The 57,088-nt window shown below is 60.5% G+C and carries 52 protein-coding genes and 1 pseudogene (2 of these 53 running past the window's edge); 35 read left to right on the top strand and 18 right to left on the bottom strand.

The window, feature by feature from the left end:
* The 18 genes from yidC to glmS form a co-directional block, all read left to right on the top strand.
* A protein-coding gene (yidC, locus tag ACMTA2_RS01290) for a membrane protein insertase YidC (protein ID WP_413793395.1) crosses the window boundary here: on the top strand, positions 1-1,326 show its 3' portion. It extends 357 nt beyond the left edge of the window; only the last 1,326 of its 1,683 coding nucleotides appear in the window; its start codon lies beyond the left edge, outside the window; its stop codon occupies positions 1,324-1,326.
* Positions 1,327-1,405: 79 nt separating this feature from the next.
* Entirely contained in the window at positions 1,406-2,776 is a 1,371-nt protein-coding gene (gene mnmE, locus ACMTA2_RS01285) for a tRNA uridine-5-carboxymethylaminomethyl(34) synthesis GTPase MnmE (RefSeq protein ID WP_413793394.1), read from the top strand.
* Positions 2,777-3,342: 566 nt separating this feature from the next.
* The gene (gene mnmG / locus ACMTA2_RS01280; RefSeq protein WP_413793393.1) at positions 3,343-5,235 is read left to right on the top strand and encodes a tRNA uridine-5-carboxymethylaminomethyl(34) synthesis enzyme MnmG; all 1,893 of its coding nucleotides are present in this window, start codon (positions 3,343-3,345) and stop codon (positions 5,233-5,235) included.
* Positions 5,236-5,240: 5 nt separating this feature from the next.
* Positions 5,241-5,876: a 16S rRNA (guanine(527)-N(7))-methyltransferase RsmG gene (gene rsmG, locus ACMTA2_RS01275; RefSeq protein ID WP_413795761.1), complete on the top strand. Its 636-nt coding sequence runs from the start codon at positions 5,241-5,243 to the stop codon at positions 5,874-5,876.
* Positions 5,877-5,894: 18 nt separating this feature from the next.
* Positions 5,895-6,692, top strand: a complete 798-nt coding sequence (locus tag ACMTA2_RS01270; RefSeq protein ID WP_003207100.1) for a ParA family protein — start codon at positions 5,895-5,897, stop codon at positions 6,690-6,692.
* Between the two features lie 9 nt (positions 6,693-6,701).
* The gene (locus tag ACMTA2_RS01265) at positions 6,702-7,574 is read left to right on the top strand and encodes a ParB/RepB/Spo0J family partition protein (protein ID WP_053126822.1); all 873 of its coding nucleotides are present in this window, start codon (positions 6,702-6,704) and stop codon (positions 7,572-7,574) included.
* Between the two features lie 148 nt (positions 7,575-7,722).
* The gene (locus tag ACMTA2_RS01260) at positions 7,723-8,130 is read left to right on the top strand and encodes a F0F1 ATP synthase subunit I (protein WP_053126821.1); all 408 of its coding nucleotides are present in this window, start codon (positions 7,723-7,725) and stop codon (positions 8,128-8,130) included.
* 16 nt (positions 8,131-8,146) lie between these two features.
* The gene (gene atpB, locus ACMTA2_RS01255) at positions 8,147-9,016 is read left to right on the top strand and encodes a F0F1 ATP synthase subunit A (RefSeq protein ID WP_003207096.1); all 870 of its coding nucleotides are present in this window, start codon (positions 8,147-8,149) and stop codon (positions 9,014-9,016) included.
* 131 nt (positions 9,017-9,147) lie between these two features.
* Complete coding sequence (atpE, locus tag ACMTA2_RS01250) at positions 9,148-9,405, top strand: F0F1 ATP synthase subunit C (protein ID WP_003097235.1); 258 nt, start codon at positions 9,148-9,150, stop codon at positions 9,403-9,405.
* A 58-nt stretch (positions 9,406-9,463) separates the two neighbouring features.
* Complete coding sequence (locus ACMTA2_RS01245) at positions 9,464-9,934, top strand: F0F1 ATP synthase subunit B (protein WP_030139033.1); 471 nt, start codon at positions 9,464-9,466, stop codon at positions 9,932-9,934.
* Positions 9,935-9,946: 12 nt separating this feature from the next.
* Positions 9,947-10,483: a F0F1 ATP synthase subunit delta gene (locus ACMTA2_RS01240; protein ID WP_413793392.1), complete on the top strand. Its 537-nt coding sequence runs from the start codon at positions 9,947-9,949 to the stop codon at positions 10,481-10,483.
* Between the two features lie 21 nt (positions 10,484-10,504).
* A complete protein-coding gene (gene atpA / locus ACMTA2_RS01235) occupies positions 10,505-12,049 on the top strand; it encodes a F0F1 ATP synthase subunit alpha (RefSeq protein ID WP_042727806.1) in 1,545 nt (514 codons plus the stop codon).
* Positions 12,050-12,099: 50 nt separating this feature from the next.
* Positions 12,100-12,960, top strand: coding sequence for a F0F1 ATP synthase subunit gamma (atpG, locus tag ACMTA2_RS01230; RefSeq protein WP_030139034.1), 861 nt, complete (start codon positions 12,100-12,102; stop codon positions 12,958-12,960).
* Between the two features lie 27 nt (positions 12,961-12,987).
* Positions 12,988-14,364, top strand: coding sequence for a F0F1 ATP synthase subunit beta (gene atpD / locus ACMTA2_RS01225; RefSeq protein WP_003187186.1), 1,377 nt, complete (start codon positions 12,988-12,990; stop codon positions 14,362-14,364).
* 45 nt (positions 14,365-14,409) lie between these two features.
* Entirely contained in the window at positions 14,410-14,835 is a 426-nt protein-coding gene (locus ACMTA2_RS01220; protein ID WP_060739915.1) for a F0F1 ATP synthase subunit epsilon, read from the top strand.
* A gap of 115 nt (positions 14,836-14,950) precedes the next feature.
* Positions 14,951-16,318 (top strand): bifunctional UDP-N-acetylglucosamine diphosphorylase/glucosamine-1-phosphate N-acetyltransferase GlmU, encoded by a 1,368-nt coding sequence (gene glmU, locus ACMTA2_RS01215; protein ID WP_413793391.1) that lies wholly within the window; start codon positions 14,951-14,953, stop codon positions 16,316-16,318.
* A gap of 206 nt (positions 16,319-16,524) precedes the next feature.
* A complete protein-coding gene (locus tag ACMTA2_RS01210; protein ID WP_413793390.1) occupies positions 16,525-17,301 on the top strand; it encodes a DeoR/GlpR family DNA-binding transcription regulator in 777 nt (258 codons plus the stop codon).
* A gap of 1 nt (position 17,302) precedes the next feature.
* Complete coding sequence (gene glmS / locus ACMTA2_RS01205) at positions 17,303-19,135, top strand: glutamine--fructose-6-phosphate transaminase (isomerizing) (RefSeq protein ID WP_413793389.1); 1,833 nt, start codon at positions 17,303-17,305, stop codon at positions 19,133-19,135.
* A 78-nt stretch (positions 19,136-19,213) separates the two neighbouring features.
* Here the strand turns inward: glmS and arsJ are convergent, their stop codons facing one another.
* The 7 genes and pseudogenes from arsJ to ACMTA2_RS01170 all read right to left on the bottom strand — a co-directional run bounded on the left by arsJ (position 19,214) and on the right by ACMTA2_RS01170 (position 23,898).
* Positions 19,214-20,437, bottom strand: coding sequence for an organoarsenical effux MFS transporter ArsJ (arsJ, locus tag ACMTA2_RS01200; protein WP_413793388.1), 1,224 nt, complete (start codon positions 20,435-20,437; stop codon positions 19,214-19,216).
* 9 nt (positions 20,438-20,446) lie between these two features.
* Complete coding sequence (locus ACMTA2_RS01195; RefSeq protein WP_413793387.1) at positions 20,447-21,451, bottom strand: ArsJ-associated glyceraldehyde-3-phosphate dehydrogenase; 1,005 nt, start codon at positions 21,449-21,451, stop codon at positions 20,447-20,449.
* Positions 21,452-21,483: 32 nt separating this feature from the next.
* A complete protein-coding gene (locus ACMTA2_RS01190; RefSeq protein ID WP_413793386.1) occupies positions 21,484-21,987 on the bottom strand; it encodes a cyclin-dependent kinase inhibitor 3 family protein in 504 nt (167 codons plus the stop codon).
* 12 nt (positions 21,988-21,999) lie between these two features.
* Complete coding sequence (gene arsH, locus ACMTA2_RS01185; RefSeq protein ID WP_413793385.1) at positions 22,000-22,716, bottom strand: arsenical resistance protein ArsH; 717 nt, start codon at positions 22,714-22,716, stop codon at positions 22,000-22,002.
* Positions 22,713-22,892: pseudogene (locus ACMTA2_RS01180) on the bottom strand (arsenical-resistance protein); the annotation flags it as partial. The pseudogene ACMTA2_RS01180 and the gene arsH, both read right to left, overlap by 4 nt.
* 159 nt (positions 22,893-23,051) lie before the next feature.
* Positions 23,052-23,522: an arsenate reductase ArsC gene (locus ACMTA2_RS01175; protein WP_413793384.1), complete on the bottom strand. Its 471-nt coding sequence runs from the start codon at positions 23,520-23,522 to the stop codon at positions 23,052-23,054.
* A 19-nt stretch (positions 23,523-23,541) separates the two neighbouring features.
* Positions 23,542-23,898 carry a metalloregulator ArsR/SmtB family transcription factor gene (locus ACMTA2_RS01170; protein ID WP_413793383.1) on the bottom strand — a complete coding sequence of 119 codons (357 nt, stop codon included), beginning with the start codon at positions 23,896-23,898 and terminating at the stop codon, positions 23,542-23,544.
* A 657-nt stretch (positions 23,899-24,555) separates the two neighbouring features.
* Between ACMTA2_RS01170 and ACMTA2_RS01165 the strand changes: the two genes are divergently transcribed.
* The 4 genes from ACMTA2_RS01165 (at position 24,556) to ACMTA2_RS01150 (ending at position 29,202) form a co-directional block, all read left to right on the top strand.
* A complete protein-coding gene (locus ACMTA2_RS01165) occupies positions 24,556-25,527 on the top strand; it encodes a tripartite tricarboxylate transporter substrate binding protein (protein ID WP_413793382.1) in 972 nt (323 codons plus the stop codon).
* A gap of 80 nt (positions 25,528-25,607) precedes the next feature.
* Positions 25,608-26,081, top strand: coding sequence for a tripartite tricarboxylate transporter TctB family protein (locus ACMTA2_RS01160; protein ID WP_413793381.1), 474 nt, complete (start codon positions 25,608-25,610; stop codon positions 26,079-26,081).
* A gap of 9 nt (positions 26,082-26,090) precedes the next feature.
* A complete protein-coding gene (locus tag ACMTA2_RS01155; RefSeq protein WP_413793380.1) occupies positions 26,091-27,611 on the top strand; it encodes a tripartite tricarboxylate transporter permease in 1,521 nt (506 codons plus the stop codon).
* A gap of 157 nt (positions 27,612-27,768) precedes the next feature.
* Entirely contained in the window at positions 27,769-29,202 is a 1,434-nt protein-coding gene (locus tag ACMTA2_RS01150) for an FAD-binding oxidoreductase (protein WP_413793379.1), read from the top strand.
* A gap of 34 nt (positions 29,203-29,236) precedes the next feature.
* On the opposite strand, the gene ACMTA2_RS01145 is transcribed toward ACMTA2_RS01150, so the two are convergent.
* Together ACMTA2_RS01145 and ACMTA2_RS01140 are read right to left on the bottom strand one after the other, a co-directional pair.
* Positions 29,237-29,944 (bottom strand): NUDIX hydrolase, encoded by a 708-nt coding sequence (locus tag ACMTA2_RS01145; protein WP_413793378.1) that lies wholly within the window; start codon positions 29,942-29,944, stop codon positions 29,237-29,239.
* Positions 29,934-30,491 (bottom strand): adenylyltransferase/cytidyltransferase family protein, encoded by a 558-nt coding sequence (locus ACMTA2_RS01140; protein WP_413793377.1) that lies wholly within the window; start codon positions 30,489-30,491, stop codon positions 29,934-29,936. Before ACMTA2_RS01140 ends, ACMTA2_RS01145 begins: the two co-directional genes overlap by 11 nt.
* Before the next feature lie 182 nt (positions 30,492-30,673).
* On the opposite strand from ACMTA2_RS01140, the gene ACMTA2_RS01135 reads away from it, so the two are divergent.
* Genes ACMTA2_RS01135 through nudK form a run of 4 tightly spaced genes read left to right on the top strand, consistent with a single transcriptional unit; the run spans position 30,674 to position 34,032 of the window.
* Positions 30,674-31,321: a nicotinamidase gene (locus tag ACMTA2_RS01135; RefSeq protein WP_413793376.1), complete on the top strand. Its 648-nt coding sequence runs from the start codon at positions 30,674-30,676 to the stop codon at positions 31,319-31,321.
* Between the two features lie 9 nt (positions 31,322-31,330).
* Entirely contained in the window at positions 31,331-32,560 is a 1,230-nt protein-coding gene (pncB, locus tag ACMTA2_RS01130; RefSeq protein WP_413793375.1) for a nicotinate phosphoribosyltransferase, read from the top strand.
* 1 nt (position 32,561) lies between these two features.
* Positions 32,562-33,395 carry an NAD(+) synthase gene (gene nadE / locus ACMTA2_RS01125; protein ID WP_413793374.1) on the top strand — a complete coding sequence of 278 codons (834 nt, stop codon included), beginning with the start codon at positions 32,562-32,564 and terminating at the stop codon, positions 33,393-33,395.
* 40 nt (positions 33,396-33,435) lie between these two features.
* On the top strand, positions 33,436-34,032 hold the full coding sequence (nudK, locus tag ACMTA2_RS01120; RefSeq protein ID WP_413793373.1) for a GDP-mannose pyrophosphatase NudK: 597 nt from the start codon (positions 33,436-33,438) through the stop codon (positions 34,030-34,032).
* An 89-nt stretch (positions 34,033-34,121) separates the two neighbouring features.
* On the opposite strand, the gene ACMTA2_RS01115 is transcribed toward nudK, so the two are convergent.
* On the bottom strand, positions 34,122-36,344 hold the full coding sequence (locus ACMTA2_RS01115) for an LTA synthase family protein (protein WP_413793372.1): 2,223 nt from the start codon (positions 36,342-36,344) through the stop codon (positions 34,122-34,124).
* A gap of 334 nt (positions 36,345-36,678) precedes the next feature.
* Here ACMTA2_RS01115 and ACMTA2_RS01110 point away from each other — a divergent pair, with 334 nt between their 5' ends.
* The gene (locus tag ACMTA2_RS01110) at positions 36,679-37,581 is read left to right on the top strand and encodes a LysR family transcriptional regulator (protein WP_413793371.1); all 903 of its coding nucleotides are present in this window, start codon (positions 36,679-36,681) and stop codon (positions 37,579-37,581) included.
* A 125-nt stretch (positions 37,582-37,706) separates the two neighbouring features.
* Complete coding sequence (locus ACMTA2_RS01105) at positions 37,707-38,333, top strand: glutathione S-transferase family protein (RefSeq protein ID WP_413793370.1); 627 nt, start codon at positions 37,707-37,709, stop codon at positions 38,331-38,333.
* Positions 38,334-38,494: 161 nt separating this feature from the next.
* Here the strand turns inward: ACMTA2_RS01105 and ACMTA2_RS01100 are convergent, their stop codons facing one another.
* Genes ACMTA2_RS01100 through ACMTA2_RS01065 form a run of 8 tightly spaced genes read right to left on the bottom strand, consistent with a single transcriptional unit; the run spans position 38,495 to position 47,495 of the window.
* Positions 38,495-39,625 carry a glycosyltransferase family 4 protein gene (locus tag ACMTA2_RS01100; protein ID WP_413793369.1) on the bottom strand — a complete coding sequence of 377 codons (1,131 nt, stop codon included), beginning with the start codon at positions 39,623-39,625 and terminating at the stop codon, positions 38,495-38,497.
* Positions 39,626-40,756 (bottom strand): glycosyltransferase family 4 protein, encoded by a 1,131-nt coding sequence (locus ACMTA2_RS01095; protein ID WP_413793368.1) that lies wholly within the window; start codon positions 40,754-40,756, stop codon positions 39,626-39,628.
* Positions 40,747-42,111 carry a glycosyltransferase family 4 protein gene (locus ACMTA2_RS01090; protein WP_413793367.1) on the bottom strand — a complete coding sequence of 455 codons (1,365 nt, stop codon included), beginning with the start codon at positions 42,109-42,111 and terminating at the stop codon, positions 40,747-40,749. Before ACMTA2_RS01090 ends, ACMTA2_RS01095 begins: the two co-directional genes overlap by 10 nt.
* A complete protein-coding gene (locus ACMTA2_RS01085) occupies positions 42,108-43,373 on the bottom strand; it encodes an ABC transporter ATP-binding protein (RefSeq protein WP_413793366.1) in 1,266 nt (421 codons plus the stop codon). The genes ACMTA2_RS01090 and ACMTA2_RS01085 overlap by 4 nt, the downstream gene beginning before the upstream one ends.
* A complete protein-coding gene (locus ACMTA2_RS01080; RefSeq protein ID WP_413793365.1) occupies positions 43,373-44,170 on the bottom strand; it encodes an ABC transporter permease in 798 nt (265 codons plus the stop codon). Before ACMTA2_RS01080 ends, ACMTA2_RS01085 begins: the two co-directional genes overlap by 1 nt.
* Positions 44,170-45,612, bottom strand: a complete 1,443-nt coding sequence (locus ACMTA2_RS01075; RefSeq protein ID WP_413793364.1) for a mannose-1-phosphate guanylyltransferase/mannose-6-phosphate isomerase — start codon at positions 45,610-45,612, stop codon at positions 44,170-44,172. The genes ACMTA2_RS01080 and ACMTA2_RS01075 overlap by 1 nt, the downstream gene beginning before the upstream one ends.
* A gap of 3 nt (positions 45,613-45,615) precedes the next feature.
* On the bottom strand, positions 45,616-46,584 hold the full coding sequence (gene gmd / locus ACMTA2_RS01070; protein WP_413793363.1) for a GDP-mannose 4,6-dehydratase: 969 nt from the start codon (positions 46,582-46,584) through the stop codon (positions 45,616-45,618).
* Positions 46,581-47,495 (bottom strand): GDP-mannose 4,6-dehydratase, encoded by a 915-nt coding sequence (locus ACMTA2_RS01065; protein ID WP_413793362.1) that lies wholly within the window; start codon positions 47,493-47,495, stop codon positions 46,581-46,583. Before ACMTA2_RS01065 ends, gmd begins: the two co-directional genes overlap by 4 nt.
* Positions 47,496-47,922: 427 nt before the next feature.
* On the opposite strand from ACMTA2_RS01065, the gene ACMTA2_RS01060 reads away from it, so the two are divergent.
* The 7 genes from ACMTA2_RS01060 to ACMTA2_RS01030 form a co-directional block, all read left to right on the top strand.
* Positions 47,923-49,548, top strand: a complete 1,626-nt coding sequence (locus tag ACMTA2_RS01060) for a glycosyltransferase (protein ID WP_413793361.1) — start codon at positions 47,923-47,925, stop codon at positions 49,546-49,548.
* On the top strand, positions 49,542-50,834 hold the full coding sequence (locus ACMTA2_RS01055) for a glycosyltransferase (protein WP_413793360.1): 1,293 nt from the start codon (positions 49,542-49,544) through the stop codon (positions 50,832-50,834). The genes ACMTA2_RS01060 and ACMTA2_RS01055 overlap by 7 nt, the downstream gene beginning before the upstream one ends.
* Positions 50,831-51,700: a class I SAM-dependent methyltransferase gene (locus tag ACMTA2_RS01050; protein WP_413793359.1), complete on the top strand. Its 870-nt coding sequence runs from the start codon at positions 50,831-50,833 to the stop codon at positions 51,698-51,700. The genes ACMTA2_RS01055 and ACMTA2_RS01050 overlap by 4 nt, the downstream gene beginning before the upstream one ends.
* Positions 51,697-52,851 carry an acyltransferase family protein gene (locus tag ACMTA2_RS01045; protein ID WP_413793358.1) on the top strand — a complete coding sequence of 385 codons (1,155 nt, stop codon included), beginning with the start codon at positions 51,697-51,699 and terminating at the stop codon, positions 52,849-52,851. The genes ACMTA2_RS01050 and ACMTA2_RS01045 overlap by 4 nt, the downstream gene beginning before the upstream one ends.
* Positions 52,845-53,657, top strand: coding sequence for a class I SAM-dependent methyltransferase (locus ACMTA2_RS01040; protein WP_413793357.1), 813 nt, complete (start codon positions 52,845-52,847; stop codon positions 53,655-53,657). Before ACMTA2_RS01045 ends, ACMTA2_RS01040 begins: the two co-directional genes overlap by 7 nt.
* A gap of 158 nt (positions 53,658-53,815) precedes the next feature.
* Positions 53,816-55,006, top strand: coding sequence for a DUF3142 domain-containing protein (locus ACMTA2_RS01035; RefSeq protein WP_413793356.1), 1,191 nt, complete (start codon positions 53,816-53,818; stop codon positions 55,004-55,006).
* Positions 54,993-57,088, top strand: partial view of a hypothetical protein gene (locus tag ACMTA2_RS01030; RefSeq protein WP_413793355.1) — the 5' portion only. It continues 55 nt past the right edge of the window; only the first 2,096 of its 2,151 coding nucleotides appear in the window; it begins with the start codon at positions 54,993-54,995; its stop codon lies beyond the right edge, outside the window. Before ACMTA2_RS01035 ends, ACMTA2_RS01030 begins: the two co-directional genes overlap by 14 nt.

Raw genomic sequence — 57,088 nt, 5'->3', positions numbered from 1 at the left:
TTCCAGTTGTTCGACAACGGTAACGAGCGCACCTATCTGGCCCAAAGTGGCCTGATCGGTACCAACGGCCCGGATTCGAACCCGGCCGGTCGCCCGGTCTACTCGGCCGAGAAGAAGACTTATCAACTGGCTGAAGGTCAGGACCAACTGGTCGTGGACCTGAAGTTCAGCAAGGATGGCGTCAACTACATCAAGCGTTTCACCTTGAAACGTGGCCTGTATGACGTAACCGTCTCTTACCTGATCGACAACCAGAGCGCCCAGCCTTGGTCCGGCGCGATGTTCGCCCAACTCAAGCGTGACGCCAGCGACGATCCTTCCTCCAGCACGGCCACCGGCACCGCGACTTACCTGGGCGCCGCCCTGTGGACAAGTTCGGAACCGTACAAGAAAGTGTCCATGAAGGACATGGACAAGGGCCCGCTCAAGGAAACCGTCCAAGGTGGTTGGGTTGCCTGGCTGCAGCACTACTTTGTAACAGCATGGATCCCGCAGAAAGGCGACAGCAACGTTGTCCAGACGCGTAAAGACAGCAAGGGCAACTTCATCATCGGCTACACCGGCCCGACATTGACTGCCGCGCCAGGTGCCAAAGCCGAAACCAGCGCCATTCTGTATGCCGGTCCGAAAAGCCAGGCGGTCTTGAAAGAGTTGTCCCCAGGCCTGGAACTGACCGTGGACTACGGTTTCCTGTGGTTCATTGCCCAGCCGATCTTCTGGCTGCTGCAACATATCCACAGCATCGTCGGTAACTGGGGCTGGTCGATCATTTTCCTGACCATGCTGATCAAGGGTCTGTTCTTCCCATTGTCGGCCGCCAGCTACAAATCCATGGCTCGCATGCGCGCTGTGGCCCCGAAACTGGCCGCGCTGAAAGAGCAACATGGCGATGACCGGCAGAAAATGTCCCAGGCCATGATGGAGCTGTACAAGAAAGAGAAGATCAACCCGCTGGGTGGTTGCTTGCCAATTCTTGTGCAGATGCCAGTGTTCCTCGCGCTTTACTGGGTTCTGCTGGAAAGCGTGGAGATGCGTCAGGCACCGTTCATGTTGTGGATTACCGACCTGTCGATCAAGGATCCGTTCTTCATCCTGCCGATCATCATGGGCGCGACCATGTTCATCCAGCAGCAGTTGAACCCAACGCCTCCGGACCCGATGCAGGCGAAGGTCATGAAAATGATGCCAATCATCTTCACCTTCTTCTTCCTGTGGTTCCCGGCAGGTCTTGTGCTGTACTGGGTTGTGAACAACGTGTTGTCCATCACTCAGCAGTGGTACATCACGCGTAAGATCGAAGCGGCGACGAAAAAAGCCGAGGCGTAACTTGCTCTGTGGATAACCACACAAAACGCCCCCTAGTGGGGCGTTTTGCTATCTGCCACTTTTGTCTGGATACCGGTTTATGAGCGCACCGCGTGAAACCATCGCCGCCGTTGCCACCGCCCAAGGTCGCGGGGGTGTCGGCATCGTCCGTATTTCGGGCCCCTTGGCCAGTGTCGCGGCCAAGGCCATCAGCGGTCGTGAACTCAAGCCGCGGTTTGCGCATTACGGCCCGTTTTTCAGTAGTGACCAGCAGGTGCTCGACGAAGGCCTGGCCTTGTATTTCCCGGGACCGAATTCGTTCACCGGCGAAGACGTGCTTGAGTTGCAAGGTCACGGTGGCCCCATCGTGCTGGACATGCTGCTCAAGCGTTGCCTCGAACTGGGTTGCCGCCTGGCTCGGCCGGGGGAATTCAGCGAACGGGCGTTCCTCAACGACAAACTCGACCTGGCCCAGGCCGAGGCGATTGCCGATTTGATCGAAGCCAGTTCTGCCCAAGCCGCCCGCAACGCATTGCGCTCCTTGCAAGGGGCGTTTTCCCAGCGTGTGCATAACCTCACCGAACAATTGATCGGCCTGCGGATTTACGTCGAGGCCGCGATTGATTTCCCCGAAGAGGAAATCGACTTCCTCGCCGATGGCCACGTGCTGAGCATGCTCGATAAAGTCCGCGATGAGTTATCCACAGTACTGCGCGAAGCCGGGCAGGGGGCCTTGCTACGCGATGGAATGACCGTGGTCATCGCTGGGCGACCGAATGCCGGCAAATCCAGCCTGCTGAATGCCTTGGCCGGCCGCGAAGCGGCGATCGTCACTGAGATTGCCGGCACCACCCGGGACATCCTCCGTGAACATATCCACATCGACGGCATGCCCCTGCACGTGGTGGATACTGCCGGTTTGCGCGATACCGATGACCAGGTGGAGAAAATCGGCGTCGAACGGGCACTCAAGGCCATCGGTGAAGCCGATCGGGTTTTGCTGGTGGTGGATGCCACCGCACCGGAAGCGGACGATCCCTTTGCCTTGTGGCCCGAATTCCTCGAGGTCCGCCCGGATCCCGCGAAAGTTACCCTGATTCGCAACAAGGCCGACCTGACCGGGGAAGCGATTGCCCTCGAAGTCAGCGCTGACGGTCACGTGACCATCAGCCTGAGCGCGAAATCGGCGGGTGAAGGCCTGGAATTGCTGCGCGAGCACCTCAAGGCCTGCATGGGCTACGAGCAGACCTCGGAAAGCAGCTTCAGCGCTCGACGGCGACACCTTGAAGCGTTGCGCCATGCCAGTGCGGCCTTGGAGCATGGTCGTGCGCAACTGACCTTGGCGGGGGCTGGCGAGCTGTTGGCCGAAGACTTGCGCCAGGCACAACAGTCCCTGGGGGAAATTACCGGCGCCTTCAGCTCCGATGACTTGCTGGGCCGAATCTTTTCCAGCTTCTGTATCGGTAAATAGCCCCGCCTTCACAGCCAGGTTTGTCCCTCGAAAGCCTATCGAGCACACCGCAGACCTGGTTACTCCTCTCTTTTTTAACAGATTGCCCTTGATGGCGGCTTGCCTGTGGGCGCTGCCGCCGTCCGGTGGCAGCTGATTTCTGTGGATTAAGCCCTGTGAATAACTGCCACTGAGGTCAGTTGATAAACCCCCTTCAAAACTGAAGATAACGGCCTCTGTGGATAACCACCTCATTCATCCACAGGCTTACACCGGTTATCCAACCCCCTCAATGCCACATGACCACAGGGTTTTGAATCTCTGTACACATTGTAAATAAAGGGATACAGAACGTTATCCACAGAAAGGTTGGGCAGTAAGAATAAACATAAAAACAAAGATTTTATAAATTTCTTTCTTTTTTATTTTTTTAACCGCGAGTTCTCCACAGTTGGTTAAATTTTGTGCAAAGGGTTCTTTAGAAAGGGCGAAGTCCCTATACTTGCCGACCTGGCTCGAAAAACGCCCAGGGCCAGACTCAAAACCTATTTCCGAATTACCTGAATAAAGCAGGCACGAGGTGCGTGGTGGATTTCCCTTCCCGTTTTGAAGTGATCGTCATCGGCGGCGGTCATGCCGGTACCGAGGCAGCACTTGCATCAGCACGCATGGGGGCAAAGACCCTGTTGCTGACGCATAACGTGGAAACCCTCGGTGCCATGAGCTGCAACCCTGCCATTGGTGGCATCGGCAAAAGCCATCTGGTCAAGGAAATCGATGCCCTTGGGGGCGCGATGGCCATGGCCACCGATAAAGGGGGTATCCAGTTTCGCGTATTGAACAGCCGCAAAGGCCCAGCCGTGCGCGCTACTCGCGCCCAGGCCGACCGAGTCCTGTACAAGGCCGCTGTCCGTGAAATCCTGGAAAACCAGCCGAACCTGTGGATATTTCAACAAGCGGCCGATGACCTGATCGTCGAGCAGGACCAAGTGCGCGGTGTCGTCACGCAAATGGGCCTGCGTTTCTTCGCCGATGCCGTGGTGTTGACCACCGGGACCTTCCTCGGCGGACTTATCCACATCGGCATGCAAAACTATTCCGGTGGCCGCGCCGGTGATCCACCGTCAATCGCCCTGGCCCAACGCCTGCGTGAGTTGCCGCTGCGCGTTGGTCGGTTGAAAACCGGCACGCCACCGCGTATCGATGGTCGGTCTGTGGATTTTTCGGTGATGACCGAACAACCGGGTGATACCCCGATTCCAGTGATGTCGTTCATGGGGTCGAAAGAGCAGCACCCGAAACAAGTGAGCTGCTGGATCACCCACACCAACGCCCGCACCCACGAAATCATTGCCGCCAACCTGGATCGTTCGCCGATGTATTCCGGCGTGATCGAAGGCATCGGCCCGCGTTATTGCCCGTCGATCGAAGACAAGATCCATCGCTTTGCCGACAAGGAAAGCCACCAGGTCTTCATCGAGCCGGAAGGCCTGACCACACACGAGCTGTACCCGAACGGCATTTCCACGTCCCTGCCGTTCGATGTGCAACTGCAGATCGTGCAATCGATTCGCGGCATGGAGAACGCCCACATCGTTCGTCCGGGCTACGCCATCGAATACGACTATTTCGACCCCCGTGACCTGAAGTACAGCCTGGAAACAAAGGTCATCGGCGGCCTGTTCTTCGCCGGGCAGATCAACGGCACCACCGGCTACGAAGAGGCCGGCGCCCAGGGATTGTTGGCCGGAGCCAACGCGGCACTGCGCGCCCAGGGCAAAGACAGCTGGTGTCCGCGTCGCGATGAGGCCTACATCGGTGTGCTGGTGGACGACCTGATTACCCTGGGTACCCAGGAACCGTATCGGATGTTCACATCCCGCGCCGAATATCGCCTGATTCTGCGGGAAGACAACGCCGACCTGCGCCTGACCGAGAAAGGTCGCGAGTTGGGACTGGTGGACGACGTGCGCTGGGCCGCGTTCTGCAAGAAACGCGAGAGTATCGAGCTGGAAGAGCAGCGCCTGAAAAGCACCTGGGTTCGTCCCGGTACCGAGCAGGGCGATGCCATTGCCGCGAAATTCGGTACGCCGTTGACCCACGAATACAACCTGCTCAACCTCTTGAGCCGTCCGGAAATCGATTACGCCGGGCTGGTGGAAGTGACTGGCCAGGGGGCGGAAGATCCGCAGGTGGCCGAACAGGTCGAGATCAAGACCAAATACGCCGGCTACATCGATCGCCAGCAAGACGAAATCGCCCGTCTGCGCGCCAGCGAAGACACCAGGCTACCTGTGGATATCGACTACACCGGCATTTCCGGGTTGTCGAAAGAAATCCAGAGCAAGCTCGGAGCGACTCGTCCAGAGACCCTGGGCCAAGCCTCGCGCATTCCCGGCGTCACGCCAGCGGCGATTTCCCTGTTGATGATTCATTTGAAAAAACGCGGCGCGGGCCGCCAGTTGGAGCAAAGCGCTTGAGTTCGATGGTCACCTCGCAACACGCTGAAGAGTTATCCACAGGTGCCCGTCAGCTCGGCGTCAGCCTGACCGAAGCCCAGCACGCGCAATTGCTGGGTTATCTGGCGCTGTTGATCAAATGGAACAAGGCTTACAACCTGACCGCCGTGCGCGATCCGGATGAAATGGTCTCGCGGCATTTGCTCGACAGCCTCAGCGTCATGTCCTTCATCGAAAACGGTCGTTGGCTGGATGTTGGCAGTGGCGGTGGCATGCCGGGCATCCCGTTGGCGGTCCTGTTTCCCGACTCGCAAGTGACCTGCCTGGACAGCAACGGCAAGAAAACCCGCTTCCTGACCCAGGTCAAACTCGAACTCAAACTGGATAACCTGCAAGTTATCCACAGCCGCGTCGAAGCGTTCCAGCCAGCCGAGCCGTTCAACGGGATCATCTCCCGGGCGTTCAGCAGCATGGAGAACTTCAGCAACTGGACTCGCCACCTGGGCGATGCCGATACGCGCTGGCTGGCAATGAAGGGCGTTCATCCGGCCGATGAGCTGGTAGCATTGCCGGCAGACTTCCACCTCGATAGCGAACACGCCTTGGCCGTACCCGGTTGCCAAGGCCAACGCCATCTGCTGATACTGCGCCGCACGGCATGATTGGGAACACAAGCAAGAATGGCTAAGGTATTCGCGATAGCGAACCAGAAAGGTGGTGTGGGCAAGACCACCACCTGTATCAACCTCGCAGCATCCCTGGTTGCGACCAAGCGACGGGTGCTGTTGATCGATCTCGATCCACAGGGCAACGCCACCATGGGCAGCGGTGTGGATAAGCATGGCCTGGAAAACTCCATCTACGACGTCCTGATCGGCGAATGCGATCTGGGCCAGGCCATGCACTTCTCCGAACACGGCGGTTATCAACTGCTGCCGGCCAACCGTGACCTGACGGCGGCCGAAGTAGTGCTGCTGGAAATGCAGATGAAGGAAAGCCGCCTGCGCAGCGCCTTGGCGCCGATCCGGGAAAACTACGATTACATCCTGATCGACTGCCCGCCATCGCTATCGATGTTGACCCTCAACGCCCTGGTGGCCGCCGATGGGGTGATTATCCCCATGCAGTGCGAGTACTTTGCCCTGGAAGGGTTGAGCGACCTTGTGGATAACATCAAGCGCATCGCCGAACTGCTGAACCCGGACCTGAAGGTCGAAGGCTTGTTGCGGACCATGTACGACCCGCGCCTGAGCCTGATGAACGATGTCTCGGCCCAGCTCAAGGAGCATTTCGGCGAGCAGCTCTACGACACCGTCATCCCGCGCAACATCCGTCTGGCCGAAGCGCCGAGCTACGGCATGCCGGCCCTGGCCTACGACAAACAATCCCGTGGTGCGCTGGCTTACCTGGCCCTGGCGGGCGAGATGGTTCGCCGCCAGCGTCGCAACCCACGTACCGCTGCAGCCCAGCCAACTTAAGGAAACCCCATGGCCGTCAAGAAACGAGGTCTCGGACGTGGACTGGATGCATTGCTCAGCGGTCCGACCGTCAGCTCGCTGGAAGAACAGGCCGTGCAGGCCGACCAGCGCGAGTTGCAGCACCTGCCCCTGGATCTGATCCAGCGCGGCAAATACCAGCCGCGCCGGGACATGGACCCGCAGGCGCTGGAAGAATTGGCCCAGTCGATCAAGAGCCAGGGCGTGATGCAGCCGATCGTGGTCCGGCCGATCGCCAATGGCCGCTTCGAGATCATCGCTGGCGAACGTCGTTGGCGCGCCAGCCAGCAGGCCGGCCAGGAAACCATACCGGCAATGGTCCGTGATGTACCGGATGAAACGGCCATCGCCATGGCGTTGATCGAGAACATCCAGCGTGAAGACCTCAACCCGATCGAGGAAGCCGTGGCCCTGCAGCGCTTGCAGCAGGAATTCCAGCTGACCCAGCAACAGGTTGCCGAGGCGGTGGGCAAGTCCCGCGTGACCGTGGCCAACCTGCTGCGCCTGATTGCGTTACCGGAAGTCATCAAGACCATGTTGTCCCATGGCGACCTGGAAATGGGTCATGCCCGGGCATTGCTCGGTTTACCGGAAAATCAACAGGTTGAAGGGGCGCGACATGTTGTCGCACGCGGCCTCACTGTGCGCCAGACCGAGGCACTGGTTCGCCAGTGGCTCAGTGGCAAACCGGCCCCTGTCGAGGCCCCCAAACCCGATCCGGATATCGCCCGCCTGGAACAACGCCTGGCCGAGCGCCTGGGCTCTGCGGTGCAGATTCGCCACGGAAAGAAGGGCAAGGGCCAATTGGTGATTGGTTATAACTCCCTCGATGAGTTGCAAGGTGTCCTTGCGCACATTCGCTGAAACAATTGCTCTTGTAGCGCGCAGTCGGAAATCACTACCTGACAGTTGAATAGGGGCAGAACCGCCCCTATACTCTGCGCGCATTTTGTCGGCACAAATTATGCCAAGTTATTGAATTATGGCGGCCGACTATTGGAGAGCAGAAGCGATGGAAACCCGCACGCCAAACCGCTTGCCGTTCCATCGTCTGGCAGTTTTCCCGGTTCTGATGGCTCAATTCACCGTCGTACTGATCGCCACATTGGCGCTCTGGCAATGGAAGGGAGTCGTCGCCGGATACTCAGGACTTTGCGGAGGCCTGATAGCCTTGCTTCCCAATATTTACTTCGCTCACAGGGCCTTTCGGTTTTCCGGCGCCCGAGCAGCCCAGGCTATCGTCCGGTCTTTTTATGCCGGCGAGGCGGGGAAACTGATTTTGACGGCAGTGCTGTTTGCATTGACGTTCGCAGGTGTGAAGCCATTGGCGCCGCTGGCTGTATTCGGCGTCTTCGTGCTGACCCAACTGGTCAGCTGGTTCGCTCCCCTGCTAATGAGAACAAGACTTTCGAGACCTTAGGGCGTTTGAGGCAACCATGGCAGAGACAACCGCTTCGGGCTATATCCAGCACCACTTGCAGAACCTGACCTTCGGTCAGCTACCCAACGGCGGCTGGGGCTTCGCCCACACCGCAGCAGAAGCCAAGGAAATGGGCTTCTGGGCTTTCCACGTCGATACCCTCGGCTGGTCGGTCGCACTGGGCCTGATCTTCGTTCTTCTTTTCCGCATGGCGGCTAAGAAGGCGACTTCCGGTCAACCTGGTGCACTGCAGAACTTCGTTGAAGTACTGGTCGAATTCGTCGATGGCAGCGTGAAAGACAGCTTCCATGGCCGTAGCCCGGTGATCGCACCGCTGGCACTGACCATCTTCGTCTGGGTGTTCCTGATGAACGCCGTCGACCTGGTACCGGTCGACTGGATTCCTCAGCTGGCCATCCTGATCTCCGGTGACCACCACATCCCATTCCGCGCCGTGTCGACCACCGACCCGAACGCCACCCTGGGCATGGCCTTCTCGGTCTTCGCACTGATCATTTTCTACAGCATCAAGGTCAAGGGCATCGGCGGCTTCATCGGCGAACTGACCCTGCACCCGTTCGGCAGCAAGAACATCCTCGTTCAGGCCCTGCTGATCCCGGTGAACTTCCTGCTCGAATTCGTGACCCTGATCGCCAAGCCGATTTCCCTGGCACTGCGTCTGTTCGGCAACATGTATGCCGGCGAACTGGTGTTCATCCTGATCGCTGTGATGTTCGGCAGCGGCCTGCTGTGGCTCAGCGGCCTGGGTGTAGTTCTGCAGTGGGCGTGGGCTGTGTTCCACATCCTGATCATCACCCTGCAGGCGTTCATCTTCATGATGCTGACCATCGTCTACCTGTCGATGGCGCACGAAGAAAACCATTAAGGCCAGTCTCGACTAGTCTGATGTCCTTCCCGGTCAAACGGGAAGGAGCCCGATCCGGGCTGAGAAACGATTTGTTTTACCGCTTTAATCTAAAAAACCTAAACCATACGACGTAAAAGTCGGGAGGAAAGATGGAAACTGTAGTTGGTCTAACCGCTATCGCTGTTGCACTGTTGATCGGCCTGGGCGCACTGGGTACCGCAATTGGTTTCGGCCTGTTGGGCGGCAAGTTCCTGGAAGGCGCAGCGCGTCAGCCAGAAATGGTTCCAATGCTGCAAGTCAAAATGTTCATCGTGGCCGGTCTGCTCGACGCCGTGACCATGATCGGTGTTGGTATCGCGCTGTTCTTCACCTTTGCGAACCCGTTCGTTGGTCAAATCGCTGGCTAATTACTCGGATGTCTCGAGTAGATTGGTGTGATGGACAACGTAACTGCGAGGTGTTGGCGTGAACATTAATGCGACCCTGATTGGCCAGTCCGTTGCGTTCCTGATTTTTGTACTGTTCTGCATGAAGTTCGTATGGCCTCCGGTCATTGCGGCATTGCACGAACGTCAAAAGAAGATCGCTGATGGTCTGGACGCTGCCAGCCGTGCAGCTCGCGACCTGGAGTTGGCCCATGAGAAAGTGGGTCAGCAACTGCGCGAAGCGAAGGCTCAGGCAGCTGAAATCATCGAGCAAGCCAAGAAACGCGGTACCCAGATTGTCGACGAAGCCCGTGAACAGGCTCGCGTCGAAGCTGACCGTGTGAAGGCTCAGGCTCAAGCCGAGATCGAACAGGAACTCAACAGTGTCAAAGACGCGCTGCGTGCCCAAGTGGGTAGCCTGGCCGTTGGCGGTGCTTCGAAGATCCTGGGTGCCACAATCGATCAAAACGCGCACGCAGAGCTGGTTAACCAACTGGCTGCTGAAATCTAAGCGAGGGCGATCATGGCAGAACTGACCACGTTGGCCCGACCTTACGCTAAGGCGGCCTTCGAGCACGCTCAGGCCCACCAGCAACTGGCCAATTGGTCAGCCATGCTCGGCCTGGCAGCAGTGGTGTCGCAAGACGACACCATGCAGCGCGTGCTCAAGGCCCCGCGACTGACGAGCGCAGAAAAGGCCGCCACGTTCATTGACGTGTGCGGCGACAAGTTCGATGCCAAGGCACAGAATTTCATTCACGTCGTTGCCGAAAACGACCGTCTCCCGCTTCTGCCGGAGATCGCCGCTCTTTTCGACCTGTACAAGGCCGAACAAGAGAAGTCGGTAGACGTGGAAGTGACCAGTGCTTTCGCATTGAACCAAGAACAGCAAGACAAACTCGCCAAGGTTCTCAGTGCACGACTCAACCGGGAAGTGCGCCTGCAAGTCGAGGAAGACAAGTCCCTGATTGGGGGCGTTGTCATCCGCGCCGGCGACCTGGTTATCGATGGCTCGATTCGCGGCAAAATCGCGAAACTTGCCGAAGCATTGAAATCTTGAGTTTGAAGGGGCAGCAGAGCAATGCAGCAACTCAATCCTTCCGAAATAAGTGAAATTATCAAGGGCCGCATCGAAAAGCTCGATGTGACCTCCCAAGCCCGTAACGAAGGCACTGTCGTCAGCGTATCTGACGGCATCGTGCGGATTCACGGTCTGGCCGACGTCATGTACGGCGAGATGATCGAGTTTCCGGGCGGCGTCTACGGTATGGCCCTCAACCTGGAGCAAGACTCTGTAGGTGCCGTGGTATTGGGCGCGTACACGACGCTGGCCGAAGGCATGAGCGCCAAGTGCACCGGCCGTATCCTCGAAGTTCCGGTAGGCAAGGAACTGCTGGGTCGCGTTGTCGACGCACTGGGTAACCCTGTTGACGGCAAAGGTCCGCTGAACAACACCGAGACCGACGCGGTCGAGAAAGTTGCTCCAGGCGTGATCTGGCGTAAGTCGGTAGACCAGCCTGTACAGACTGGCTACAAGGCTGTCGATGCCATGATCCCTGTCGGCCGTGGCCAGCGTGAGCTGATCATCGGTGACCGTCAGATCGGTAAGACCGCCCTGGCGATCGACGCGATCATCAACCAGAAAAACAGCGGCATCTTCTGCGTCTACGTGGCCATCGGTCAGAAGCAATCGACCATCGCCAACGTAGTTCGCAAGCTGGAAGAGAACGGTGCACTGGCTAACACCATCATCGTTGCCGCCAGTGCTTCCGAATCGGCTGCACTGCAATTCCTGGCACCGTACTCCGGTTGCACCATGGGCGAATACTTCCGCGACCGCGGTGAAGACGCGCTGATCGTTTATGACGATCTGTCCAAGCAGGCAGTGGCTTACCGCCAGATCTCCCTGCTGCTGCGCCGTCCACCAGGCCGTGAAGCCTACCCAGGCGACGTGTTCTATCTCCACTCCCGTCTGCTGGAGCGCGCATCCCGCGTTTCGGAAGAGTACGTCGAGAAGTTCACCAACGGCGCCGTGACGGGCAAGACCGGTTCCCTGACCGCTCTGCCGATCATCGAAACCCAGGCTGGCGACGTTTCCGCGTTCGTTCCGACCAACGTGATCTCCATCACCGACGGTCAGATCTTCCTGGAATCGGCCATGTTCAACTCGGGCATCCGTCCTGCTGTGAACGCCGGTGTTTCGGTATCCCGTGTAGGTGGTGCCGCTCAGACCAAGATCATCAAGAAGCTGTCCGGTGGTATCCGTACCGCCCTGGCCCAGTACCGTGAACTGGCGGCATTCGCCCAGTTCGCTTCTGACCTGGACGAAGCGACCCGTAAGCAACTTGAGCATGGTCAGCGCGTTACCGAGCTGATGAAGCAGAAGCAATACGCACCGATGTCGATCGCTGACATGGCGCTGTCGCTGTATGCCGCTGAGCGTGGGTTCCTGACTGACATTGAAATCACCAAGATCGGCAGCTTCGAACAAGCGCTGATCGCTTTCTTCAACCGCGATCACGCCGATTTGATGGCCAAGATCAACGTTAAAGGTGACTTCAATGACGAAATCGACGCTGGCCTCAAAGCCGGTATCGAGAAGTTCAAGGCCACCCAAACCTGGTAAGCCGCAGCGGGAGCCGCAAGGCTCCCGCTTGCTAACCTGATAGGTGTTACATGGCAGGCGCAAAAGAGATTCGCAGTAAGATTGCGAGCATCAAAAGCACGCAAAAGATTACCAGCGCCATGGAAAAAGTGGCGGTCAGCAAAATGCGCAAGGCACAAATGCGCATGGCTGCTAGCCGTCCTTATGCGGAGCGCATCCGCCAGGTGATTGGTCATCTGGCCAACGCCAACCCGGAATACCGCCACCCGTTCATGATCGACCGCGCCGTCAAGCGCGTCGGTTACGTTGTGGTGAGCAGTGACCGTGGTCTGTGCGGTGGCTTGAACACCAACCTGTTCAAGGCCCTGGTCAAGGACATGGCGGTAAACCGCGAACAAGGCGTCGAGATCGATCTGTGCGTGGTCGGTAGCAAGGGTGCGGCTTTCTTCCGCAACTTCGGCGGTAATGTCGTCGCTGCTATCAGCCACCTGGGTGAAGAACCGTCGATCAATGACCTGATCGGCAGCGTCAAGGTGATGCTGGATGCTTACCTGGAAGGCCGGATCGACCGCCTGTCCGTGGTATCCAACAAGTTCATCAACACCATGACGCAACAGCCGACCGTGGAGCAGTTGATTCCACTGGTGGCGACCCCGGAACAGGAACTCAAGCACCACTGGGACTATCTCTACGAACCGGATGCCAAGGAGCTGCTTGACGGCTTGATGGTCCGCTACGTGGAGTCGCAGGTCTACCAGGCGGTGGTCGAGAACAACGCAGCTGAACAAGCGGCGCGGATGATCGCGATGAAGAACGCTACCGACAACGCCGGTGATTTGATCAGCGATTTGCAGCTGATCTACAACAAGGCGCGTCAGGCTGCGATCACCCAAGAGATCTCGGAAATCGTCGGCGGCGCTGCCGCGGTTTAACGGTTCAAATATTCAGAGGATCCAGCTATGAGTAGCGGACGTATCGTTCAAATCATCGGCGCCGTTATCGACGTGGAATTCCCACGCGACAGCGTACCGAGCATCTACGACGCCTTGAAGGTTCAAGGCGCCGAAACCACCCTGGAAGTTCAGCAGCAGCTGGGCGACGGCGTGGTTCGTACCATTGCGATGGGCTCCACCGAGGGCTTGAAGCGCGGTCTGGACGTCAACAACACGGGCGCAGCCATCTCCGTACCGGTCGGTAAAGCGACCCTGGGCCGGATCATGGACGTACTGGGCAACCCGATCGACGAAGCTGGCCCGATCGACACCGAAGAGCGCTGGGGCATTCACCGTCCTGCGCCAACCTTCGCTGAACAGGCCGGTGGCAACGAGCTGCTGGAAACCGGCATCAAGGTTATCGACCTGGTCTGCCCGTTCGCCAAGGGCGGTAAAGTCGGTCTGTTCGGTGGTGCCGGTGTAGGCAAGACCGTAAACATGATGGAACTGATCCGTAACATCGCCATCGAGCACAGCGGTTATTCCGTGTTCGCCGGTGTGGGTGAGCGTACTCGTGAGGGTAACGACTTCTACCACGAGATGAAGGATTCCAACGTTCTGGACAAAGTGGCACTGGTCTACGGCCAGATGAACGAGCCGCCGGGAAACCGTCTGCGCGTAGCCCTGACCGGCCTGACCATGGCCGAGAAGTTCCGTGACGAAGGTAACGACGTTCTGCTGTTCGTCGACAACATCTACCGTTACACCCTGGCCGGTACCGAAGTATCCGCACTGCTGGGCCGTATGCCTTCGGCAGTAGGCTACCAGCCGACCCTGGCCGAAGAGATGGGCGTGCTGCAAGAGCGCATCACTTCGACCAAGCAAGGCTCGATCACCTCGATCCAAGCGGTATACGTACCAGCGGACGACTTGACCGACCCGTCGCCAGCGACCACCTTCGCCCACTTGGACGCCACCGTCGTTCTGTCCCGTGACATCGCTTCCCTGGGTATCTACCCGGCAGTAGACCCACTGGACTCGACTTCGCGTCAACTGGACCCGAACGTGATCGGCCAGGAGCACTACGACACCGCTCGCGGCGTCCAGTACGTGCTGCAGCGTTACAAGGAACTGAAGGACATCATCGCGATCCTGGGTATGGACGAGCTGTCGGAAGCCGACAAGCAGTTGGTAAACCGTGCTCGTAAGATCCAGCGCTTCTTGTCGCAGCCGTTCTTCGTGGCTGAAGTCTTCACCGGTGCCTCGGGTAAATACGTTTCCCTGAAAGACACCATTGCTGGCTTCAAAGGCATCCTCAACGGTGACTACGACCACCTGCCAGAACAAGCGTTCTACATGGTCGGCGGCATCGAAGAAGCGATCGAGAAAGCCAAGAAACTGTAATCCCGGCGCCCGGCAACGGGCGCTAATTTAGGTTGAGGCAATCAGATGGCTATGACAGTCCATTGCGATATCGTCAGTGCGGAAGGGGAAATCTTCTCCGGTCTGGTCGAGTTTGTGGTTGCGCACGGTGAGCTGGGTGATCTTGGTATCGCCCTGGGTCACGCACCGCTGATCACCAGCTTGAAGCCAGGTCCGATTACTCTGACCAAGCAGGGCGGGGAAAGGGAGGTGTTCTACATCTCCGGTGGTTTCCTCGAGGTTCAGCCGAACATGGTCAAGGTCCTTGCCGACACCGTGCAACGTGCTGCCGACCTGGACGAAGCCTCCGCTCAGGAGGCCGTCAAGGCCGCCGAGAAGGCCCTGCACGAGCGAGGCGCGGAGTTCGACTACGGTTCTGCTGCCGCACGTCTGGCCGAGGCCGCAGCCCAGCTGCGCACCGTCCAGCAGATCCGCAAGAAGTTCGGCGGCTAAGCCGTCCGCTTTCTGTGCGATTGATTAAAAAGGGTAGCCTCGGCTACCCTTTTTTCTTTTCCCGACACTCTTTATCTGGTCGCAGCCGCTGACCACCCAGGATTGGTAGCCAGTCATGTCTCTTGAAATCGTTATCCTCGCGGCCGGCCAAGGCACTCGCATGCGTTCGGCGTTGCCCAAGGTCTTGCACCCGGTCGCCGGCAATTCCATGCTCGGTCATGTTATCCACAGCGCGCGGCAACTTGATCCACAGCGCATTCATGTGGTGATCGGTCACGGTGCCGATGCGGTACGCGAACGCCTGGCGGCGGATGACCTGAATTTCGTCCTGCAGGACAAACAACTGGGCACCGGCCACGCGGTGGCCCAGGCCGTACCGTTCATCACGGCCGATACGGTGCTGATTCTCTACGGCGATGTGCCGCTGATCGAAGTCGAGACCTTGCAGCGCCTGCTCAAGCACGTCGCGCCACAGCAGTTGGGCCTCTTGACCGTCGAATTGGACGACCCCACCGGCTACGGCCGTATTGTGCGCGACGCCGACGGCCAAGTGACGGCGATCGTCGAGCAAAAGGACGCCAGCGAAGCCCAGCGTGGGATTAGCGAGGGCAACACCGGGATTCTTGCCGTGCCGGCCGAGCGCCTGGGCGACTGGATGAGTCGTCTGTCGAATAACAATGCCCAGGGTGAGTACTACCTGACCGATGTGATTGCCATGGCCGTTGCTGACGGACTGGTCGTCGCCACCGAGCAACCGCTGGATGCCATGGAAGTGCAGGGCGCCAACGATCGCCGGCAACTGGCCGAGCTGGAGCGCCACTATCAATTGCGCGCCGCCCGCCGCCTGATGGCCCAAGGCGTGACCCTGCGCGATCCATCCCGTTTCGATGTGCGCGGTGAAGTCAGCGTGGGGCGCGACGTGGTCATCGATATCAACGTCATCCTCGAAGGCAAGGTCGTCATCGAAGACGACGTGGTCATCGGCCCGAACTGCGTGATCAAGGACAGCACCTTGCGCAAGGGCGTGGTGGTCAAGGCCAACAGCCATCTCGACGGCGCGGTCATGGGCGAAGGTAGCGATGCCGGGCCGTTTGCGCGGTTGCGTCCAGGCTCCGTGCTGGAAGCCCGGGCCCATGTGGGTAATTTCGTCGAACTCAAGAACGCTCATCTGGGCGAAGGCGCCAAGGCCGGTCACCTGACCTACCTGGGCGACGCCGAGGTGGGGGCCCGCACCAACATTGGCGCCGGCACCATTACCTGCAACTACGACGGCGCGAACAAGTGGAAGACCGTGTTGGGGGAGGACGTGTTCATCGGCTCCAACAACTCCCTGGTGGCCCCTGTGGATATCTCCAGCGGTGCGACCACGGCGGCCGGTTCGACCCTGACCCAGAATGTGGATAACGGCCAATTGGCGGTGGCTCGCGCACGCCAACGCAACATCGACGGCTGGAAGCGGCCGGAAAAAATCAAGAAGCCCTAAGTTATCCACAACCCCTGTGGAAGCGGGCTTGCTCGCGAAAGCGTCGTGTCAGTTCATGCTGTACTGTCTGATTCGACCCCTTCGCGAGCAAGCCCGCTCCCACATTGATCTAATGATTTCTGAATTTTTCTCCTGGCGCCTTGACGATATCGTTGCAATAGGTTTTGATTGCTTACGTTATCTTTCGAATCGAAACTTAAGCCGCCATGTCGAAACGCAACACGCCACAGCGCCGTCATAACATCCTTGCTTTGCTCCAGGAGCAGGGCGAGGTCAGTGTGGATGAGCTGGCCAAGCGCTTCGAAACCTCTGAGGTTACGATTCGCAAGGACCTCGCCGCACTCGAAACCAATGGCTTGCTGCTGCGTCGCTACGGTGGCGCGGTGCCGATGCCGCAGGAGTTGGTGGCCGATAACGGGCAGGCCGTTTCCAAGTACAAGCTCGCCATCGCCCGGGCTGCGGTGAAGCGGATCCGCGAACACGCGCGGATCATTATCGACAGCGGCAGCACCACCGCCGCCATGATCCCCCAACTCGGCCAACAGCCGGGCCTGGTGGTGATGACCAATTCCCTGCACGTCGCCAATGCCTTGAGCGAACTGGAGCACGAGCCGGTGCTGTTGATGACCGGCGGCACTTGGGACCCTCACTCCGAGTCGTTCCAGGGCCAGGTGGCCGAGCAGGTGTTGCGCTCCTACGATTTCGACCAGTTGTTCATCGGCGCCGACGGCATCGATCTGGTTCGAGGTACCACCACCTTCAACGAACTGCTGGGCTTGAGCCGCGTGATGGCTGAGGTTGCCCGGGAAGTGATCGTGATGGTGGAGGCCGACAAGATCGGCCGCAAGATCCCCAACCTGGAGCTGCCGTGGAGCAGCGTCCATACCCTCATTACCGATGATCGCCTGCCCGTAGCGGCCCGCGATCAGATTCAGGCCCGCGGCATCACCGTGATCTGCGCGCCTGTCTGCCAGGAGAAATAGCATGTGTGGAATTGTCGGCGCCGTTGCTGAACGCAACATCACTGCAATCTTGCTCGAAGGCCTCAAGCGCCTGGAATACCGCGGCTACGACAGCGCCGGTGTGGCGGTGCTCACCCATGACGAGAAGCTCGAGCGCATGCGACGTCCGGGCAAGGTCAGCGAGCTGGAGCAGGCGCTGGACGCCGAACCACTGCTCGGTCGCCTGGGCATCGCCCACACCCGCTGGGCCACCCATGGCGCGCCGTGCGAGCGTAATGCTCACCCGCATTTCTCCGGCGACCTGGCGGTGGTGCACAACGGCATCATCGAAAACCACGAGGCCCTGCGTGAACAGCTCAAGGCGCTCGGTTATGTGTTCACTTCCGATACCGACACCGAAGTCATCGCCCACCTGCTCAACCACAAGCTCAAGAACCTGTCGGACTTGACCACGGCCCTCAAGGCGAGTGTCAAGGAATTGCACGGCGCCTATGGCCTGGCAGTCATCAGTGCCAAGCAGCCTGATCGCCTGGTGGCGGCCCGCAGTGGCAGTCCGCTGGTGATCGGCCTTGGCCTGGGGGAAAACTTCCTGGCGTCCGACCAGTTGGCCCTGCGCCAGGTCACCGACCGTTTCATGTACCTGGAAGAGGGCGATATCGCCGAGATCCGCCGCGACAGCGTGCAGATCTGGGACCTCGATGGCAAAAGCGTGGAGCGTGAAACCGTCCAGTACCGCGACGGTGCCGAAGCCGCCGACAAGGGCGAGTTCCGCCACTTCATGCTCAAGGAAATCCACGAACAACCGGCCGTGGTGCAACGCACCCTGGAAGGCCGCATGAGCCAGAGCCAGGTGCTGGTCCAGGCGTTCGGTCCACAGGCGGCCGAGTTGTTCGCCAAGGTCCGCAACGTGCAGATCGTCGCGTGTGGCACCAGTTATCACGCCGGCATGGTCGCCCGTTACTGGCTGGAAGAGCTGGCGGGTATCCCGTGCCAGGTCGAAGTGGCCAGCGAGTTCCGCTATCGCAAAGTGGTGGTGCAACCCGATTCGCTGTTTGTCACCATCTCCCAGTCCGGCGAAACCGCCGACACCCTGGCCGCCCTGCGCAACGCCAAGGAGCTGGGTTTCCTCGCCAGCCTGGCGATCTGCAACGTCGGCATCAGCTCGCTGGTGCGTGAGTCCGACCTGACCCTGCTGACCCAGGCCGGCCGTGAAATTGGCGTGGCATCGACCAAGGCATTTACCACGCAACTGGTGGGCCTGCTGTTGCTGACCTTGTCCCTGGGCCAGGTGCGCGGGACGCTGGGTGAAGGCGTCGAGGCCACGTTGGTGGAAGAACTGCGTCGCCTGCCGGCCCGCCTGGGCGAAGCCTTGGCCATGGACGGTACCGTGGAAAAAATCGCCGAGTTGTTCGCCGAGAAGAACCACACCCTGTTCTTGGGCCGTGGCGCGCAATTCCCGGTGGCGATGGAAGGGGCCTTGAAGCTCAAGGAAATCTCCTACATCCATGCCGAGGCCTACCCGGCCGGTGAACTCAAGCACGGCCCGCTGGCGCTTGTGGATAACGACATGCCGGTGGTCACCGTCGCGCCAAACAACGAGCTACTGGAAAAACTCAAGTCCAACCTGCAGGAAGTGCGCGCCCGTGGCGGCCAGTTGATTGTCTTTGCTGACGAAAAGGCTGGCATGACCAACGGCGAAGGCACCCACGTGGTGCACATGCCACACATCCACGACATCCTGTCGCCGATCCTCTACACCCTCCCGCTGCAACTGCTGTCGTACTACGTGGCCGTGCTCAAGGGGACTGATGTGGACCAGCCGCGTAATCTGGCGAAATCGGTCACGGTTGAGTAAGGCTGTCGTTCCCAGCGCGGATTGGCCACCGCCGATGACGATCACATCGAGCTTGGTGCGTCCATGCCCGTTTATCCCTCAGGGGCTAGGTCTGGTGTGCCTGGGCAACGCAATGGAAATTAGGGCAGCCAGTAGCACAAAGCTACTTGATATCCACAAGCAGGCTTGCAGTCCGTGAGCCTGGTAGACCCAGCCAGATAGCAATGTACCGATCAAGCGGCCCAGGGCGTTGGACATGTAGTAGAACCCTACGTCCAGGGAGACGCCGTCTTCCTTGGCATAACTGACGATCAAGTAGCTATGCAGCGATGAATTCACGGCGAACAGAACGCCAAACAGCATCAGCCCGCCGAGCAGTACCGCCTGAGCCGACCAGCCTGCGGACAGTCCCAAGGCAATGAGTGCGGGCAGTCCGGCAAGGGCGATAGCCCAGGTGAAGGCTGCGCGCCCATCCGGTACATGGCCGCGCTTCTTGCCGGTGATGTGGGGGGCAAACGACTGTACGATGCCGTACCCGATGATCCAAGCAGCAAGAAAGCCACCGACCCACCAGAAATCCCAGCCTAATGCGGTGCTCAGGTACACCGGCAGCGCTACGACGAACCAGACGTCGCGGGCGCCAAAGAGAAACAGGCGTGCGGCCGAGAGGATGTTGATCGCTCGGCTCTTGGACAGCATGTCGCGAAATTTCGGCTTGGCCTTGGCTTTACCCAGGTCCTTTTTTAGCAGGATCAAGCTGCCGATCCAGATCAATGCCAGTACCGCTGCCATGGCCAGTACCGCCATGGTGAAGCCAAGCAGTGCGAGCAACGCTCCGCCGAGGAAAAAGCCTACCCCTTTGAGCGCGTTCTTCGAGCCGGTGAGGATGGCTACCCACTTGTAGAGGGTGCCTTGCTGGCTGTCCGGCACCAAGAGCTTGATCGAGCTTTTGGCACTCATCTTGTTCAGGTCCTTGGCGATGCCGGACAACGCTTGGGCTCCCATCACCCAAGGTACCGTCAGCCAGGCTGCCGGTACCGTAAGCATCAGTAAGGCCAGCACCTGTAGGCCAAGGCCGATGTTCATGGTGCGATTAAGTCCGAGTCGGGCGCCAAGATAGCCGCCCACCAGGTTAGTGATCACACCGAAGATTTCATAGAACAGGAACAACGCCGCGATCTGCAGCGGCGTGTAGCCCAACGTATGGAAATGCAGTACCACCAACATGCGCAAAGCGCCGTCGGTGAGGGTGAAGGCCCAGTAGTTGCCGGTAACGAGCAGGTACTGACGCACTTCCGCAGACAGGGCTGGCAACGCCTTCATGATCGCCGTTTACTCCGCCGCGCCGACCAGTCGGGCCAGCTCCACTGCACGATTGGCGTAGCCCCATTCGTTGTCGTACCAGGCGTAGATCTTCACCTGGGTACCGTTGACCACCAGCGTCGATAGCGCATCGATGATCGAGGACCTCGGATCGGTGCGGTAGTCGATCGACACCAGAGGGCGTGCTTCATAGCCCAGGATGTCCTTCAGCGGGCCGTCGGCAGCCGCCTTCAACAGCGCATTGACCTCCTCAGCCGTGGTTGCGCGCTCAACCTCGAACACACAATCGGTCAGCGAGGCGTTGGCCAGCGGTACCCGCACCGCGTGACCATTGAGCTTGCCCCGCAACTCGGGGAAGATCTCGGCAATCGCGGTAGCCGAGCCCGTAGTGGTCGGGATCAGGCTCATGCCTGAGGCTCGGGCACGGCGCAGGTCCTTGTGCGGCGTGTCGAGAATGCTCTGGGTATTGGTAAGGTCGTGGATGGTGGTGATCGAGCCGTGGCGGATGCCCAGGTTCTCGTGAATCACTTTGACCACTGGCGCCAGGCAGTTGGTGGTGCAGGAGGAGGCGGTGACGATGCGGTGTTGGGCCGGGTCGAATAGGTGTTGGTTGACCCCCATCACCACGTTCAGCGCGCCTTTTTCCTTCACCGGGGCACAGACCACCACGCGCTTCACGCCTTGATCCAGGTAGGCCTGGAGCACGGCTACCGACTTCATCTTGCCGCTGGCCTCGATGACCAGATCGCAGTTCGACCAGTGGGTGTCGGCGATTGCCTTGTTGGCCGTAACCTTGATGCGCCTGCCGTCGATCACCACAGAATCGCCTTCTGCAGCGGCTTCACGGTGCCAGCGTCCGTGGACCGAATCGAAGTTGATCAAGTGGGCATGAGTCTCGGCGTCGCCGGCCGGGTCATTGATCTGCACGAATTCAAATTCCGGCCAGTCCCATGACGCGCGCAGTGCCAAACGACCGATACGTCCAAACCCATTGATGCCTACTTTGATTGCCATGTTCTTGTTCTCGGGTTGCGGTTAGCGAACGTTCACAGGGGGGCGGTGAACTGATTGATGTAGCTGACGTGAGCGGGGTTTTGAATCGCTCGCGGGCGCAGAGCCTGAACCTGAGCGATGGCCTCCTGCACGGGCATGCCGCACTCGATCATCAGGCGGGCTGCGAACAGGCCTGTACGCCCCGAGCCCCCCTTGCAGTGAATCGCGATCGACTTGCCATCCATCAGCAGTTCTTTCAGTCGCTCCCGATGGGTTTCCCAGGCGGCAGCAAAGGACTCTCCGGGGGCTTGCTCATCCTCTACCGGCAGGTGGAACCATTCGAGACCCAACAGCTGGCATTCTTCAGGCAGCAGATCGACTTCGTTCTGCAGAAGCTCTTCAGTCGGCATCAGGGTTACCAGTGCGCTCGCACCGGCATCGCGCAGTGTCGCCAACGCCTGGGAGACCGATGTGTCCTTGGTACCGGGGCATGGGGTGAAGATCAGCTGGCCGATCAGCTCGGGAGTGACCAGCACGGAATACGGGTGCAAGTGCATGCTCAAAAAGCCTCAGATGGATCGTTGATTAACACGCTTCGACAGTTCTTCAGCCGACTCTTTGCGTTCGGAGTAGCGATCGACCAGGTAGTCGCCACGGTCACGAAGAAGCAGGGTGAACTTCACCAGCTCCTCCATCACGTCGACGACACGGTCGTAGTACGCGGAGGGCTTCATGCGGTCCGCTTCGTCGAACTCCAGATAGGCCTTTGGCACTGACGACTGGTTAGGGATGGTGAACATGCGCATCCAGCGGCCGAGCACGCGCAGTTGGTTGACCACGTTGAACGACTGCGAGCCGCCACAGACCTGCATCACCGCGAGGGTCTTGCCCTGCGTCGGACGCACAGCGCCCATGCTCAGCGGAATCCAGTCGATCTGCGACTTGAACACGCCGGTCATCGCGCCGTGGCGCTCTGGCGAGCACCAGACCATACCTTCCGACCAGAGCACCAGGTCGCGCAGCTCCTTGACCATGGGGTGGTCATCGGGCACGTCATCCGGCATCGGCAGACCGGTTGGATTGAAGATCCGCGTCTCGGCACCGAAATGCTCCAGTAGGCGAGCCGCTTCCTCTGTCAGCAGGCGGCTGAAAGAACGTTCGCGGGTCGACCCGTACAGCAGCAGGATGCGAGGTTTGTGTGTGGACTGCTGCTTGATCGCCAGTTTTTCGGAAGACGGCAGGTCGCTCAGTTCTCTATCGATATTGGGGATGTGGTGTTCGGTCATGATTTTGACTCCTGGGACAAGGCACCAGATGCTTGATCGAACCAGCGACGCTTGAGCCACAAGGCGACGCCAACCAGCGAGATCAATACAGGTACTTCCACCAGCGGTTCGATCACGGTGGCAAAGGCTACCGGCGAGGCGAGACCGAAGGTTGCAATAGCCATGGCGATGGGAATGTTCGTCGTGCCCACCGACAGGCTGTTCAACCACGTCGGTAAACCCTGGAAGAGACTACCCAGGCCTATGCCTAGCCCCATGGCCAGAAAAATCCAGATCGTCAGGTTGCGATCGAGGAATGAAAGGCGGCTCTTGCTCATGGCGAATCTCCCTGAACGTCAGAGCGTTCCGATGCGTGCCAGCGCTACCTTGAGCTGGGCGGCATTCAGTTGGCCGAAAGGCAATTCAAGAAATGCCGTAATTCGTCGTTTGATGTGTTCAATCGTGATATCGAAAGCTGCGTCCAGCCCGGCGGCGCTACCCTTTAGGTCCGACGGTTCGGAAAGCCCCCAGTGGGCTTTAACAGCCGGACCGAAAAATACGGGGCACGCCTCGCCAGCCGCCTTGTCGCAGACGGTGACAACGAAGTCGGGGGCCAGGTCGGCATGCGAATCGGTGGATTTGCTGCTGAGGCCTTCGGTGGAAATACCTGCTCGCTGCAGAGCGGCGATGGACAACGGATGCACCTCGCCCCTGGGCTGACTGCCGGCACTGAATGCCTTCATGCCGGCCGTGGCCAGGTGGTTGAAAACGGCTTCAGAAAGAATGCTGCGGCAGCTGTTGGCGGTGCAGAGGAACAGAACTTTCATCGATTTTTCTCGGCAATGATCAGCAGCAAGTGGCGATGCGCTGTGGGCGCTCACCCATGGTGTCCAGTCGTTTGGCACTGATGCTCAGCCATTCGCGATTGGCCTCCAGCGTCGTTACCAGAATCTCGCGCACCCAGGCGGGCAGCTCTGTATGCAGTCGGTAGTACACCCATTGGCCCTGCCGGCGGTCTTCCAGTAGGCCGCAGGTACGAAGTTGCGCCAGGTGGCGGGAAACCTTGGGCTGGCTTTCTTCCAGAGCACAGATCAGCTCGCAGACGCACAGTTCTTCCTCGCGAGCGATCAGCAGCATCATCCGAATGCGGTTCTCGTCGGCGAGGCATTTGAAAACCTTGGTAGGTGTCAGTGAGTCAGTCATAGCGGTTCTCAGTGTTCAGTCTTCGCGAGGACGCGCATCTGGATGCGCTCATGGGTCATCGCCCGATGTTCTACTCGTATATGTTTTTTCGAATATACGCTTTTTCGTATATGTCGCAAGCGTGTGATGATGGGTGGCTTTACATGAACGCCTTCGTGCACATAACAGATCAGGGCGGGCGTGTGCTGCAACGCAGAGGAGTGCAACAGTTCGCTTTCTGAGCCGGAGGCATGCGATGCACAGCAGCTTGCCTGTGCAGGAGCCGGAAACTTGATCCTCCTCTTCGAAGTCGCCAGTCCTGCTCGTCGTATTCATAGCGAGTCACTGAACAACTGCGTTGACATCTGGGAGGATAGGTGATGATATCAAGTCATACGACAACGTATGACATAGAAAAATAAAAACGAAAGGCGCAGTCATGTCTTCTACATTTGCCGCCCAGCGAATTCACAGTCCACCGGGCCCTACGCTTTACCGCAGTGCGCCAGCCCCCTTCTTTACCTCCCGAAAAGCCCCGTGGGGCGCGCACGTGCATTCGAAATCCCCGATCCCAACGTCCAAGCCTCCTCGCCTGTCTTGCCAGGCTTCAGCGCTGGGCGTTTTCGTTTCCTGCTTACCTTCCATCCCACAATAAATGGCAGCACCTGGAGAACAATAATGAAGAAAACACTCTGCGCCTCTTTGATCGCCTCCTTCCTGAGCTTGACCGCCGGCACGGCGATGGCCGCCGACGCCGGAGACTGGCCAAGCCGTCCGGTGCAGGTGGTGGTGATTGCCAACGCCGGCGGTGACACGGATTTCAACGCACGAATGATGGCCAAGTACTTCACCAAGCTCACCGGCAAATCCATGGTGGTGACCAATATGGCCGGCGGGGGCGGCACGATTGCCGCCGATGCGGTCAAGAGCGCGGCGCCGGATGGCAATACCATCCTGTTCACCCACACCGGCCAGTTGATCGTCAATGAGGTCGCCGGCCTGTCGGAGGACCGCTTTGATGCGTTTGATATCTCCTGCATCGCCGGCGTCGACAAAGGCGCGGTGTTCGTCTCGGCGAAAAGCTCGGGCATCGACAGCCTCGACCAACTGATTGAAAAAGCCAAGGCCAAGCCGGGCACCATCACCTACGGCACCGAGATGGGTAACTTCTCTCACCTGCAGGGCCTGATGTTCGAAAAACTCGCCGGCGTGAAACTGAAAATGGTCGACAGCGGCACGGTGTCCGAAAAAATCGTTGCCTTGCTGGGCAAGCGCATCGACCTCGGTGCCATCAGCTACGGTTCGGTCCAGGATTACATTTCCAGCGGCAAGATGACCGCACTGGGCCAGCCCAATGCCGAACGCAACGCGTTGTTGGGTGACGTCAAGACCTTCAAGGAACAAGGCGTGGATCTGGTCCTGGACAAGCCTTACGTCGTTGCCTTCCCGAAAGGCACGGACCCGGCCATCGTCAAGAAAATGGCCGACACCATGAAAAAAATCACCGAAGAGCCGGAATATGCCGAGGAACTGAAGAAGTCATTCAAGCAGCCAGTCAGCTTCCAGGGCACCGAAGAAGCCATCGCCACGTTGAATAAAACCCGCGACAGCTTCATGCAGTTCAAGGACGAGATGCGTAAAGGGAAATAATTTTGCGTAACGGGGTCGGGTGCTCGCCGCGTGGGCGACGAGCACCTGGCGCCCAGTCCTTTCCAATAAGAGGAGCCTGTATGGATTCCTATAAAAGAAACGAGCTGCTAGCCGGCCTGGCCATGTTCGGTGCCGGCGTGGCTTATCTGGTATTGACCTTGAACCTGCCGCGTCGCGGGTTCGTCGATGCCGCGTTCGTACCCTGGCTGCTCGCCATCGCGTTGTGCCTGCTGGGCGCATTGCAATTGTGGGCGTGGCGAAAGCTGCCGGATAAAAGTGCTGAACCCGCCGAAAAAACCGAGTCGATCGACTACCCGACAGTCTTCAAATCCCTGGCGTTGGTCCTGCTGTTCACCGCGCTGCTGGAGACCGTGGGTTTCGTGATCATGACGGTGCTTTACCTCTACGCCCAGTTCATCGTGCTGACGCCGGCGGAACAAAAGGTCAAGCACCTCCAGTACGCGCTGATAGCGGTCATTTCGTCAGTCCTGATTTTTTACATTTTTCGCCATGGCTTCGACTTGCTCCTGCCTGTCGGTTTATTGGATTTCTAGGGGACGGCCATGATTGAGCTCATGCAAACAGGCTTCGCGGCCGTACTTACACCCTACGTTTTTCTCCTGATCACCCTCGGCGTTGCGGTGGGGATCGTTTTTGGTGCGGTGCCTGGCCTCTCGGCCACCATGGCCATTGCGCTGTGCTTGCCGCTGACTTATTCGATGGGGCCTGGCCCTGGCCTGGCGCTGCTGGTGGCGCTGTTCGTCGGCGCCACCTCGGGAGGGTTGATATCGGCGATATTGCTCAACATACCGGGCACGCCGGCCTCCATCGCGACGACGTTCGATGGTTGGCCGCTGATGAAACAAGGCCATGGCGTCAAGGCCCTTGGCATTGGTGTGGTGTTCTCGTTCCTCGGCACGATTTTCAGTATCGGCGCACTGATGTTCATTGCCCCGATCCTGGCGGAACTGGCCCTGAGCTTTGGCCCGCACGAATACTTCTCCATCGCGATTTTTTCGCTGACCTTGATCGCCACGCTGTCCACCGGCTCGTTGGTCAAAGGTTTGTTTGCCGGTGCCCTGGGCTTTGCCTTTTCCACGGTGGGGATCGCCCCGGTCGAGGCCATCCGCCGCTTTACCTTTGACCTGCCGAGCCTTAATGGCGGCTTCGCCATGCTGACGGTCATGATCGGTATGTTCGCCGTCGCCGAAGTGCTGAAGTTTGCTGAGAGTGCGCGCCTGAGCCACCGGGCCAGACCCCAGCACGTCAGCATGAAAGGCGTGAAAGGTTTTGGTTTTTCGATGAAAGAGTTCGTGGGTCAATTACCCAACGCCACTCGTTCATCCGTGATCGGCCTCGGTATCGGTATCCTGCCCGGCATCGGTGCCGGTACGTCGAATATCGTCTCTTACATCGTTGCCAAGAAACGGTCCAAGACGCCTGAGGAGTTCGGTAAAGGCAAGATCGACGGTGTGGTCGCCAGCGAGGCTGCCAACAATGCCGGCATCGGCGGCGCGATGATTCCGCTGCTGACGTTGGGCATTCCCGGCGATACCACCACGGCGGTGATGCTGGGCGGTTTCATGATCCACGGCCTCCAGCCCGGCCCCCTGTTGTTCATCAGCCAGGCACCGCTGGTCTACACGATTTTCGCCGCGCTGATCCTCGCTTCCGTGCTGATGCTGGTGCTCGAGTTCTACGGCCTGCGCATGTTCATCAAGCTGCTGGCGGTACCCAAGCACATCCTGTTGCCGATTATCCTGGTGCTCTGTGTGGTCGGTGCCTTTGGCCTGAACAGCCGGATCTTCGACGTCTGGGCGGTGTTGCTGTTCGGCTTGCTGGGGTACGGGTTCGTCAAGGCCGGTTTGCCGATTGCACCGTTCATCATCGGTTTCATCCTCGGTCCGATGGCTGAGACCAACTTGCGTCGTGGCTTGATGCTGTCCGATGGCAACTTCGGCGGCTTCCTGACCAATCCCATCTCAGCGGGCTTTCTCATCCTGGCGGCCGCCTCCATCTCTTGGCACTTGGTGACGGTCATTCGCAACAGGAAAAGTGCCGCTATCGAACTGATGCGCAGCTAGCCCACTTCATTCGTCTGCTTTTGCTGCTGCAACCCGACAGGTGTTGCAGCAGCTGAACCAGATCGCCACCTATCGCCGCAAAGCGAGCAGATGACTGGCTGGACGACGAGCCGCGCCGAGTGCTGGCAGCGTCCGTAAGCTGATCGAGGAGAGAGGCATGTCGTCGTTGCATCATGAAATCATCCAGCGCATTGAGCAGGTGGTCGGACCGACGGGTTTGGTACGCGATCCCGAGTTGATGCGTGGTTATCTGACGGACTGGCGTAACGCTTACCAGGGCCAGGCTGCCCTGGTGGTGCGCCCGGCCACCACCGAAGAGGTGGCCGAGGTTGTACGGATCTGCCACGAGGCCAGGATCGCTTTGGTACCACAGGGCGGCAACACCGGCTTGTGCGGTGGCTCGATCCCTGATGTATCCGGCAACCAAGTAGTGCTGTCCCTGACCCGGATGAAGCGCATCCGTGAACTTGATTTGGCCAATGAAACCATCACGGTTGAGGCCGGAGTGATTCTTCAGCAGTTGCAGGACGCCGCCAGCCAGGCCGATCGTCTGTTCCCGCTCTCCCTGGGAGCGGAGGGCAGTTGCACCGTGGGCGGCAATCTGGCGACCAATGCCGGCGGGACGGCGGTGCTGCGTTACGGCAACATGCGCGAGCTGACGCTGGGGCTGGAAGTGGTGCTGCCCGACGGTCGCGTCTGGAATGGGTTGCGTGGCTTGCGGAAAGACAACACCGGCTACGACCTCAAACATTTATTCATTGGTTCTGAGGGCACGCTCGGCATCATCACGGCGGCGGTGCTCAAACTCTTCCCGGCGACCCACAGCACGGCGACGGCCTGGGTCGCGCTGCCTTCGCCACAGGCGGCGGTGGATTTGATCGGCCATGTACGCAGCCTGTGCGCCGACCGCTTGACGGGGTTCGAGATGATGTCGCGCCAGAGCCTGGATTTCGTCCTGGACCATGTGGCGGGTTGCAGTGATCCGCTGGAAACGAAACATCCCTGGTACGCGCTGATCGAGCTACGTGACACGGTGCCCGATGCGCCATTGACGCTGTTGCTTGAAAACGGCCTGGCTCATGCTTTTGAGCGGGGTTGGGTCACCGATGCGGTACTCGCCGGCAGCCAGGCACAGGCTGCGGCGCTGTGGGCACTGCGCGAGGGCATTTCCGAGGCGCAGAATCATGAGGGGCCGAGCCTCAAGCACGACATCAGCGTGCCCGTGAGCCGGATACCGGAGTTCATTGAGCGCACCGACAAAGCCCTGCAACAAGAATTTCCCGGCGTGCGTATTGTTTCTTACGGGCACATGGGCGACGGCAATCTGCACTACAACATCAGCAAGCCGGTTGGCGATGCAGACGCGTCGTTCAAGGCCCGCGAACACGCGATCATGCAAGTCATCTACCGTATGACCCGTGCCTTCAACGGCAGCATCAGTGCCGAACACGGGCTGGGACAGGCCAAGCCCGACGCGGCGGTCCGCTTCAAGGATCCTCTGGAGATCGAGTTGATGCGTGCCATCAAACGCACGCTGGACCCGACTGGGCTCATGAACCCGGGCAAGGTCTTCGCTGGCGGGCTGGAGTGATCGAGACGGCCGCTGCTGGCGTCCCCGTTGAGCCTTACTCCAGAAAACAACGATCGAAAAGATAAACGCTGGCCGGCTTGAGATTTTCCACCGTGCGTTGCGGGCGGCCGCCGTCGCCGCTTTTCTTGCGACCGGTTTCCTGCAGATAACCGGCCTCGGTCATCTTCAGCAATCGCTGGCGCATGCTGGTCTTGAGCACCGGGCGATCGAGCACCACGGAGAAAATGCTCACCGCTTCCGGCGCGCTGAATTCCGGGCCCAGGAACATCAGTGGCAGGCTGCTGTAGAGGGCTTTGGACAACAACCGCTCCTGGACCGCCGCCACCAGGCTGTTGTGGTCGAAAGGGAGTTTGATCGAGGCATCGGCCACGTCCTTGAGGGGGAAGAACCCCTGGTGTTCGGCGAGTTGGACCGCCTCGCTGACAATCGCCAGATAGAAGGTCGACGATGACCAGCAGCGCGGATCGCGGAACGCATCGCCGACGGTGCCGACTTGTTCGATCCAGGCCAGCGGCATGCCTACCTTGCTTGAGTTGCGCAGGCGCTCCACGGCGTCGTTCAGCGTGAGATCTTCGACGCCACCGTTGACCACGATGCCGGGCAGTGCCCAATGGCCGGCGAACGGCTCGGCTTCCCGTCGGTTCAGGAGGATTTCCAGCGCCTGGGTCTCCCGGCAGAAGCGCAGCACACAGAGGTCGATAGTGTGCAGATAATCGCGCGCGGGGGCTGTGCTAGTTGGCATGTCGATGTCCGTGGGTAGCGTAAAGGTCATAGTTTAACGGGTTCATGCCGGGGGCTATCCAGTCGCTGGGAAGCGGCTTGCCCAAGGCCAGTCGTTCGCGCACCACCGTGCTGCGCACGTGGATCTTTTCCTCAACGCGAAGAATGGAAAAACGCTCCAGCAGTTCCTGGCCGCGATAGAAGGTCGGCAGTTGCTCCGCGACGTCCTGGCCCACCACCAATGCGATCCGCTTGCCGTCCAGGGCCAGGCTGTCGGCGAGGTGGGCGAGCAGGGTGAAACTGTAGATGGCGCCTTCAACACCACGGGCCACGACCTGTTCCACCCGGCTTGCACACACTTCGGCGCGGCACAGCGGCTGGACGCTCGCGGCGATCGATTCCAGCCAGTTCAGGCGAACCTCATAGTCGACCATTTGCTTGCCGTAGGGATGCCGCAAGCTAGGGGCCACCAACACGCGTCTGGCCAGGCGTGAGGCCTCGATCATCACCTGGGCGTGACCGGCGTGAGGGGGATTGAAGGCGCCGCCATAAAGGGCAATTTCGAACATGGCTCACTCTCACTTGGTACATGACATGTACCTTAACAGGAAAATCTATTTGTTGAAAACTTGCGCTCTGCTTCCACAACTTCTTGAGTAGTAGATGGATCATCAAAAATATTTTCTGCGGATAGCTTGTTATGAAAGTACACCTTATGTACTCTCGTGGCCATGAAGAGGAGAAACCCAGCATGAACAGCCTGACCCGGAAAACCGCTTCCTTCGATGTCGATGCGCAAAAGAGCTTCACGCCGCTATGCCCTGATGAGCTTCCGGTGCCGGGCGGTGATCAGATTGCCGGTGAGCTGAATTTCATGGCGTCCCTGGCCAGCCTCCGTATCGGCAGCAAGGACGCCCATTCGCCCCTCGCCCCGTGGGTGGTCGCCGACCACTCACAGATGTTCGCGCCGACCGGGCTCGAGCACGCCGACATCACCTGGGTCAGCCACTGTGTTCCCGGCACCGAAGGTTTCGCCTTGCTGGATCAATTGCCGCGTCCCTACGACTACGACTATTTCGTCTGGAAGGGGGTCGAGCCGGATTTGCACCCGTACGGCGCCTGCTACCACGACCTGCACGGCAAGCTGTCCACCGGGGTGATCGAGTACCTCAAAGGCTTGGGTGTGGAGCAAGTCATTGTTGGCGGGCTGGCGCTGGATTTCTGCGTCAAGACCACCGCCCTGCAGCTGGCCGCCGCTGGCTTCAAGGTGATCGTTCACCTTCCGGCCTGCCGTGCCATCAGTGAGGAGGGGGCGGTTCAAGCCGTTCAAGACATGCAGCAAGCAGGCATCGCGGTGGCCGCGACTCGCGAAGAAACCATTCAACGGGCAAGCGTGTAAGGAAGACCCATGGACAGCGCATACGATTCGAACAGCGGCACCATCCAGAGCCTTCTGGATACCGACTACTACACCTTCACCATGATGCAGGCGGTCTTGCACCAGCACCCGAACGTCGAGGTGGAATACCAGTTCATCGTGCGTTCCAAGGAGCGGCTCGGTCACTTGATCCCGGACATTCGTGTCGAGCTGGAGAAGCTCGCGGGGCTGCAGCTGCGCGAAGGGGAGCAGCGGTTTCTGTTCAACAAGCGCGTGCGTGAGTACCTGACCCCGGACTTCGAACAGTTTCTCGGCCTGTTTCGCTTCAATCTGCGCTACATCCACGTGTCGGAAGTCGACGGCCAACTGCACATCCGCGTCCGTGGTCCGATGCTGCACTGCATCATGTTCGAGCAACCGGTCTTGGCGATGGTCAGCGAACTGCGCAACCGCGAGAAGTACCCCGAAGTCGAGTTGGCCGACGTGACTCGCAAGCTGTACCAGAAGTTCGAATGGCTGGAGAAACATGCCAGTCGCGAAGAACTGGCCGAGTTTCGTGTTTCAGACTTCTCCACCCGGCGGCGGTTGTCGTTCAAGGCCCAGCGTGAAGTGGTGAACGTCATGCGCAGCGATTTTCCTGGGGTCTTTGTCGGCACCAGTAACGCTCACTTGGCATACGAGTTCGATCTGCCCCTGATCGGGACAATGGCTCATCAGTGGCTGATGGTGCACCAGCAACTCGGGCGCTTGCGCGAGAGCCAGAGCGCGGCGTTGGAAAATTGGGTGCGCGAGTATCGCGGCCGCCTGGGTATCGCCTTGACGGACTGCATCAGCACCGACTTTTTCCTCAAGGATTTCGATCTGTACTTTGCCAAGCTCTATGACGGCCTGCGCCAGGATTCCGGTGATCCGATCGTCTGGGCGGACAAGGTGCTGGGGCGTTACCAGGAACTGGGCATCGACCCACACACCAAGGACCTGATGTTCTCCGATGGCCTCGATTTCGAGAAGTGCCTGCCGATCCTGCGTCATGTGCGCGGCAAGGCCAAATTCGGTTTTGGCATGGGCACCAGCCTGGCCTGCGATGTCGACGGCGTCGAGCCGTTGAGCATTGTCATGAAACTGGTGCGGGTCCACGGCGAGCCGGTCGTGAAGTTTTCCGACGACCCGATCAAGAACGTCTGCGAGGATGCCTCGTTTCTGCGCTACGCCGCCCAAGTGTTCAACGTTGCCTTTATCAATCCACAGCTGGGAGCCTGATATGACTACGCTTGTGCAAGCGCGCATTGCCCGGGAACTGGGCATCGACCGCCACCTCACACAGGGCGGCGAAGCAACCGAGATTGCCCGCCGTGTCGAATTCATCAAGCAGATCCTGCGCGAGTCGGGCTGCCAGTCACTGGTGCTGGGGATCAGTGGCGGCGTCGACTCGCTCACCGCCGGTCGCCTATGCCAGTTGGCGGTGGAGCAATTGCGGGGCGAAGACTACGCGGCGCGATTTATCGCAGTCCGGCTGCCGTACAAGGCCCAGGCCGACGAGCAAGACGCCCAGGCTTCCCTGGACTTCATCCGGCCGGACGTGATCACCACCAGCAACATCGCCGCGTGTGTCGACGGGCTGATGGGCAGTATCGCCATCGACGGTTTGCAGCCTTCGGCCGAGCTCACCGACTTTGCCAAAGGCAACGCCAAGGCCCGGGCGCGGATGCTGGCGCAATACGCCATTGCCAATCTGAGCGACGGGTTGGTGGTGGGCACCGATCATGGGGCGGAGGCGGTGATGGGTTTTTTCACCAAGTTCGGCGACGGCGCGTGCGACCTGGCACCGCTGTCCGGGTTGACGAAGACCCAGGTGCGCTGGTTGGCCGACGCGATGGGCGCCCCCGCGCATCTGGTACGCAAGGCCCCGACCGCCGATTTGGAGGACCTGGCGCCCGGTAAGTTGGATGAAGTGGCGTATGGCTGCAGCTACGAGCAAATCGACGGTTACCTGATGGGCGAAGAGGTGTCGCCGCAGGCGCGACAGATCATTGAGCGCGCCTACCTCAAGACGGCCCACAAACGAGCATTGCCCCGCGTTCCGGTATCGTTGTAATAGGGTATGGATAACCTTTGAACTCGAACGGAGTGGGCACATGACACAGGCAACCCGCATCAAGGATCGCGTACGGATCAAGCATGTCGAAGTTCTCTCGGACGATTGGTACGTGCTGCGCAAGACCACCTACGACTACCTCGGCGGCAACGGCCAATGGCGCGAGCTGACGCGCGAAACCTATGACCGGGGCAACGGCGCCACGATCCTGCTGTACAGCAAGGCCAAGCAAACGGTGGTGCTGACCCGGCAATTCCGCTTCCCGGCCTTCGTCAACGGCCACGACGACCTGTTGATAGAAACCTGCGCTGGCCTGTTGGACAACGACGACCCGCACACCTGTATCCGCAAGGAAACCCAGGAGGAAACCGGCTATATCATCCAGGACGTGCGCAAGGTGTTCGACGCGTTCATGAGTCCGGGCTCGGTGACGGAGCGGGTGCATTTTTTCGTCGGCGAGTACTTCGATGAAGACAAGCAGCACGAAGGCGGTGGCCTGGAAGCCGAGGGTGAAGAGATCGAAGTGCTGGAGCTGCCCCTCGATCAGGCCTTGGGCATGATCGAGACCGGGGAGATTTGCGACGGCAAGACCATCATGCTGTTGCAGTACGCCAAGCTGCATCGGTTGCTGGATTAGCCCCGGGCCTGTTATGGGCGGCAAACCGCCAGCGTTCCGGAACGCGGCCGCTCCACCGACCGATAGCCGCAGGAGCCCGTAACAGCGCTTCAGCTGGATTGGGCTTCGCTGTCTTCCTGCATTTCGTCCAGGTATTGCGGCTGGTCCGTCTGGTCTGTCTGCTCCGGCAGTTCGGTCACGACGCTGAAGTCGCTGATTTCGACGGCGCCGACCCCGTGCCCGAGCAAATGGAAGGAAAACGCCTTGCGCTGCTGCGGGTTGTCGAAACTGATGTCCATCACCAGTGGCTGGTCGGGCGTCACCGCCACCTCGGTCGGCAGGTCCATCGGCACATCCTGTTCGAATTCCTTGGCCTTGAGGGAAATATAGGCGGCATGGTCAGGCTCTACCGTGCGGATGGTCAGGCTGACGCGGGTCTGTGAGCCCTTGGGCATTTCCAGGTATTGGGCACCGATCAGGTTGTCGGTCCAGTCGTTGGTGACCTGGGCCGGCAGAGGGATCTTGTCGGCACTGCCAAACTGGTAATGCTGGTTCAGGGGCGTACGCAGCAGGGTCTGGTCCAGGGCCGTGGCCCGGGCGCTGATCAGTCGGGCGCGCTGGCCGCTGTATTGCCCGCCATAGGTAGCGCGGTCGGCGATGAAGCCTTCGCTGGTGTAGTCACGGCAATGCTGGAGGAAATCGCACTCGGTGAACGTGCCCTTGCCATCGTGGTAGCGCAGCTTGCCGTTGGTGAACGACATGATTTCCCGGCCCGTCGGGTAGTCCCTGAACATCGAGCGGCCGGACAACGACGTGGGCACCGTAAAGCCGAAGTAATCGAGGATCGAGGCGGTCAGGTCGACGTGGCCGTAGGTGCCTGACTTGATCCGGGGCAGCGGTTCCGGCGCCAGCGTCAGGTTGAACCCCCAGGACGAGGCCAGCCGCACATCGTCGATGCCATGGGACTCGTCCGAGGTGATGACCACCAGGGTGTTGTCCAGGATACCCTGGCGTTCCAGGCCCGCCAGGAAGTTCGCCAGTGCGTCGTCCAGGTAACCCACTGCCGCCTGCTTGGCGGTGTCGTAGCGTTGCAGGTAGTCATCCGGCGCCGAGTAGGGCTGGTGCGTGCCCACGGTCAGCAGGGTCAGCATCCAAGGCTTGTCTGCTTGTTGCAGTTGTCCGACGTAGTCCAGCGCGCCTTCGAAGAAGGTCTTGTCGTCCTTGCCCCAAGGGAATTCCAGATAGGCGGGTCGAGTGAACCACTCCATGCCCAGGGTCGTGTCGAAGCCGATGTGCGGCATGATCCGGTCCTTGGCCATGAACCGCAGGCCCGCGCCCTGGAGGAAGTGCGTGGAAAAGCCGTTCTGGCGCAACTGAGCCGGCAGGCAGGCCTGATTGCGCTGGGTCTGGTTGAGCATTTCGACGCCTTTGGGCGTGCCGTCGTCGAGCTTGTCGTAGTCGCCACACAGCATCGCGTACAAGCCACGGATGGTCTGGTGGCTGTGCAGGACGTAATCGGGGGTGTTCATGCCGCGCTCGGCCCAGGCGCTGAGGTGTGGCATCAGGTTTTCCTGATAGCTGCTGTTCAAGGCCTGGCGATTGGCACTGACGTAGGCGCCGGGAATGCCCTCCAGGGCGATGACCAGGACATTGCGCGCACGTCCCGGCCCGGCCAGCAGACTGTTGCCATCGAGGTCCAGGCGGGTCAGGCCTGCCATGGGTGGGGTTGGGTCCACGGCATCGCCATCGAACCATTCCCGGGCGTGGTCCTGCCCGGCGGCGATACCCGCCGTGACGAGTTGGTGGGGCAGGTTAAACACATTCCACTGGTCCGCCTCACTGGGGCGCCAGGCTTGCAGCGCGCCATGGCTCAACAGGAGCAACACGGGCACGGCCCAGGCGTGGCGAGGCAGACGTGGCGCCAGTCGTGGGCGGCTGGTCCATTGGGTCATCAGCCAGAACGCCAGCGCTGCCAACTGGATCGCGGCCAGCCACGGATGGGCGAAGCCGCCGCTGGTGGAGTTCTCAACGAACTGGGGGTCGGTCAGGTAATGAATGTCCGAAGGATTGGGCATCCGCCCGACCGCACTGACCAGCTCGATGCTGGCCAGGGTCAACGCGCTCCAGGCCAGCAATACCGGGAATGCCAGCCACACGGGACGACGATGGAGCAGCACGATCAGCAACCCGCCGATACCCAGGTCCGAGAGATAGCCCAGCGGGTCGGACCAGTCCAGGGCAAGACGCAGGCCCATGGGGACGAGTAATACGCAGCCCATCAGGGCGATGAGGGCGGCGCGGGGGTGGCTTAAAGCGCGATAAAGAATATTCACAAGAAACAGGCCTTTCGTTGAAGCCAATCCATTGAACAACACACCCACCCTGTGGGAGCGAGCTTGCTCGCGATGGCGTCAGTCAATCACACACCATATGGACTGGCACACCGCCATCGCGAGCAAGCTCGCTCCCACAGAAGGTTCTTCATTCGGTCATGAAATTGTCATGGAGAGGGATGGTACCAAGGGTAATTGCCCCTGGCCGAGCCAATGTCCCGGTGTCTGGCTGCGCTACGCTGTGGTTCACTGGCTCAGGCCTCTACCATGGCCGCAACAGCGTTAGTTTGGGGTATGCAGATAATTGTATCAAGATGTTTCATCGGGAGATTGGATGGACAGGTTCCAGGAAATGCAGGTTTTCCTCGCCGTGGCCCAGGAGTCGGGCTTTTCGGCAGCAGCGCGGCGCCTGGGGCTGTCGGCGGCCAGCGTCACGCGGGCGGTGGCGGGGCTGGAGCAACGCATCGGTACGCCATTGCTGGTGCGCACCACGCGCAGTGTGTACCTGAGCGAAGCCGGCCAGCGCTTTCTCGAGGACTGTCGACGGATATTGAACGATTTGCAGGAAGCCGAGGATTCGGCGGCCGGCAGCCATGTCCAGCCTCGCGGGCAATTGACGATTACTGCACCGGTGCTGTTCGGCCAGTTGTTCGTCACGCCGTTGCTGGTGGATTACCTGAACCGGTTCCCCGAGGTCAGTATCAACGCGTTGCTGTTGGATCGTACGGTCAGCCTGGTGGAAGAGGGTATCGACGTTGCCTTGCGCATTGGCGAGCTGCCGGACAGCAACCTGCATGCCGTGCGTGTCGGTGAGGTACGGCGGGTGGTGTGTGGCTCCCCGGATTTCTTCGCGCGCCACGGGCGGCCCCGGCATCCGGATGACTTGGAACGAATGCCCGTGGTGGCATCGTCGGCCATTGGCCAGGTCAAAAGCTGGACCTTCATCGATTCAGGCCAACCGTTGGCCGTCCGGCCTGTGCCGCGGCTGGTGGTGACGGCCAACCAGGCCGCGATTACCGCCGCCTGCCAGGGGTTGGGGATGACGCGAATCCTGTCTTACCAAGTGGCGGGCAACGTGGCTGCCGGTGAACTGGAAATCGTCCTGGCCGATTTCGAATTGCCGCCGCTGCCGATTCATGTGGTGTACCAGGGCGGACGCAATGCGCCGGCACGGGTTCGCAGTTTTGTCGATTTTGTCGTCAGTGCATTGCGTGAACATCCGGCCTTGAGCGGCTGACGTATTGTTTCTCTGGCTGAAACAATGGATTGCATTTCTGGGTGATTCTCTTGTTTTAACCCGGAGCGGAAGATGATCCCATCGACGCCGTTGTGCTGATGGCGTCACTTCCCGTGGAGTCGACCATGAACCCTATCAAGCACTATCACTTCCCGCTTTCCGGCCATTCCCACCGTGTTCAGTTGATGCTTTCGTTGCTCGGGCTGCCTGTCGAGGAGATCTTCGTCGATTTGGCCAAGGGTGCGCACAAACAGGCGGATTTCCTCGCGCTCAATGCGTTTGGCCAGGTACCGGTCATTGACGATGACGGCGTGGTGCTGGCGGACTCCAACGCGATCCTGGTGTACCTGGCGCACAAATATGGCCAGGGCCGCTGGCTGCCCACCGACCCAGTCGGCGCCGCCCAGGTGCAGCGCTGGTTGTCGGCGGCGGCCGGGCCGATCCATGCGGGGCCGGCCACGGCACGGCTGATCACGGTGTTCGGCGCGGCCTACAACGCCGAGGACGTGATTGCCCGTTCCCACGACGTGTTGAAAGTCATCGATCAGGAATTGAGCAACCGTGCTTTTCTGGCGGGTGATACGGCGACCGTCGCAGACATCGCTGGCTACAGCTACATTGCCCATGCACCGGAAGGCAATGTGTCGCTGCAGGACTATGCCCATGTGCGGGCCTGGCTGGCGCGGATCGAAGCCTTGCCCGGGTTCGTGGGCATGCCGCGTACGGTTGCCGGGCTGCAAAAGCACCCATGAGTATGTGAATCGATAGTCCTGTGGCGAGGACATTTATCCCCGCTGGGCTGCGCAGCAGCCCCTTGCTTTCGTTCTGACGATACTTCTAGGGGGCGCTTCGCGCCCCAGCGGGGATAAATCCCCTCGCCACATTGATTTGGTCGCTCCTTCGTGAGTTGGGGTCAGGCGTAGGAAAGGGCCTTTTCCTCCAGCAGTTCTTCGTACAACTGCACCCACTTGCGGCCCATCTCTTCGGATGTGAACAGCTGGCGGTAACGGGCTTCGGCCCTGGCGCCCATTGCCTGGGCCTGCGCCGGGTTTTCCCACAGGGTGCGCATCGCCTCGCGGAATGCTTCGGGATTGCTCGGTGGCACCACCAGGCCGGTTTCGTCATGGACATTGATGTAGCTGGTGCCGGTGCCGATTTCGCTGGAGATCATCGGCTTGCCGAACATCGCGCCTTCGAGCAGGGAGATACCAAAGGCTTCGGAGCGCAGGTGGGAAGGGAACACGATGGCATAGCTCAGTTCCAGCAATGCGACCTTGTCTTCGTCTCCCAGGCGTCCGAGGAAGTGCAGGTTGCGCAGGCCCAGTGCCGCCGCCTGGGCATGCAATTGTTTTTCCAGTGGGCCGGCGCCCACGATGACCACTGGGTAATCCACACCCTTGAGGGCGTCGAGCAGGATGTGCAGGCCTTTGTAATAACGCATCACCCCCACGAACAAAAAGAACCGCTCGCCCAGTGTTGCCTTCCACTGCGCCATGCGCTCGGCGTCAGGCTGTGGATAACTGGTCTTGTTCAGGCCGTAGGTGATGATCCGGGTCTTGGCGTTGTAAGCCTTGAGCACGTCGCTGGTATGAACATAGTTCGGCGAGGCGGCGACGATACGATCGGCGCCGTCCAGAAAGCGTCGCATCAACGGCCGATAGAGCTTGAGCAGGTGCCGCTGGCGAACGATGTCCGAATGGTAGGTCACGACGTAGGGTTTTTTCACGGCACTGCAAAAATGCACCACGTCCATGAACGGCCAGGGGAAGTGATAGTTGATCACGTCCGTTTCAGCGGCCAGCTCACGAAATTTCTTGAAAACACTGTAGGAGAAACCGGTGGACGCCAGTTGGAAATCCATTCGGGCTTGATGCACGGCATGCTGGCGGATCTGGATCGGCGCCGGCGCCGGCTGTTCGCTCAAGGCCAGCACGGTGTTATCGATACTCAACCGATCGGTGCTGTCGCACAGCTGGAAGATGACCTGTTCGATGCCGCCCATGGAATCTGGCAAATAGGTTTTGTAAAAGTGCAGGACTCGCATTCAACCTCCCAAGACCTGGCGATACGCGTGGGCAGTGACCTTTGCACAGCGCTCCCAGGAAAACAGCGCGGCCTGTTGTAATCCCGATTCCCGACACGCCTGCCAGTGCAGGCGATCTTCGATCAACCGCTCCATGGCCTCGCGCATGCCTTGCGGATCGTCGGGCTCGCAATAGATACCGGCTGCCCCGGCCACTTCCGGCATCGCCGAACAGGGGGTGGTGATCACCGGCGTGCCGCTGGCCATGGCTTCAAGCACCGGCAGGCCAAAGCCTTCGTAGTACGACGGAAAAATCAATGCCCGCGCCCCCGCCAACAGCTGGGCGACCTGTTCGTCAGGCAGGTAACCGGCCAGGCAAACATGACCGCTAGCCAGGGCGCGTTTCAACTCATCATTGAGCTGTGCCTGTTGCCATCCGCTCATTCCTACAATGAACAAAGGAAAGGTCTGACGCACGGATTCGGGAAGTTCAGCGTGGGCGCGCAGGGCCAATGACAGGTTCTTGCGCGGTTCCAGGGTGCCGACGCAGAGGAAATAACGACCCGCCTCCAAGCCATGGGCCTTGAGTACCGTGTCGATGGCTTCCGGTTCGCGTGGGTGGAAACGTGCCGCCACCCCCAGCGGCGCGACCCGCAGGCGCTCGGCAGGCAGGCCGAAATGCTGTTGGGCTTCATCGGCGATGAACTGCGAGTCGGTCAGGATCAGCCGCGCCTGGTCCACCGCCCGGTTGAGTCGTCGCTCTATTTCCTTCAGGCGGGCCGGTGGTTGCGTCTCGGGGTAGTGCAGGTGCGTGAGGTCATGGAGGGTGATCACCGTCGGCCCTTCGAAGGCCAACGGCCAAAGACTGGGTTCGTGATACAGGTCGATGGCTTTTGACCGGCCTTGATCGAAGCGTTTCTGCTCCAGCCAGCGCCGCGCCTGGTAGGCGCCCGGAACCCGTCGCAGCAACGGGCTTAGCCTTGAATAGCCAGGCTTGGCTGTTTGCGGCAATCGCGGACTCCAGCCCCAGCCGTGGAATAGCGACAGCTGTACATCCGGCTCCCGGGCCAAGGCCGTTGCCAGTTCCGCCACGTAGTGGCCGATGCCGGTGCGTGGCGCCTGGAGAATGCGCGCGTTGAGGGCTATCCGCATGCTGTTTCCCTGTCGACGACGTCGTCGACGTGTCGCTCGATCCGTTCCACCAATTGCGCACTGGCCTGGCGCCAACTCAGCCATTGCCATTGATCCAGGTTGCGTCTGGCCGGGAATACTCCGGTGTGTTCCATATCGATGATCTGGTTCGCCAGGCTTTGGGGGTCGTCGAGATCGAAGTAAGTCATGAACTCACCGCCGATCTCCCGAAACACTTCGATGTCGCTGCCCATTGCCGGCAAGCCGCGCTGCATGGCTTCTACCAGTGGCAGGCCGAAGCCTTCGACGTAGGAGGGGAACACCAGCGCGGTGGCGTGTCGATAGGCGTGTTCCAAGCTCTGGTCCGAGAGGTTATTGAACATGAATAGGCGGCTGTTGAATTGTGCATGACGCTCGATCCGTTCGATCAACGCCTCGCATTTCCAGCCGATCTTCCCGACGATGCATAACCGCGCCTGCGAGCCGGCGGCCCAGGCCCGCTCGAAGGCATCGAGCAGGTAAGCATGGTTTTTACGCGGTTCAATGGTGCTGACCATCAGGAACACCGGCTCGGGGCGCTTGAACAGCCGCAGCAGTTTCGGGTCGATGGCCTGGGTGGGATTTATCTGGTCCAGCTCGCTGCCCAGGTGGAAGTAGTCGAACCAGCGTTCCTGTACCTGCGACTCGCCAATGCGGCGGACCATTTCCTCGCGAAGCTGGTCGCGGATGGTGGCCGAGATGGCGACGTAGCCGTCGGCGGTGCGGGCTATCCAGTCGAACCAATGGTTGAACACCTTGACCAGACCGGCGTCGCAGAATTGGGGATGGGACAGGGGAATCAGATCGTAAACCACCGAGATGATCCCGACGCCATCACGCTTGAGCTGTTCGGCCAGGGGGAAGATATCCGAATGCCAGGATGAGTCGAGCAAGACCAGTTGATCGCCGGCCCGATGTTTCAGCGGTACACAACGCTTGGGCAGTTCCTGGCCTTTGAGGGCGCGGTCGAGCAAGCGTATCGGGATGCTCAAGCAGCCGAAGGCGAACAGTCGGCAGCCAACATACAGGAGACGGCGAGCCCACAATGATCGGCTGAAGGGCCACTGCCGTGCCAGTGACCGCTGCCGGAACCAGAACAGGTTGGCCATCTGTTCCCAGCGGATCCTCAGGCTGACCAGATCCAGTTTATCGATCGACAGCGGTGCCAGGCTCTTTGCCTCATATAACTTGCCTTGCAGCATGACCACAGGGATGCATTCACGCTCGCCATCCCTGGCCGGCAATTCGCGGATCACATTGCGCACGACGCGCTGAATGCCGGAGTTGATTTCCGGGTGCTCGAATACGTAAGTGCATTCCACCAACAGACGGCTCATGGCAACTCCTTTTGCGGTAACGCCTCGACGGCAGTCTGGCTCGAACGCTGGATGCTGGTCCGGGCCTGGAGCCAGGAACAGCCGACGAAATCCTCCTGGCGATTATTGATGACGTGAAACACCAACCCGTAGTCGCGCCATTCGAAATTACGGTCCAGGTGCGAGTCCAGCCGCGACAGGCTGAGCGCGACGGAGTAATTGCCCTTGCCCAGGCGCATGTCGAAGCTGAAACGGAAGGTAATCTGTTCACCGGCCTTGAGGTCGGTCACGGCTTTGTCCTGGCGATGGGTGTTGATGCCGTACATGGGCTGGCCAAAGCGGTCCTTGATCAAAAAGCCCAGCACCAGCCGCTCGATGTCCTGGCGGATTTCAACCCGCACTTGCAGCACCATCGGCTGGCCGATCTCGGCCACTTCCACCGGCTGCTCCTGACTGTTGAGCAACTGCACGTCGACGATGCCGGCCTCGCCAGTGCCGGAAATGGTCCGTACCTGGCCGTTGGCGAGCATCTCCTGGCGAACGACCTGGCCTTCGCGCTGGGCCAGCATTGCGTTGTAGTAATCCATCACCTCTTCCGGCTTGCCGCGCATGGCCATGCGCCCGTGTTCGAGCAGGATGGCGGTGTCGCAGATCGACTGGATCGCCGAGCGATCGTGGGACACGATCAGCAGCGTGGTGCCGGCCTTGCGGAAGCTGCGGATGCGCTCGAAGCTCTTGTGCTGGAAGTACGCATCGCCCACCGACAGTGCTTCGTCGACGATCAGGATGTCCGGGCGCCGGGCGGTGGCGACGCTGAAGGCCAGGCGCATCTGCATGCCGCTGGAATAAGTGCGTACCGGCTGGTCGATAGCCTCGCCGATTTCGGCGAACCCCTCGATCTCGGGCATCAAGGCTTCGATGTCCTCCACGTGCATGCCCAGCAATTGACCGGCCATGAACGCGTTCTGGCGGCCGGTGAAGTCCGGATGAAAGCCCATGCCCAATTCCAGCAACGCGGCGACGCGACCTTGCAACTGAATGTGGCCGCAGGTGGGTTGGGTGGTGCCGGTGATCATCTTGAGCAGCGTGCTTTTGCCTGCACCGTTGACCCCGACGATGCCGACGGCTTCCCCAGGCTGGATCTCGAAATCCACGCCTTGCAGGATCCAGTGCAGTTCATGGCGTTGGCGGGAAAAGGGGATCAACCATTCGAACAGCCGGCTCCAGCGGTTCGGATACTGTTTGTAGGCCTTGCCCAGGCCGGTGACGCGCAAATGTCCCATCAGAGTTCATCCACCATTTCACCACCGCGCCGACGAAACATGCGCAGGCCCAAGGCGCACAACAGCAGGGCGACTACCAGCAAGGGCAAAAGCGAGCTCCAGACCGGCCATTGGTTGTAGAGAAAGAGGTTCTGGTAGCTCTGCATCAGGGCGGTCATGGGGTTGAAGGCGAGCAATTGCTGGATCGACGGCGGCAGGATCGTCATCGGGTAAACGATCGGCGTGAGCCAGAACCAGAATTGCAGGCAAATGCCGAATAACTGCCCGACATCCCGGAAAAACACATTGAGGATCCCCAGCAGCATGCCCAGCCCGGCGGCGAACATCACTTGCAAGGCCAGCAGCGGCACCAGGGCCAGCAAGGTCATGCCCGGCCAGCGCCCGGTGATCAGCAGGAAACCGAAAAACAGCCCGAGGATGATCGCGAAGTTGATCCCCGCATTGCACAGCACGATCACCGGCAGGCAAATCCGGGGGAAGCTGATCTTCTTCAGCAGGTTGGCGTTTTCCAGGAACATGCCTTGGCTGCGGGTGGTGATTTCCGCGAACAACCCCCAGGTCAGCAGGCCGGAACAGAGGTAGACGCTGTAGGCCATGCCGTCTTCCACCCCAGGCAGGCGGGCGCGCATGATGTGGGAAAAAATCACCGTGTAGACGAGGATCATCGACAGCGGGTTGAGCACCGTCCACAACGCGCCGAACAACGAGTTGCGATAACGGGCCTGGAACTCGCGCTTGACGCTGCCCAGGACGAAGCCGCGATAGCTCCACAGAGTACGTTGCAGGGTCAATAACATCAGCCGGCCCTGCCGTAGTGATCCTCGAAGCGAACGATGTCATCTTCCCCCAGGTATTCGCCGCTCTGCACTTCGATGATGACCAGGTCGATGACGCCAGGGTTTTCCAGGCGATGCTTGTGGCCGGCGGGGATGAAGGTCGACTCGTTCTTGGCCACCAGGTGCGAGCCCGAGCCATTGTTGGTGACCTTGGCCATGCCTTCGACCACCACCCAGTGTTCGTTGCGGTGATGGTGCATTTGCAGCGACAGCGACGCGCCAGGCTTGACCACGATGCGCTTGATCTTGAAGCGCGGACCTTCTTCGAGCACGGTATAGCTGCCCCATGGACGGCTGACCGTGCGGTGCAGGCGATAGGCTTCGTGTTCCTTGTCCTTGAGTTGCCGGGCGACGCGACGCACATCCTGGGCGCGGTTGGCATGGGCCACCAGCACGGCATCGGCGGTGTCGATGATGATCAGGTTTTCCACGCCCAGGGCGGCCACCAGGCGGCCTTCGCTCTGGACGAAGTTGTGCTGGCTGTCGATAAACAAGGCCTGGCCGGTGGCGCGGTTGTTTTGCCCGTCGGCGGGCACCAGGCCGGCGATGGCGCTCCAGGAACCGATATCGCTCCAATCGAATGAGGCCGGAATCACCACGACATTGGCGGAGCGCTCCATCAAGGCATAGTCGATGGAGATGTCCGGCATTTCGGCGAAATGCGCCGCGGACAATTCCTGTTGCACACACCCTGAGGTTTCCACCGCCGTGCTGGCCGTGACACAGGCGCGCGCCTGTTCCAACAGCTCGGGGGCGTGGGTTTGCAGCTCCGCCAGCAGCGTCTTGACCGAGAAGCAGAACATCCCCGAGTTCCACAGGAAGCGACCACTTTCCAGGTACTGCGTGGCGGTCGGCAAGTCGGGTTTTTCGACGAAGCGCACGACCTTGGCCGCACCCTTGGTATCCAGGGGCTGGCCCCTTTCGATATAGCCGAAACCGGTTTCCGGCGCCGAGGGCAGCACGCCGAACGTCACCAGATGGCCGTTCTTGGCCAACTCCACGGCGTGCTCGACGGACGCCTTGAAGGCCACCTCGTCCTTGATCAGGTGGTCGGCAGGCATGACCACCAGGATCGCCTCGTCACCGTGCAGGGCCTGTATCGCGAGGGTGGCCGTGGCAATGGCCGGCGCGGTGTTGCGGCCCGTCGGTTCCAGTACGAAATGGCCGCGATAACGCTCCAGGTGGGCGCTCTGATAATGATCGCGGCTCTGGAAGTAGTACTCGCGATTGGTGACGGTGACGATGTCGCCCCGGCCGTCGAACAACCCCGCCGCACGCCGATAGGTCTTGCCCAGCAGCGACTGGCCGTCGGGCAGGAGCATGAACGGCTTGGGATGGCCTTCGCGGGACACCGGCCACAACCTCGTCCCGGCACCGCCGGAAAGAATCACGGGAATCAGCATGGCCTACTCCTTGGCGACGCGTTTCATGTCCGCATCCATCATCATGCGGATCAGGGTGTCGAGGTCGGTCCGGGGCTTCCAGCCCAGGACGCGTTGTGCCTTGGCCGGGTTGCCGAGCAACACCTCGACTTCGGCCGGGCGGAAAAACGCCGGGTCGATCTTGACGAAGTCACGGTAATCCAGGCCCACGTGTTCGAAGGCGATCCTGCACATTTCGCGCACGGTGGTGGTGACGCCGGTGGCTACCACGTAATCGTCGGGGGTGTCCTGCTGCAACATCAGCCACATGGCCTCGACGTAATCGCCGGCAAAGCCCCAGTCGCGCTTGGCGTCGATATTGCCCAGGCGTAATTCCTGTTGCTTGCCCTGTTTGATGCGTGCCGCGGCGTCGGTGACCTTGCGCGTCACGAACTCGATGCCGCGCAGGGGGGATTCGTGGTTGAACAGGATGCCGCTGCTGGCATGCAGACCGAAGCTTTCCCGGTAGTTGACGGTGATCCAGTGGCCATACAGTTTCGCCACGCCATAGGGGCTGCGCGGGTAAAACGGGGTATGCTCGTCCTGCTGTTCGGCTTGGATCAGGCCGAACATTTCGCTGGTGGAGGCCTGGTAGAAGCGGGTCTGCGTGCTGAACTGGCGAATGGCTTCGAGCAGGTGGGTGACCCCCAGCCCGTCGACGATACCGGTGGTCACCGGCTGGTCCCAGGAAGCCGCGACGAAACTTTGCGCGGCCAGGTTGTACACCTCGTGCGGCGCCGACTTGATGACCGCCCGCTGCACCGAGCAGGCATCGGCCATGTCACCGTCCAGGTAAACGATGTCCTGTTCGATGCCCATCTCTCGCAGCCGCCAGCGCGAGTCGCTGCTTCGTCGCGCCACCAGGCCGTGGACGCTATAACCCTTGTCGAGCAACAACTTGGCCAGATACGCGCCGTCCTGGCCGGTAATCCCTGTGATCAATGCACTTTTCATTCTTGTTGTACCCGTATCTCCCAGTCGGACAGGATCGCCCGCAAGGATTGTTGTGTTGTTGTTTCAGGCGTCCATCCGGTGGCCTGTTGTAGCTTGGCAGGGCTACCACAGACGCGACGCTGTTCTGCGCGGCGAAGACGCGCAGGGTCCTGGATCAGTTGCACGTCGACCTGGGCGAGGTCGCCCAGTTGTTCGATCAGGCGGCGAATGCTCTGCTCGTGGCCCGAGCAGATGTTGTAGACCTGCCCCGGGGCGCCTTTTTCCAACAGGGCCAGGTAGGCTGAAATCACATCGTCGACATCGAGGAAGTCGCGGGTTACGTCGATATCGCCCACTTGCAGCCGCGCCGGTTGCAGGCCCAGCTTGATCCGGCTGATCTGCCGGGCGGCGCTGGCAATGACGAAGCTGTCCTTCTGGCCGGGACCGATGTGGTTGAACGGACGAGCCACCAGCATCGGCCAGCCTTCGCTCATGCCCCATTGCAGGCACAACAGTTCGGTCGACAGCTTGCTCACGGCATACGGGTTGCGCGGGGCGGGCAATTGCAGTTCGGTAATCGGCAGCCGGTCTTCGCTGACCTGGCCATAGACATCACCGGAGCTGACATACAGGAATGTCCCGGTGAACCCCCGGGTCTTTAGGGCCTGTAGCAGGTTCAAGGTGCCCAGCAGGTTGATGTGCAGGGTACGCGCCGGATCGCGGAAGGCTTCCGGCACGAATGTCTGGCCGGCCAGGTGGATCACGGCATCGGGAAGCTCGGGCCAGAGGCCCTCCAGAGTCTTGGCATCCGTCAGGTCGTAGCGGGTGGCGACAGGCATCACCTGCCAAGCCGAATCATGACCGTTCAGTCGAGATTTGAGGTGACGTCCAACGAAACCGCTGAGGCCCGTAACGAACAGACGTTTTTTCAAGCACCAGCCCTCTTGACGGTTGCTTCGTCTATGGCGAATTGAGTAAGAAATTTCCGTAAGTTCGGGGAAAAGTTACTCAACGTTTAGCTTAGAGAAGCGTTTGTTGTAGTTGTTTGGTTGCCAATCTGTGCCAATTTCGCTGCAATTTCAACAGCGCAAACCGTGACTGGTCAGTTCTCATATTTATAGCGGGTTTATTCATCTCGAGCGGTTCACGAACCCTTGGAGGATGTGTTTAGAATGCCCCTCGTCACGCTGGCCCGGGTTGCGATCTTCGACGAGACGAACCCCAGGGGCGGGACCTAAAAAAACAAGAACGAGACGGGTAGCAAGATGAACGACGCGTGGCGGCCCCGGGCCGGCTCGATGCGGGATTCGACCGTCATGAAATGGGGCTGCCGGGATGGCGGCGACATGATGGGATGCCATGAATTTCATTCTTTACTCGGACGTAAACGATCACTCCATCAGCCAGAGCCTCGGCCGCCCTGAGTACAGCTATTATTTCGTGCTCAAGGCCTATCGTCCCGTGCTGGAACGCCTGGGGCCGGTGCATGTGGTGTCCTCGGTCGCCGAGGTCGATCCCCTTTATCAAACATTGCAGCAGGCCGGGCAGGACTGCTTGTTCCTTTCGTTTTCACCCCCGCACAAGGCGCCGCTGGATCTGCTTTGCCCGATGGTCTGCGTGGTGGCCTGGGAGTTCGATTCGATCCCGGCGGAGCACTGGGACGATGACCTGCGGCATGACTGGAGCCGCACGCTGGCCCGGCATGGCCGGGTGATTACCTTGTCCAGCCACACGGCCGAGGCGATCCGTCGGACCTTGGGCGAGGACTTCCCGGTATTGGTATTGCCCACGCCGTTATGGGAGCGTTTCGCGGCGGTTCGCGAACAGTATCCAAGCCTGCCGGTCAATCCGGGCACGACCTTGCAGATCAAGGGCTGCATCATCGACAGCCGGCCCCTCGGGTTATCGGCGGATGGCTTGATCGCGCCGATCATTGAAAAAGTGCCGGAGCCCGAACCAGAACCGATCATTGAGCCAGTCATCGAGCCGCCCTCCCTGACTTGGCGGCGGCGCGCGTTCATTTCCCGCCATTACCTGCGCGAAGTCATCCGCGCCTTCACCGGCAAGAGCGAGCAGGGGCCGGTGTGGCTGTTCAAGCACAACCTGGTGTGCTGGTATCGCGAAGCGGTCCGCGACCTGGTTCCGGTGCCGGTACGCGTTGCGACCAGCAGGGTCCTGAGGGGGGCGACACCGCAGGCGGTCACCGTCGAGCCCGTTCCAGAGCCAACCCCCGAACCGGCGCCACCGGCGCATCCCGAGGCCGTCCTGCCGGACACTCGCCAGGTGGTGGAGACCAACGTCAGCGGGGTGGTGTACGTCAGCGTGTTCAACCCCGATGACGGTCGCAAGAACTGGCATCAGTTGATCACCGCATTCTGTTGGGCGCTGCGCGACGTCGAGGACGCCACGCTGGTGCTGAAAATGACCCAGAACGATCTGTCGACCTACTACGTCGAACTGTTGACCCTGCTGTCCCAACTGTCGCCATTCAGTTGCCGGGTGGTGGTGATGCACGGTTACCTGGAGGACGAACAATTCACCCGGTTGTATGGCGCGGCGAGTTTCTACGTCAATGCGTCCCGCTGCGAAGGCCTGTGCCTGCCATTGATGGAATTCATGTCCTGCGCCCGCCCGGTCATCGCACCGGACCACACGGCGATGCGCGACTACATCGACGCCGAGGTGGCCTTCATCGTCAAGTCCAGCCGCGAACCGACCATCTGGCCGGAAGACTCGCGCATCTTGTATCGCACCCTGCGCCATCGACCCGATTGGGGCTCATTGAAACTCGCCTACCAGCAGAGCTACGCCATGGCCAAGCACCAGCCGCAGGCTTACCAGGCCATGGCCGCTGCCGCGAATGAGCGGATGCGCCGGTATTGCGCATTCGCCCCGGTGCAGCAGCGCCTGGCGGATTTCCTGGCGATGCCAGGCTGTGACGAAAGGCTGCCGCTGGCGGTCCAGGCAGGTACCGCCTCATGTTGATCATCATTTACTCGGAAACCAACCAGAGCAACATCCTGGAAAACCTGGGCAAGCCCGAGTACAGCTATTACTTCGTGCTCAAGGAGTTTCGCCCGGTGCTGGAACGGTTGGGGCGGGTGGTCGAAGTGACCCGGCCTGACGAAGAGGTCGATCCGCTGTACGCCGATTGCCTGGGGCGTGGCGAGGATTGCGTATTCCTGTCGTTTTCACCGCCTCATCGCACCGCTGCCCACTACGCCTGCCCGACGATTCCGGTATTCGCCTGGGAATTCAGCACCATCCCTACCGAATGCTGGCAGGGCGAGGCCCGGCACGACTGGCGAGTGGTCTTGGGCGCAACCGGCATGGCGATCACCCATTCCAGTTTCACCGTCAACACCGTTCGGGAGGTGATGGGCGCGGACTTTCCCATCGCCGCTGTCGCCGCGCCGGTATGGGACCGCTTTGCCGCCCGCGGCGCGGTGCTGGCCCAGCGGCCGACCGTGGATCACATGCGCCTGCAATTGCGTGGCCTGCTGATCGACAGCCGCACCACCGACCTGCGGCCTTATGGCCCACCGGTGCACCAGGCCGGCACACCGTTGGTGCTGGACGGCCCGGCCGAGGATTGCGAGTTACTGCTGGACGGTGTGATCTATACCTCCGTGTTCAATCCTTACGACGGGCGCAAGAACTGGAAGGACATGATCAGCGCTTTTTGCGCGACGTTTCGTGACGTTTCCGACGCGACCCTGGTGCTGAAGCTGACTCACCACGATGTCACCGCAGCGCTCACTGACATGCTCCACCACGTCTACAAGAACCAGTCGTACCGCTGTCGCATCGTGCTGATACACGGTTACCTGGCGGACGCGGACTATGAACGGCTAGTGGAAGCCACCCGGTACGTGGTCAACAGTTCCTACGGCGAAGGGCAGTGCCTGCCGTTGATGGAGTTCATGTCCTGCGGTCGTCCGGCGATTGCACCGCTGAACACGGCGATGGCCGACTACATCGACCACGACAATGCCTTCGTGGTGGATTCGACCGAGGAACTGACCGCCTGGCCCCATGACCCCCGTGCGGCCTATCGGACCCTGCGTTATGTCACCGATTGGGACTCGCTGTGCTCGGCCTATCGCGCCAGTTATGACGTGGCCAAAAACGACCCCGAGCGTTATCGCCGCATGTCGGACCACGCCGTGCGCAGCCTGGAGAAGTTCTGCAGCCAGGCCAATGCCGAGCAGCGTTTGCGGGCGTTTTTCGAACAACTGTCCGAGCGTCGCCGGAACGCGGCACAGCCATGATCCGGCGATGGCTGGCCAGGCGCAGGCCAGTGGAGCCTTCGCCTCCGCCGACGGTGGCCGTTTCGCCCCGGGATGCTGGCCTCTACGACGCAATGCTTGATGGCTGGTTTCGCAGTGAAACCGGCGAATTGCTCAAGGGCTTTGCCATCACGGCCGACGATACCTTGCTGGATGTGGGGTGCGGCGAAGGTGTGGCGACCCTGTTTGCCATGCGCCAGGGCGCGTCCGTGATCTTTACCGACAGCGAACAGGACAAGGTGCGGGATCTGGCCCGCCAAGTTGAAGCCCAGGCCGCCGCGCCGTTCCTGGGGCTGGTCAGCAACAGCCTGCCGCTGCCCCTGGCCGATGGCTGTGCGAACAAGATCGTCTGCATGGAGGTGCTCGAGCATATCCATGAGCCCGCGCCGTTCATGGCCGAACTGGTGCGCATGGGCCAACCCGGGGCGCAGTATCTGCTCAGCGTACCGGCCTCGGTGGGCGAGCATTTGCAGCAAGGCATTGCGCCGCCGGGCTACTTCCAAGCGCCCAACCACGTGCAGATTTTCAGTGCCGAACGATTCGCCGCGCTGGTGGAGGACGCCGGGCTGGTGATCGAGCACCGCCAGGCCAGTGGGTTTTTCTGGGTCATGGGCATGATTTTTTTCTGGGCCAGCGAACAGGCGGCCGGGCGGGACCTCGAGGGGGCTGTGCGTGACCGTATCCAGGCACCGTACCCACCGTTGATGGAGCGTTGGGCGAGCCTCTGGCAGGGCTTGCTGACGCACCCCGATGGCCTGGCGATCAAGCAGGTGCTGGACCGGTTCATGCCCAAGAGCCAAGTCATCATTGCGCGTAAACCCGATCGTTCTTCCAGGAGCCCTTCATGAGCAGCAAACGGATCATGGACATCGAGTTGCTGCGCGCCGTTGCGGTGATCGGCGTGCTGTTCCATCACGTGCAAGGCATGCCGTTTCCTGGCGGATGGCCGCGCCTGGCGGCCCTGGCCGACAATTTCCAGCTGTGGTGGGGCGTGGACCTGTTCTTTGCCATATCCGGGTTTGTCATTGGACGCAGCCTGATCCCCCAATTGCGGCGCTGCGACAGCCCCCGGCAATTCTGGGCTGTTACCCGGGAATTCTGGATTCGCCGGGCCTTTCGCCTCTTGCCGTCGGCCTGGCTCTGGCTGCTGCTGGTGCTGTTCGCGGTGTTTTTCCTGAACCGCTCCGGCGCGTTTGGCAGTGTGCAGGCCAACCTGCAGGCGACCCTGGCCGGTTTCCTGCAATTTGCCAACCTGCGTTTTGCCGATGCGTTCATGCACTATGAATACGGCGCGAGCTTCGTGTACTGGACGCTGTCGTTGGAAGAGCAGTTCTATCTGATCCTGCCGTTGTTGGTGTTCGTTTCGCGTCGCTACCTGGTGTGGGTGCTGCTGGCGGTGGTGTTGGTGCAGTTCTTCACCTGGCGGGCGCTGTGGCTGTCGGTGATTCGTACCGATGCCTTGGCGCTGGGTGTGTTGTTGTCGATCTGGAGCCTGCGCTCCAGCTACTGGCGCTTCGAGCCCACCGGGTTGCGCCGCCCGCCCTTGGGTGCGCTGCTGGTGCTGGGCCTTGGCAGCGTGATGGCCTGGATGGCGACCGAGCACTTCAATTTGTCGTTCTACCGTCTCGGGGTCATTGCCGTGCTCAGCGCCGTGCTGGTCTGGGTGGCCTCTTATGATCGGGATTACCTGTTGCCCCGCGGTCGGCTGAAAACGGCGCTGACTTGGGTGGGCAGTCGTTCCTATGGGATCTACCTGATTCACATCCCGGTGTTTTTCCTGCTGCGTGAGTTGTGGTTTCGTTTCGCCCCCTTGGGCTCGCCGGACCCGGCAAGCCATCCCTGGTCGGCCCTGGCGTGTGCGTTGTTGCTGATCGGGCTGTTGAGCGAACTCAACTACCGCTGGGTCGAAATGCCCATGCGCAATCGTGGCGCCCGGTTGGTCGAACGCCTGTCCGCCGCCCGAACCGTCCTTCCTGTTTCTGGAGCCCCGTCATGCTGAGCCTTTTGAAGAAACTCACCACGGGCACGCCCGCGCCCGCCGAGCCGGTCGCCGAAAAAGTCGACCCGTATATGCTCGGGCTGCACGATGCGATGCTCAGCGGCTGGTTCAACCAGCAAACCGGTGAACTGTTCACGGGTTTCCCTGTGACGCCTGAGGACACGTTGCTGGACGTGGGGTGCGGCGACGGCGGTAACGTGCATTTTTGTGGGATACGCGGGGCGAAGATCATCATCGCCGACATCGACGCGGCCAAGGTCGAAGCCACGCGCCAACGCTTGAGCGACACCCCTGCGCGCGAAGTCGAGTGCCACGTGACCGACTGCAACCCGCTGCCCATTGCCGACGCCACGGCCACCCGGGTGGTGTCCACCGAAGTCATCGAGCATGTCGACGACCCGGCACAGTTTCTTGCCGAACTGGTACGGGTCGGCCGGCCCGGTGCGCTGTACCTGTTGAGCGTGCCGCACCCCAGCTCCGAAGACCTGCAAAAGGACATCGCCGCGCCGGAGTACTTCCGCAAGCCCAACCACATTCGCATCATCAGCGAAGAGCAGTTCAAGGCGATGGTCAGCGAGGCCGGACTGGAGGTGGTGAGCCACAGCCAATACGGTTTCTATTGGTCGCTGTGGATGCTGTTGTTCTGGGAGGCCAAGGTCGATTTCAGCAACCCCGACCACCCGTTGCTCAATCATTGGGCCGACACCTGGCAAGCCGTGCTGAATTCGCCGCGCGGGGCGCAGATCAAGCAGGCGCTGGACGCGGTGGTGGCCAAGAGTCAGGTGATTATTGCGCGTAAGCCTTGATGACGTCGGTAGACCTCAATCCTGTGGGAGCTTGCTCGCGATAGCGTTGGTTCAGCCGCCTATAGAATTGACTGATACACCGCTATCGCGAGCAAGCTCGCTCCCACAATGACGTGCACGGCGTTAATCTGCACATCTTTTGCGTGCGGTAAGGCTTCATGATTGTTCTTTTCCGGCTTTTCCTGGGCCTTGCCGTGTTGCTGGCGGGCTGCGAACAACCTCCACCCCCAGCGCTGGATCAACAGTTGTATATCTGGCAGCGCCAATGGACCAAGGCTCACGAGCCGGCGCTGCGCCAGAGCCAGGGCGATTTCTCCAGCCTGCGGGTGCTGGCGTTGCAGGCGTTTCCCGGGGCGGGCTGGCGCCGTGCGCGGATCGATCCGGCCTTGCTCAAGGCTGATGGCCGTCCGCTGATCGCCGTGATTCGCCTGGACGGCCAACTCAAGAACCTGGACCAGGATGAGGTCATCGCGCAAATCCAGCAGGTGCTGGGCGATTGGCAAGCCCAAGGCCTGATCCCGGTAGGGGTAGAAATCGACCACGATGCGGGCAACGCACGGTTGCCGGCTTATGAAAAATTCCTCGGCCAACTGCGGCATGTCCTGCCGGCCAGCGTGCGGCTGAGTATTACCGCGCTGCCGGCCTGGCTCGACAGCCCCGCATTGCCGGGGGTGTTGGAAACGGTGGATAGCAGCGTGCTGCAGGTCCACGCGGTGAGCGATCCACGGCAAGGGCTGTTCGATCCGAAACAGGCCCGGCACTGGGCGCAACGTTGGAGCGAGGTCACCGCGCGGCCGTTTTACCTGGCCCTGCCAGCCTACGGTGTGGCGCTGCTGACCCAGGAGAGCGGCGTGCCCGTGGTGGAGAGCGAGGTGCCGATCGATCGCGGTGGCGAGCGTCGCGAGCTGCTGGCCGACCCGCAACAAGTGGCCGGGCTTGCGGCCGATTTGCGTGCCGATCCGCCGAAACATCTCGCTGGATTGATCTGGTTTCGCCTGCCGCTGGCCGGCGACCGACGGGCGTGGAGCCTGACCACGCTCGGCGCCGTCGCCCGGGGCGATCACCTGGACAGTCGCTTGGCATTGCAATGGGTGGAGCAGGGCGGTTTGTACGATATTCGCCTGGTCAACCAGGGCAATCTCGACAGCCCCTGGCCCCAGCGCCTGACGCTGGCTGTCGGCGCTTGTGACGGCGTCGATGCCCTGGCCGGTTATACGTTGCAACAAACCCCCGGACTGCTTACCTTCACCCGCATTCAGGAGGGCCGCTTGGCGGCGGGTAGCCAACGGGCAATCGGCTGGGCGCGCTGTACGAAAATTGACCAAGGAGGTTTCAATGTTTACCCGTAAGTGGCCTCGTCACCTGCTGTGCCTGAGCCTGTGTCTGCCGCTGGGCCCGGCGCTGGCCTGCGGGCCGGATTTTCCGATGCGTCTGTTGGATAACCGCGCCCAGACGCTGGCTGAATTGCCCGAAGGCAGCTTTCGCTTCGAGGTCAGCCGCCTCGGCCAGGCGATTGCCGGGCTCAAGCCGGCCACCGAGGCAACGGGTAATCCGGACTACAGCTATGACGACCTGCCTTCTTACGCAGAGCAACGGACCAAGGCTGAGCAGATTGGCCTGACCCCGCCGCAACGCGCGGTGGTGGAGCGCTTGCGGGCGCTGACCGATATCGACCAGGTGGCGGCTGAAGCGGCCAATCTGCCGGACGAACTGCGCCTGTATGCGCTCGGCGCGGCGGCTTTTAACGTCGGTGAGCATCAGCGTGCCGTGGAAGCGTTCCAGCAACTGCTGGCGTTACCGGCCGACCAGCGTCGGTTGCGCAGCACCTGGGCGGCGTACTCCCTCGGACGGGCATTGTTCGCCGTGAGCACCGAGGCGGGCAGTGGCGACCCTGTGGTCTTGCAGGACCAGGCGCGAGCAGCGTTTCGCCAGGCCCGCGAGTTGAGCATTGCCGGCTTCAGCGATCCGCTGGAACTGGGCATCGCCAGCCTTGGCGAAGAAGCCCGGGTGGCCTACACCGCTGACGATTGGGACAGTGCCATCGGCCTGTACGCGATCCAGAACTTGCAAGGGTCTCCGGTCGGCTACAGCTCGTTGCTGCAATTGGCCGGTGATTTGAGCGTCCAGCCAGATGAGCGCTTGAGCGAACTGCTCAAGACCCAGTTAGTGCAGCGATTGGTCACCGCCTACCTGCTCAGCCGCGTCGGCTGGTGGGACGGTGAAGAACCGTCGGGTGAGAAAAGGCTGGTCAAGCTGCTGCAAGCCAATGCCCGGGACAACCTGGACGATGCCGACCGTTTGGCGGCGGTGAGTTACCAACACGGCGATTACGCCAGCGCCCAGGCTTTTGTGCAAAAAGCCGCCGACACCGGCCTGGCCTGGTGGGTGCGCGCCAAGCTGGCCTTGCGCGCCGGCGACAAGGCGGCCGCGGCGTCGGCTTATGCCAAGGCGGCCCAGGCCTTTCCGAACGATGAGTCCTGGGGCAATCGGCGCACACCGGATTGGAATTACGAATCGGTGCAACCCAAGTGCCGTGTCGAAGGTGAAAGCGCGATCCTGGCCTTGCAGCGTGGCGATTACCTGCAAGCCTTCGATCAGCTTTATCGCGGCCAGGGCAATTATTGGTACGACGCTGCCGCAGTCGCCGAGCGTGTGCTCACGGTGGATGAACTCAAGCAGTACGTCGACGCCCAAGTTCCGGCACCACCGGTGTTGAGTCAAGAGGATCGGGACAACTACGTGCCGCTGCCCGTGGCCGCGAACCTGCGCAATTTGCTGGGGCGTCGCTTGCTGAGGGAAGGGCGCTTTGATGAGGCACCGGCTTATTTCGATAACGCAGACTTGCAGAACAAGGCCCGCGCCTATGGGCAATTGCGCCAGGACGCGGAGTCCAAGTGGTGGCCAACCCGACGGGCCGAGGCCTATTTCAATGCGTCCTGGATGGCACGCAAATGGGGCATGGAGTTGCTGGGTTACGAGATGGCGCCGGATTACGCCAGCCTGGGCGGCAATTACAGCCTGGAACCGGTCGAGCTGAACGTCGGGCCGCTGGTGGCCGAGGGTGAGGTGCAACGCCAGCAGGCCAGTGCCGCGCAGCCGGACATGCGTTACCACTATCGATTCGTCGCCACGGCGCTGGCGAGCCAGGCGGCGGATTATCTGCCCCACACCAGCCAGGCGTTTGCGGCGGTACTGTGCAAAGCGGTGGGGTACAACTCCAGCCTTGAGGAGCAAAGCGCGCTGTATCAGCGCTATGTGAAGGAAGGTCCGTATGTGGATTGGGCCGGGGATTTTGGTCATCAATGCCAGGAACCGGACTTCAGCAAGGCGAACAAACGCTACGTGACCCAGGCCTTGGAACCGATTCGCTCGACGCTACGCCCGTACAAGGCTTGGCTGGAAGTGGGCGGGGTGGTCTTGGTGGTGGCGGT

This window comes from Pseudomonas medicaginis (assembly GCF_965119365.1).
Classification (GTDB): Bacteria; Pseudomonadota; Gammaproteobacteria; order Pseudomonadales; family Pseudomonadaceae; genus Aquipseudomonas.
The sequence above is the reverse complement of the archived record's forward strand: the minus strand, read 5'-3'. Positions and strand labels throughout refer to the sequence as shown.

Excerpts from the sequence above, each read along its gene's own strand:
- mnmE (WP_413793394.1), top strand. The coding sequence starts at position 1,406 with ATGAGCGCACCGCGTGAAACCATCGCCGCCGTTGCCACCGCCCAAGGT.
- rsmG (WP_413795761.1), top strand. The coding sequence starts at position 5,241 with ATGGTCACCTCGCAACACGCTGAAGAGTTATCCACAGGTGCCCGTCAG.
- ACMTA2_RS01270 (WP_003207100.1), top strand. The coding sequence starts at position 5,895 with ATGGCTAAGGTATTCGCGATAGCGAACCAGAAAGGTGGTGTGGGCAAG.
- ACMTA2_RS01265 (WP_053126822.1), top strand. The coding sequence starts at position 6,702 with ATGGCCGTCAAGAAACGAGGTCTCGGACGTGGACTGGATGCATTGCTC.
- ACMTA2_RS01260 (WP_053126821.1), top strand. The coding sequence starts at position 7,723 with ATGGAAACCCGCACGCCAAACCGCTTGCCGTTCCATCGTCTGGCAGTT.
- atpB (WP_003207096.1), top strand. The coding sequence starts at position 8,147 with ATGGCAGAGACAACCGCTTCGGGCTATATCCAGCACCACTTGCAGAAC.
- atpE (WP_003097235.1), top strand. The coding sequence starts at position 9,148 with ATGGAAACTGTAGTTGGTCTAACCGCTATCGCTGTTGCACTGTTGATC.
- ACMTA2_RS01240 (WP_413793392.1), top strand. The coding sequence starts at position 9,947 with ATGGCAGAACTGACCACGTTGGCCCGACCTTACGCTAAGGCGGCCTTC.
- atpA (WP_042727806.1), top strand. The coding sequence starts at position 10,505 with ATGCAGCAACTCAATCCTTCCGAAATAAGTGAAATTATCAAGGGCCGC.
- atpG (WP_030139034.1), top strand. The coding sequence starts at position 12,100 with ATGGCAGGCGCAAAAGAGATTCGCAGTAAGATTGCGAGCATCAAAAGC.
- atpD (WP_003187186.1), top strand. The coding sequence starts at position 12,988 with ATGAGTAGCGGACGTATCGTTCAAATCATCGGCGCCGTTATCGACGTG.
- ACMTA2_RS01220 (WP_060739915.1), top strand. The coding sequence starts at position 14,410 with ATGGCTATGACAGTCCATTGCGATATCGTCAGTGCGGAAGGGGAAATC.
- glmU (WP_413793391.1), top strand. The coding sequence starts at position 14,951 with ATGTCTCTTGAAATCGTTATCCTCGCGGCCGGCCAAGGCACTCGCATG.
- ACMTA2_RS01210 (WP_413793390.1), top strand. The coding sequence starts at position 16,525 with ATGTCGAAACGCAACACGCCACAGCGCCGTCATAACATCCTTGCTTTG.
- glmS (WP_413793389.1), top strand. The coding sequence starts at position 17,303 with ATGTGTGGAATTGTCGGCGCCGTTGCTGAACGCAACATCACTGCAATC.
- arsJ (WP_413793388.1), bottom strand. The coding sequence starts at position 20,437 with ATGAAGGCGTTGCCAGCCCTGTCTGCGGAAGTGCGTCAGTACCTGCTC.
- ACMTA2_RS01195 (WP_413793387.1), bottom strand. The coding sequence starts at position 21,451 with ATGGCAATCAAAGTAGGCATCAATGGGTTTGGACGTATCGGTCGTTTG.
- ACMTA2_RS01190 (WP_413793386.1), bottom strand. The coding sequence starts at position 21,987 with ATGCACTTGCACCCGTATTCCGTGCTGGTCACTCCCGAGCTGATCGGC.
- arsH (WP_413793385.1), bottom strand. The coding sequence starts at position 22,716 with ATGACCGAACACCACATCCCCAATATCGATAGAGAACTGAGCGACCTG.
- ACMTA2_RS01175 (WP_413793384.1), bottom strand. The coding sequence starts at position 23,522 with ATGAAAGTTCTGTTCCTCTGCACCGCCAACAGCTGCCGCAGCATTCTT.
- ACMTA2_RS01170 (WP_413793383.1), bottom strand. The coding sequence starts at position 23,898 with ATGACTGACTCACTGACACCTACCAAGGTTTTCAAATGCCTCGCCGAC.
- ACMTA2_RS01165 (WP_413793382.1), top strand. The coding sequence starts at position 24,556 with ATGAAGAAAACACTCTGCGCCTCTTTGATCGCCTCCTTCCTGAGCTTG.
- ACMTA2_RS01160 (WP_413793381.1), top strand. The coding sequence starts at position 25,608 with ATGGATTCCTATAAAAGAAACGAGCTGCTAGCCGGCCTGGCCATGTTC.
- ACMTA2_RS01155 (WP_413793380.1), top strand. The coding sequence starts at position 26,091 with ATGATTGAGCTCATGCAAACAGGCTTCGCGGCCGTACTTACACCCTAC.
- ACMTA2_RS01150 (WP_413793379.1), top strand. The coding sequence starts at position 27,769 with ATGTCGTCGTTGCATCATGAAATCATCCAGCGCATTGAGCAGGTGGTC.
- ACMTA2_RS01145 (WP_413793378.1), bottom strand. The coding sequence starts at position 29,944 with ATGCCAACTAGCACAGCCCCCGCGCGCGATTATCTGCACACTATCGAC.
- ACMTA2_RS01140 (WP_413793377.1), bottom strand. The coding sequence starts at position 30,491 with ATGTTCGAAATTGCCCTTTATGGCGGCGCCTTCAATCCCCCTCACGCC.
- ACMTA2_RS01135 (WP_413793376.1), top strand. The coding sequence starts at position 30,674 with ATGAACAGCCTGACCCGGAAAACCGCTTCCTTCGATGTCGATGCGCAA.
- pncB (WP_413793375.1), top strand. The coding sequence starts at position 31,331 with ATGGACAGCGCATACGATTCGAACAGCGGCACCATCCAGAGCCTTCTG.
- nadE (WP_413793374.1), top strand. The coding sequence starts at position 32,562 with ATGACTACGCTTGTGCAAGCGCGCATTGCCCGGGAACTGGGCATCGAC.
- nudK (WP_413793373.1), top strand. The coding sequence starts at position 33,436 with ATGACACAGGCAACCCGCATCAAGGATCGCGTACGGATCAAGCATGTC.
- ACMTA2_RS01110 (WP_413793371.1), top strand. The coding sequence starts at position 36,679 with ATGGACAGGTTCCAGGAAATGCAGGTTTTCCTCGCCGTGGCCCAGGAG.
- ACMTA2_RS01105 (WP_413793370.1), top strand. The coding sequence starts at position 37,707 with ATGAACCCTATCAAGCACTATCACTTCCCGCTTTCCGGCCATTCCCAC.
- ACMTA2_RS01100 (WP_413793369.1), bottom strand. The coding sequence starts at position 39,625 with ATGCGAGTCCTGCACTTTTACAAAACCTATTTGCCAGATTCCATGGGC.
- ACMTA2_RS01095 (WP_413793368.1), bottom strand. The coding sequence starts at position 40,756 with ATGCGGATAGCCCTCAACGCGCGCATTCTCCAGGCGCCACGCACCGGC.
- ACMTA2_RS01090 (WP_413793367.1), bottom strand. The coding sequence starts at position 42,111 with ATGAGCCGTCTGTTGGTGGAATGCACTTACGTATTCGAGCACCCGGAA.
- ACMTA2_RS01085 (WP_413793366.1), bottom strand. The coding sequence starts at position 43,373 with ATGGGACATTTGCGCGTCACCGGCCTGGGCAAGGCCTACAAACAGTAT.
- ACMTA2_RS01080 (WP_413793365.1), bottom strand. The coding sequence starts at position 44,170 with ATGTTATTGACCCTGCAACGTACTCTGTGGAGCTATCGCGGCTTCGTC.
- ACMTA2_RS01075 (WP_413793364.1), bottom strand. The coding sequence starts at position 45,612 with ATGCTGATTCCCGTGATTCTTTCCGGCGGTGCCGGGACGAGGTTGTGG.
- gmd (WP_413793363.1), bottom strand. The coding sequence starts at position 46,584 with ATGAAAAGTGCATTGATCACAGGGATTACCGGCCAGGACGGCGCGTAT.
- ACMTA2_RS01060 (WP_413793361.1), top strand. The coding sequence starts at position 47,923 with ATGAATTTCATTCTTTACTCGGACGTAAACGATCACTCCATCAGCCAG.
- ACMTA2_RS01055 (WP_413793360.1), top strand. The coding sequence starts at position 49,542 with ATGTTGATCATCATTTACTCGGAAACCAACCAGAGCAACATCCTGGAA.
- ACMTA2_RS01050 (WP_413793359.1), top strand. The coding sequence starts at position 50,831 with ATGATCCGGCGATGGCTGGCCAGGCGCAGGCCAGTGGAGCCTTCGCCT.
- ACMTA2_RS01045 (WP_413793358.1), top strand. The coding sequence starts at position 51,697 with ATGAGCAGCAAACGGATCATGGACATCGAGTTGCTGCGCGCCGTTGCG.
- ACMTA2_RS01040 (WP_413793357.1), top strand. The coding sequence starts at position 52,845 with ATGCTGAGCCTTTTGAAGAAACTCACCACGGGCACGCCCGCGCCCGCC.
- ACMTA2_RS01035 (WP_413793356.1), top strand. The coding sequence starts at position 53,816 with ATGATTGTTCTTTTCCGGCTTTTCCTGGGCCTTGCCGTGTTGCTGGCG.